The 57,671-nt window shown below is 37.4% G+C and carries 40 protein-coding genes and 1 pseudogene (2 of these 41 cut by a window edge); 13 read left to right on the top strand and 28 right to left on the bottom strand.

Going from position 1 to position 57,671, the window contains the following annotated elements; translation table 11 throughout:
- The 3 genes in view from nrdE to nrdH are tightly spaced (each overlapping or abutting the next) and all read right to left on the bottom strand, a layout consistent with a single transcriptional unit that may run on beyond the window.
- A protein-coding gene (gene nrdE, locus BWD162_RS00960; protein WP_078705051.1) for a class 1b ribonucleoside-diphosphate reductase subunit alpha crosses the window boundary here: on the bottom strand, window positions 1-1,415 show its 5' portion. 736 nt of this gene lie to the left of the window's left edge; the window shows 1,415 of its 2,151 coding nt (coding positions 1-1,415); it begins with the start codon at window positions 1,413-1,415; its stop codon lies beyond the left edge, outside the window.
- The gene (nrdI, locus tag BWD162_RS00955) at window positions 1,403-1,795 is read right to left on the bottom strand and encodes a class Ib ribonucleoside-diphosphate reductase assembly flavoprotein NrdI (RefSeq protein ID WP_078705050.1); all 393 of its coding nucleotides are present in this window, start codon (window positions 1,793-1,795) and stop codon (window positions 1,403-1,405) included. The genes nrdE and nrdI overlap by 13 nt, the downstream gene beginning before the upstream one ends.
- Complete coding sequence (gene nrdH / locus BWD162_RS00950; RefSeq protein WP_078705049.1) at window positions 1,795-2,019, bottom strand: glutaredoxin-like protein NrdH; 225 nt, start codon at window positions 2,017-2,019, stop codon at window positions 1,795-1,797. The genes nrdI and nrdH overlap by 1 nt, the downstream gene beginning before the upstream one ends.
- Before the next feature lie 690 nt (window positions 2,020-2,709).
- Here nrdH and BWD162_RS00945 point away from each other — a divergent pair.
- From BWD162_RS00945 to BWD162_RS00915, 7 genes are all read left to right on the top strand, one after another.
- Complete coding sequence (locus tag BWD162_RS00945; RefSeq protein ID WP_078705048.1) at window positions 2,710-3,450, top strand: ABC transporter ATP-binding protein; 741 nt, start codon at window positions 2,710-2,712, stop codon at window positions 3,448-3,450.
- 15 nt (window positions 3,451-3,465) lie between these two features.
- Window positions 3,466-4,338, top strand: a complete 873-nt coding sequence (locus tag BWD162_RS00940; RefSeq protein ID WP_078705047.1) for a metal ABC transporter permease — start codon at window positions 3,466-3,468, stop codon at window positions 4,336-4,338.
- A 9-nt stretch (window positions 4,339-4,347) separates the two neighbouring features.
- Window positions 4,348-5,286, top strand: coding sequence for a metal ABC transporter solute-binding protein, Zn/Mn family (locus tag BWD162_RS00935; RefSeq protein ID WP_078705046.1), 939 nt, complete (start codon window positions 4,348-4,350; stop codon window positions 5,284-5,286).
- A gap of 351 nt (window positions 5,287-5,637) precedes the next feature.
- Entirely contained in the window at window positions 5,638-6,963 is a 1,326-nt protein-coding gene (ugpB, locus tag BWD162_RS00930) for a sn-glycerol-3-phosphate ABC transporter substrate-binding protein UgpB (protein WP_078705045.1), read from the top strand.
- Window positions 6,964-7,068: 105 nt separating this feature from the next.
- Complete coding sequence (gene ugpA, locus BWD162_RS00925) at window positions 7,069-7,953, top strand: sn-glycerol-3-phosphate ABC transporter permease UgpA (RefSeq protein ID WP_078705044.1); 885 nt, start codon at window positions 7,069-7,071, stop codon at window positions 7,951-7,953.
- 11 nt (window positions 7,954-7,964) lie between these two features.
- Complete coding sequence (gene ugpE / locus BWD162_RS00920; protein WP_078705043.1) at window positions 7,965-8,816, top strand: sn-glycerol-3-phosphate ABC transporter permease UgpE; 852 nt, start codon at window positions 7,965-7,967, stop codon at window positions 8,814-8,816.
- 2 nt (window positions 8,817-8,818) lie between these two features.
- Window positions 8,819-9,856, top strand: a complete 1,038-nt coding sequence (locus BWD162_RS00915) for a sn-glycerol-3-phosphate import ATP-binding protein UgpC (protein WP_078705042.1) — start codon at window positions 8,819-8,821, stop codon at window positions 9,854-9,856.
- A gap of 83 nt (window positions 9,857-9,939) precedes the next feature.
- On the opposite strand, the gene BWD162_RS00910 is transcribed toward BWD162_RS00915, so the two are convergent.
- From BWD162_RS00910 to BWD162_RS00900, 3 genes are all read right to left on the bottom strand, one after another.
- Window positions 9,940-10,680 (bottom strand): glycerophosphodiester phosphodiesterase, encoded by a 741-nt coding sequence (locus BWD162_RS00910; protein ID WP_078705041.1) that lies wholly within the window; start codon window positions 10,678-10,680, stop codon window positions 9,940-9,942.
- Between the two features lie 177 nt (window positions 10,681-10,857).
- Window positions 10,858-12,414 carry a glutamine-hydrolyzing GMP synthase gene (gene guaA, locus BWD162_RS00905; protein WP_078706102.1) on the bottom strand — a complete coding sequence of 519 codons (1,557 nt, stop codon included), beginning with the start codon at window positions 12,412-12,414 and terminating at the stop codon, window positions 10,858-10,860.
- A gap of 133 nt (window positions 12,415-12,547) precedes the next feature.
- The gene (locus BWD162_RS00900) at window positions 12,548-13,834 is read right to left on the bottom strand and encodes an RsmB/NOP family class I SAM-dependent RNA methyltransferase (protein WP_078705040.1); all 1,287 of its coding nucleotides are present in this window, start codon (window positions 13,832-13,834) and stop codon (window positions 12,548-12,550) included.
- 240 nt (window positions 13,835-14,074) lie between these two features.
- Here BWD162_RS00900 and BWD162_RS00895 point away from each other — a divergent pair, with 240 nt between their 5' ends.
- Window positions 14,075-14,935: a universal stress protein gene (locus BWD162_RS00895; RefSeq protein WP_078705039.1), complete on the top strand. Its 861-nt coding sequence runs from the start codon at window positions 14,075-14,077 to the stop codon at window positions 14,933-14,935.
- Between the two features lie 558 nt (window positions 14,936-15,493).
- Here the strand turns inward: BWD162_RS00895 and guaB are convergent.
- From guaB to BWD162_RS00875, 3 genes are all read right to left on the bottom strand, one after another.
- On the bottom strand, window positions 15,494-16,993 hold the full coding sequence (gene guaB, locus BWD162_RS00890) for an IMP dehydrogenase (RefSeq protein WP_078705038.1): 1,500 nt from the start codon (window positions 16,991-16,993) through the stop codon (window positions 15,494-15,496).
- 148 nt (window positions 16,994-17,141) lie between these two features.
- The gene (locus BWD162_RS00885; RefSeq protein WP_078705037.1) at window positions 17,142-18,713 is read right to left on the bottom strand and encodes a phospholipase D family protein; all 1,572 of its coding nucleotides are present in this window, start codon (window positions 18,711-18,713) and stop codon (window positions 17,142-17,144) included.
- Between the two features lie 375 nt (window positions 18,714-19,088).
- Window positions 19,089-20,501 carry a sigma-54-dependent transcriptional regulator gene (locus BWD162_RS00875; RefSeq protein ID WP_078705035.1) on the bottom strand — a complete coding sequence of 471 codons (1,413 nt, stop codon included), beginning with the start codon at window positions 20,499-20,501 and terminating at the stop codon, window positions 19,089-19,091.
- A 268-nt stretch (window positions 20,502-20,769) separates the two neighbouring features.
- Here BWD162_RS00875 and BWD162_RS00870 point away from each other — a divergent pair, with 268 nt between their 5' ends.
- On the top strand, window positions 20,770-21,144 hold the full coding sequence (locus tag BWD162_RS00870) for a hypothetical protein (protein ID WP_078705034.1): 375 nt from the start codon (window positions 20,770-20,772) through the stop codon (window positions 21,142-21,144).
- 270 nt (window positions 21,145-21,414) lie between these two features.
- On the opposite strand, the gene BWD162_RS00865 is transcribed toward BWD162_RS00870, so the two are convergent.
- Together BWD162_RS00865 and galU are read right to left on the bottom strand one after the other, a co-directional pair.
- Entirely contained in the window at window positions 21,415-22,410 is a 996-nt protein-coding gene (locus BWD162_RS00865) for a KpsF/GutQ family sugar-phosphate isomerase (protein WP_078705033.1), read from the bottom strand.
- 45 nt (window positions 22,411-22,455) lie between these two features.
- Window positions 22,456-23,340: a UTP--glucose-1-phosphate uridylyltransferase GalU gene (gene galU / locus BWD162_RS00860; protein WP_078705032.1), complete on the bottom strand. Its 885-nt coding sequence runs from the start codon at window positions 23,338-23,340 to the stop codon at window positions 22,456-22,458.
- 269 nt (window positions 23,341-23,609) lie between these two features.
- Here galU and BWD162_RS00855 point away from each other — a divergent pair, with 269 nt between their 5' ends.
- Window positions 23,610-24,866, top strand: a complete 1,257-nt coding sequence (locus BWD162_RS00855; RefSeq protein WP_078705031.1) for a lytic murein transglycosylase — start codon at window positions 23,610-23,612, stop codon at window positions 24,864-24,866.
- 960 nt (window positions 24,867-25,826) lie between these two features.
- Here the strand turns inward: BWD162_RS00855 and BWD162_RS00850 are convergent.
- Window positions 25,827-27,850, bottom strand: a pseudogene (locus tag BWD162_RS00850) (M3 family metallopeptidase).
- A 344-nt stretch (window positions 27,851-28,194) separates the two neighbouring features.
- Between BWD162_RS00850 and mgtE the strand changes: the two are divergent.
- The 3 genes from mgtE (at window position 28,195) to ppa (ending at window position 32,283) form a co-directional block, all read left to right on the top strand.
- Complete coding sequence (gene mgtE, locus BWD162_RS00845; protein WP_078705030.1) at window positions 28,195-29,571, top strand: magnesium transporter; 1,377 nt, start codon at window positions 28,195-28,197, stop codon at window positions 29,569-29,571.
- A 287-nt stretch (window positions 29,572-29,858) separates the two neighbouring features.
- Window positions 29,859-31,685: a translational GTPase TypA gene (typA, locus tag BWD162_RS00840; protein WP_078705029.1), complete on the top strand. Its 1,827-nt coding sequence runs from the start codon at window positions 29,859-29,861 to the stop codon at window positions 31,683-31,685.
- 67 nt (window positions 31,686-31,752) lie between these two features.
- On the top strand, window positions 31,753-32,283 hold the full coding sequence (ppa, locus tag BWD162_RS00835) for an inorganic diphosphatase (RefSeq protein WP_078705028.1): 531 nt from the start codon (window positions 31,753-31,755) through the stop codon (window positions 32,281-32,283).
- Window positions 32,284-32,338: 55 nt separating this feature from the next.
- Here ppa and BWD162_RS00830 read toward each other — a convergent pair whose 3' ends face one another.
- From BWD162_RS00830 to BWD162_RS00755, 16 genes are all read right to left on the bottom strand, one after another.
- Window positions 32,339-32,665, bottom strand: a complete 327-nt coding sequence (locus BWD162_RS00830) for a DUF167 domain-containing protein (RefSeq protein WP_078705027.1) — start codon at window positions 32,663-32,665, stop codon at window positions 32,339-32,341.
- 30 nt (window positions 32,666-32,695) lie between these two features.
- Window positions 32,696-32,989, bottom strand: coding sequence for a YggT family protein (locus BWD162_RS00825; RefSeq protein WP_078705026.1), 294 nt, complete (start codon window positions 32,987-32,989; stop codon window positions 32,696-32,698).
- Between the two features lie 340 nt (window positions 32,990-33,329).
- The gene (locus BWD162_RS00820) at window positions 33,330-33,887 is read right to left on the bottom strand and encodes an invasion associated locus B family protein (RefSeq protein WP_078705025.1); all 558 of its coding nucleotides are present in this window, start codon (window positions 33,885-33,887) and stop codon (window positions 33,330-33,332) included.
- Between the two features lie 106 nt (window positions 33,888-33,993).
- Window positions 33,994-34,515, bottom strand: coding sequence for an RNA pyrophosphohydrolase (locus BWD162_RS00815; RefSeq protein ID WP_078705024.1), 522 nt, complete (start codon window positions 34,513-34,515; stop codon window positions 33,994-33,996).
- A gap of 59 nt (window positions 34,516-34,574) precedes the next feature.
- A complete protein-coding gene (locus BWD162_RS00810) occupies window positions 34,575-35,885 on the bottom strand; it encodes a S41 family peptidase (RefSeq protein WP_078705023.1) in 1,311 nt (436 codons plus the stop codon).
- Window positions 35,875-37,128: a murein hydrolase activator EnvC family protein gene (locus BWD162_RS00805; RefSeq protein ID WP_153300979.1), complete on the bottom strand. Its 1,254-nt coding sequence runs from the start codon at window positions 37,126-37,128 to the stop codon at window positions 35,875-35,877. Before BWD162_RS00805 ends, BWD162_RS00810 begins: the two co-directional genes overlap by 11 nt.
- A gap of 124 nt (window positions 37,129-37,252) precedes the next feature.
- The gene (rlmH, locus tag BWD162_RS00800) at window positions 37,253-37,735 is read right to left on the bottom strand and encodes a 23S rRNA (pseudouridine(1915)-N(3))-methyltransferase RlmH (protein WP_078705021.1); all 483 of its coding nucleotides are present in this window, start codon (window positions 37,733-37,735) and stop codon (window positions 37,253-37,255) included.
- A gap of 3 nt (window positions 37,736-37,738) precedes the next feature.
- Window positions 37,739-38,182 (bottom strand): ribosome silencing factor, encoded by a 444-nt coding sequence (gene rsfS, locus BWD162_RS00795; protein ID WP_078705020.1) that lies wholly within the window; start codon window positions 38,180-38,182, stop codon window positions 37,739-37,741.
- A 57-nt stretch (window positions 38,183-38,239) separates the two neighbouring features.
- A complete protein-coding gene (locus BWD162_RS00790) occupies window positions 38,240-38,833 on the bottom strand; it encodes a nicotinate-nucleotide adenylyltransferase (protein WP_078705019.1) in 594 nt (197 codons plus the stop codon).
- 23 nt (window positions 38,834-38,856) lie between these two features.
- A complete protein-coding gene (locus tag BWD162_RS00785) occupies window positions 38,857-40,113 on the bottom strand; it encodes a glutamate-5-semialdehyde dehydrogenase (protein ID WP_078705018.1) in 1,257 nt (418 codons plus the stop codon).
- A 51-nt stretch (window positions 40,114-40,164) separates the two neighbouring features.
- Entirely contained in the window at window positions 40,165-41,304 is a 1,140-nt protein-coding gene (proB, locus tag BWD162_RS00780) for a glutamate 5-kinase (protein WP_078705017.1), read from the bottom strand.
- A gap of 5 nt (window positions 41,305-41,309) precedes the next feature.
- Window positions 41,310-42,332 carry a GTPase ObgE gene (gene obgE / locus BWD162_RS00775; RefSeq protein ID WP_078706101.1) on the bottom strand — a complete coding sequence of 341 codons (1,023 nt, stop codon included), beginning with the start codon at window positions 42,330-42,332 and terminating at the stop codon, window positions 41,310-41,312.
- 167 nt (window positions 42,333-42,499) lie between these two features.
- Entirely contained in the window at window positions 42,500-43,225 is a 726-nt protein-coding gene (locus BWD162_RS00770; RefSeq protein WP_078705016.1) for an RlmE family RNA methyltransferase, read from the bottom strand.
- A gap of 968 nt (window positions 43,226-44,193) precedes the next feature.
- Complete coding sequence (locus tag BWD162_RS00765) at window positions 44,194-44,766, bottom strand: invasion associated locus B family protein (protein ID WP_078705015.1); 573 nt, start codon at window positions 44,764-44,766, stop codon at window positions 44,194-44,196.
- Window positions 44,766-52,922 (bottom strand): YadA-like family protein, encoded by an 8,157-nt coding sequence (locus tag BWD162_RS00760; RefSeq protein WP_194284862.1) that lies wholly within the window; start codon window positions 52,920-52,922, stop codon window positions 44,766-44,768. The genes BWD162_RS00765 and BWD162_RS00760 overlap by 1 nt, the downstream gene beginning before the upstream one ends.
- 75 nt (window positions 52,923-52,997) lie before the next feature.
- Window positions 52,998-57,671, bottom strand: partial view of a YadA-like family protein gene (locus BWD162_RS00755; protein ID WP_194284861.1) — the 3' portion only. It continues 3,372 nt past the right edge of the window; only the last 4,674 of its 8,046 coding nucleotides appear in the window; its start codon lies beyond the right edge, outside the window; its stop codon occupies window positions 52,998-53,000.

Raw genomic sequence — 57,671 nt, 5'->3', positions numbered from 1 at the left:
CCCAAACCAATTGCATGGCTTTCGGAATTACCTTTTGCAATAGAAGGTACACACGCAATATTACTCATATCAGAAACAGCAGTAAGAGCACGAACAGCTGTTTCCACTGTCCAACCAAAATCACTGCTTTCCATTGCTTTTGCAATGTTCATTGAACCAAGATTACACGATATATCATTCCCAACTGTACGATAAGTTAAATCTGTTTCCAGTTCACTTGCTTCATTTACCTGCAAAATTTCTGAGCATAAATTACTCATATTAATACGACCCGCTATCGGGTTGGTTCTATTAGCTGTATCTTCAAACAAAAGATACGGATAACCTGATTCAAATTGTATTTCCGCCAATGTCTGAAAAAAAACACGCGCACTTATTTTCTTTTTACGGATTTTTGAATTATCAACAAAAGATCGATAATGCTCTGTCAAAGAAATGTCGCTAAAAGGTTTCCCCACAATCCGCTCAATGTCATAAGGCGAAAATAAGTACATATCCTCATTATTACGTGCAAGTTCAAAAGTAATATCAGGGATAACAACACCAAGCGAAAGAGTTTTGATTCTAACCTTTTCGTCAGCATTCTCGCGCTTTGTATCTAAAAATGTCATAATATCTAAATGATGCGCATGTAAATAGACAGCACCAGCGCCTTGTCGCGCACCAAGTTGATTAGCATAAGAAAATGCATCTTCTAATAATTTCATCACAGGCAAAACACCAGATGACTGATTTTCTATCTGTTTGATCGGTGCCCCTGCTTCTCGCAAATTAGTCAAACAAAGTGCAACACCTCCACCACGTTTTGAAAGTTGCAAAGCTGAATTAATCGAGCGACCAATTGACTCCATATTATCTTCAACCCGCAATAAAAAACACGATACCAACTCACCTCGTTGTTTTTTTCCCGCATTTAAAAACGTTGGTGTTGCAGGTTGAAACCGCCCTGTAATAATTTCATCAACCAAACACTCAGCAAGAGTTTTATTGCCTTGCGCTAAATACAAAGCAACAAGGCAAACACGATCTTCATAACGCTCAAGATAGCGCTTTCCATCAAAGGTTTTTAGTGTATAACTGGTATAATATTTAAACGCCCCTAAAAAAGTAGGAAAACGAAACTTAAATGCATAAGCACGTTTAAACAGCTTTTTGACAAAAGAAAAATCATAAAGCTCAAATAATGCTTTCTCGTAATAACCTTCTTCTACCAGATAATCTATTTTTTCCTTCAAATCATGAAAAAAAACTGTATTTTGATTAACATGCTGGAGAAAATATTGCCGCGCAGCAAGGCGATCCATATCAAATTGAATATGACCATTTTCATCATAAAGATTAAGCATTGCATTGAGTGCATGATAATCTGTAATTTGATCCGGCTTCTGCAGCCCTTCCATATCTATTTTTTCCAAAACTTTTCTAATCCCTTTTTAACAAAAATAACGTCTTCATCTGTTCCACGCAACTCAAAACGATAAAGGCAAGGTACAAAACATTTTTCAGAAATAATCTTGCTCGCTAAACTATAATTACAACCGAAATTACGATTTCCGCCTCCAATTACTCCACGAATTAATTTACGGTTTTCTCTTTCATTAAGGAAGTGAATAACGGGCTTTGGCACCGCCATCCTGCCTTCTCCATTTGCATAGGTAGGTACAACCAATATATAAGGCTCCCCAACTAACACAGATGGTTTTTTTTTATCAATTTTGAAAAGCTGTTGACCTAACTGAGAAACGAAATACTCAGTATTACCCGTTACACTCGAATAATAGACAATAAGCCCCATTAGCCACAAAGACCATTAATCATATCTGGTCTAAAACCCGACCAATGATTTTCACCACACACAACTACAGGAACCTGACGATATCCTAGAGATTGAATAAAATTATAGGCTTGTTTATCACGGGAAATATCAACGACACGATAATTAATACCTTTAGCGTCAAAGGCACGATAAGTAGCATTACATTGGACACAAGATGGCTTACTATAAATAGTTATAGACATTCTTTTCAACTTTCATATTTCAAAAAAGACAACCTAAAAAAGTTCACTCTGACAATTTATACAAATACTTACAAAATAATAAAAATAGTAACTTTCATGTAAAATATATGCAGCTATATTTCAGTTACAAATAAATACAAACCCTTAGATATTAAGTTATCACACCCATGACTAAGTAATAAAAACTTGATACTAACAAATGATCATTTTACAAATAATACAAAACAACATTTTAAATCACTTCGACTTAACTTATTTCCACTCCCCTTTTACTGTTTTTATAAAAATAGTAAGAGGATGTTCCTTAACATCCTTTTAGACTTCCCACATTGCAAAAAGGTTTTTGATTTCAAACAACACAGCCCCCCCTAAACAGACACTTTAGCGGAACTACTACTCAATTATTCACAATACAATTTTATTTTTACTATATTGTAGAAGCAATCAAAGCTTCAAAAATGCGTGATATTCTCATTTGCACTCATTTAGAATCATCAATCATTTTGATACTATATATAGTATACACGCACGTTATTTCGTCAAGAAAAATTCAAACATTATTTTGAATTTTCCACGATCTTCCCATTGAAGTACACAACCTTCAAAAACATATGCAATAATATAACATTTCATTGACAAATGTAACTATATAACATAACTTATTTAGAGAAAATAGATAATGGTATTGATATGTACTTATATTTTAACAATGTAACACTAGGTTATGCAAATAAGATAATAATAAAGGATTTTTCAGCAAAATTAACAGTGAACTCATTAATCGCAATAATTGGCGATAACGGTTCTGGAAAATCTACATTGCTTAAAGCCATCGCAGGATTGATTAAGCCTATTAGTGGCAAAATCACAAAACCAATGAAAAGCCGTATCGCTTATCTTGCCCAACAGTGTGAAATTGACCGAACGTTTCCAATCAATGTAGAAACGCTTATAAAGACAGGACTGTGGTCTTTTTGTGGATTATTGAAAAAACAGCGCTCTTATCAAGATAAAATTAAAAATGCACTTGAAATAGTTGGGCTTACAGAGCTTGCTAATAGCTCGCTTGATACACTATCAAGTGGTCAATTACAGCGTGCTCTTTTTGCACGTATCATTGTACAGGATTCTGACATTATATTACTTGATGAACCTTTCAACGGTGTAGATCTCAATACCCAAAAAGATCTTCTTGCGCTAATTACTCATTGGCAAAAACAAGGACGAACTGTTCTTATGGCGCTGCATGATCCTCTCATTGTTCAAGAGCATTTTCCTCAAACGATTCAGATCAATAAACAATGTGCCTTTTATAGAGAAACAGAATCATTTTTTACCCCTAGTGGCCATCATATCATGCCATTTTTCATACCTAGTTTTTCTCCTAATAATTCACCAAAACAATATTTCCCTGTCAATGATTCTAAGTAGATTGGATCATAATACGTGTACGAGTTTTTCCTTGCACCTTTCATTGATTTCAAATTCATGCAAAATGCCTTAATCGGTTCAACTTTGTTAGCCATTAGCACCTGCCCTATCGGTGTATTTTTGACACTACGCGGAATGAGCTTAATAGGCGATGCCATGTCTCACGCCATTCTTCCTGGTGTTGCAATTTCTTTCCTTTTTTACGGATTTTCTCTTATTCCTATGGCTATTGGCGGTATCTTAGCCGGCATTATTGCCTCATTAGCAACTGCCTTAATTTCACGCAATGGCTTTCAAAAAGAAGACGCGTCAATGGCAGTCTTTTATCTTATTGCACTAGCAACAGGTGTCATTATTATTTCGCTCAAAGGATCAACTGTTGATCTTCTACATCTTTTATTTGGTTCAGTTCTTTCTATTGACACACAAACTCTTTGGTTAATTACCACCTTAATGTTGATAACAATGAGCAATCTGTGTATTTTCTGGCGTGCTCTTATAATGGAAAGCCTTGATCCATTGTTTTTTAAATCACTTTCTCCCTTAGGAAAATATATCCATATATTATTACTTGGACTTACGGTATTTAATCTGGTTGGTGGTTTCCACTCACTAGGAGCTCTAATGTCGGTCGGCATTATGATGATTCCAGCCATCACAGCTCGTTTTTGGCTTTCGCGGCTAGGGCTTATTTGTGTGCTATCTATCATTTTAGGAATAATTTCCAGCGCATTTGGTCTATTACTTTCTTTTCATGTATCACTTCCTTCTGGCCCTACTATTATTTTAGTTGCAGGATTTATCTATATTCTCTCTTGCTTCATAAGCCCACGCGGCTTTATTGCAGCACGGTTCCCTCGTCTTTTTTATACCTCTTCTTCATCATAGAAAAACAATATGCACATACGTGTTAAACAATTTGCCTTGCTCGGCTTTATTTTATTCCTCCCCTTTTTTTCATCTTCTGCCATTGCAAATAACAAGATCAAAGTTGTCGCAAGCTTTTCTATTCTTGCAGACTTGGTAGAAAATGTAGGAGGTGACCATATTTCTGTGATAACTCTAGTTGGTCCTAATGCAAGCATTCACACATATGAGTCTACTCCACGTGATGTAAAAGTTCTTAAAGACGCTCACGTTATTTTTGTTAATGGACTTCATTTAGAGGATTCTATTAACCGACTCATCGCAGCAAGTGGTACAAAAGCACTTCTTATTGAAGCTAGTGCCAACATTCCTGCCCTTACATTTAAACATCAAGAACATGGTACAAAACATCATCATCACAATAGCATTGATCCACATGCTTGGCAGGCTATCTCTAATGTGAAAATTTATGTCAAAAATATCGCTGCTGCCTTCTGTAAAATTGATCAACAATCATGTGAAAACTATAATACAAATGCTGATGCCTATATCCAAAAACTCGATACATTACAAACAACCATCACAACACAAATTGCGACCATCCCAAAAGATAAGCGTACCATTATCACATCTCATGATGCTTTTAGTTATTTTGCTCATGAATATGATTTTACTATATTTGCCCCTCAAAGTATTTCAACAGAGATAGAAGCCACTGCAGCAGATGTCGCCAACCTTATTAAGCAAATTAAAGCCAATAAAGCATCTGCATTGTTTGTTGAAAATATCTCTAACCCCCGCCTTATAGAACAGATTGCAAAAGAAACAAATTTGAAAATTGGTGGCATTCTTTATTCTGATGCATTATCGGAAAAAAACGGCCCTGCAGCAACTTATTTGAGTATGATGCAACACAATGTTAACAGTATCATCAATGCAATACAGAACACTCAAATTTTCAATAACTAAGACGTAAACAACAGTTTCCAAATAAAGCCCAACGGCATCTTACTAAAGATAATAAATAAATACTATATATTCTTACCTAAACAATACCAACTTCTTTCATCTTTGATCAGCTTTCTATTCTGCTCTTTTTTGAATTATTGTAGTCAATTACTTATAGTTATCATTGTACTCATTGGCATAATATTTCTAAAATGGTAAAACTAGCAAGCTTATACAAATTCGTTTGACCTTTTCGTGGTTCATGTTTAAATGAATTAACATATTTCTGAAATGAACCATCATGGCATTATTTATGCATCATAGTATATAATCTTGAAAGAACTATGTTCTATCAACTCAGAAAGGTGAATCATGAACCGTTTTTATCTTTCCGCAGCAGCATTTGCAATTGTTATGACTGCAGCAACAACGGGTTTCACGCAAATAAAAATCAGTTTTTGGCATTCTATGAGCGGTGAGCTAGGAAAACAAACTGAAAATTTAATTAATGATTTTAATGCAAGTCAATCTGATTATAAAATCATTCCTTCATTTCGTGGAGAATATGAAGAAAGCATGGTCTCACTTATTGCAGCATTTCGCGGAAAACAGCAGCCAGTTCTTGCCCAAATTTATGAAATTGGTACAAGTACCATGATGGCTGCAAAAGATGCAATTTATCCACTTTATCAACTCATGAATGACACAAAACAAGAATTTAACTCTGCAGACTATTTGTCTACCATCAGTAGCTATTACTCTGATGAGAAAGGACGAATGCTTTCTATGCCATTCAATGCTTCAACACCAATCCTTTTTTATAATAAAGATATTTTTAAAAAAGCAGGGCTTGATCCAGAACAACCGCCCAAAACATGGCAAGATGTTGAAAACTTTTCCAAAAAAATTCTCAACAGTAAAGCAGCAAGTTGTGGTTTTACAATGGCTTATGCAGCCCAATGGATTGGTTTAGAAAATTTCTCAGCATTACATAATATTCCCTTCGGAACAAAAGAAAACGGTTTTAGTGGGCTTGATTCAGAACTAACAGTAAATGGACCTTTGCAAATACGTATGTGGACTGATCTTAAAAAATGGTCAGATCAAGGTATTTTTCGCTACGGTGGCCCAGCTGGTGCATTAGATTCAGCCCCAATGTTTATGGCACAACATTGTGCAATCTTTATACAATCTTCAGGATCGCTTAGCGGTATCATTTCAGAAGCTCAGTTTAATGTTGGATTTGGTATGCTACCCTATTATGCTGATGTGAAAAATGTACCACAAAACTCAATTATTGGGGGTGCTTCTATTTGGGTTTTAAAAGGTCATACACCTGAAGAATATGCAGGAGCAGCGGCCTTCCTTAAATTTCTCTCGCGGACAGATAATCAAGCAAAATGGCACCAGACAACAGGCTATCTCCCCATCACAAAAGCTGCTCATGAACTAAACAAAGAACAACACTTTTATGAAAAAAACCCAGGTGCAAATATTGCTATTCAACAAATTGATCTCAACCCACCAACAGAGAACTCAAAAGGAATAAGATTTGGTAACTTCCCACAAATTCGTTCTATCCTTGATCAAGAATTGGAGGCCATCCTTAATGGCTCAAAAACACCTAAAGCTGGATTGGATAAAGCGGTCGAACGTGGCAATAAACTTTTGCGTGAATTTGAAAAAGCTAATCATTAAGATTTTATGATTATTGTTAAAAGCTAAAAATTTGACTTCAAAAACCGATTTTTCCAACTTTCTTTTGGTTTCTCTTCCAACACCTCTTACTAAAGAGCTCCGCAAATGCAAGAAAAACATGCATATTTTAAAAATAGACTATTCTCTTATTGTCTACTCTTTCCTCAGCTTTCTATAACTTTCTTGTTTTTCTTTTGGCCTACTGCCCAAGCGATAAAATCATCTTTTGAGCGTGAAGATCCGTTTGGTTTAACCACAACTTTTATTGGGATTGAAAACTATGTAACAGTTCTCTCTGATCCAATTTACATAAAATCATTTCTTACAACCATAATATTTTCTGTCTCTGTTACTGTTATTTCAATGACGATATCGCTTCTTTTAGCGGTTTCAGCTGATCGCGTTATTCATGCAAAAAAGGCTTATACAATACTCTTGCTCTGGCCTTATGCGGTTGCCCCCGTATTAGCAGGTATATTATGGCTGTTTATTTTTCACCCAACTATTGGAATTATTCCTTTTCTTCTTGAAAAAATAAATGTTATTTGGAATCATCGTATTAATAGCACTCAAGCAATGATCCTCATTGTGATTGCTGCTAGTTGGCAACAAATTTCTTACAATTTTCTTTTTTTTCTGGCTGGACTTCAATCTATACCACAATCTCAAATAGAAGCAGCCGCCATTGATGGCGCTGGGCCTTTTAAACGATTTTGGACTATAGTCTTCCCACAACTTTCACCAACAACCTTTTTTCTTCTTGTTATCAACATCAATTATGTCATGTTCGATACATTTGGCATTATTGATAATATAACTTTTGGAGGACCTGCGCATGCAACAACCACGCTTGTCTATAAAATATATGACGACGGTTTTAGAAATCAAATAATCGGTGCATCAGCAGCGCAATCAATAATCTTAATGTTTATGGTTATTGGTTTAGTACTTATCCAGTTTCGCTGGATTGAACGACGCGTACAATATTAAGGAAGGAAATTATGGTTGAAAATCGCCCTTTTTTGACATTTCTGACCCATCTTATCCTTATCGTCGGCATTATCATTATTTGTTTTCCAGTTTACGTTGCTATTATTGCTTCAACTCATAACTCAGCTGCATTTAGCTCGGGAACACTCCCTCTCTTACCAGGACAATATACTTTAGAAAACTACAAAATAATTTTTGGTGATGGTCTTGCGCAACTTGGTCTTCCAAACCTCTTACCACTTTTAATAAACTCACTCATAATGGCAATTGGTATTAGCGTTGGAAAAATTATTATTTCACTCCTCTCTGCTTACGCAATTGTCTATATGCGCTTCCCTTTTCGTAAAACGGCTTTTGCTTTGATCTTCGTCACATTAATGTTACCCATTGAAGTTCGTATTATTCCAACATATGCAGTCGTCGCACAGTTAAACATGATAAATACTTACAGTGGAATGATTATTCCATTGATTGCCTCAGCAACTGCTACATTTTTATTTCGTCAATTCTTCTTGACTGTTCCCGATGAACTTTTAGAAGCTGCTCGCATTGATGGTGCAGGACCATTTAAGTTTTTTAAGGATATCCTTTTACCTCTTAGTAAAAATAATATAGCTGCTTTATTTATTATTATGTTCATCTATGGATGGATACAGTATCTCTGGCCTCTACTTGTTATGACAGATCAAGACCACCAAACCATTCTCATTATCCTTAAACAACTTATTGTAGAATCACTTCAACACGATCCTCAATGGAATATCCTTATGGCAGTATCGGTTATCGCTATGGCACCACCCGTTTTAGTTATCATCTGCATGCATCGGCTTTTTGTTAAAGGCCTCACTGAAACGGAGAAATAGCCATGGCTATTATTCAATTATCAAATATAAAAAAACAATATGATAATGACACTACGGTCATTAATGATTTGAACTTAACCATTGCTGATAGCGAGCTTCTTGTCATTGTTGGTCCCTCCGGATGTGGAAAATCAACTTTATTACGCATCATTGCTGGACTCGAACAAGTCACCTCAGGTGAGCTCTATATTGATAATAAACATATCAACAATTATGAACCAGCTGATCGTGACATTGCTATGGTTTTTCAAAATTACGCACTCTATCCACATATGACAGTACGTGGCAACTTGGAATACGGCCTTAAAAATCGAAAAACACCCAAAGAAGAGATTAATAGGCGCGTCACACATGCTGCAAAACTTTTAGAAATAGAGCCATTTCTTGACCGTAAGCCACAGCAATTATCAGGAGGACAACGCCAACGTGTTGCAATGGGACGTGTTATTGTTCGTCAACCACGTGTCTTTCTTTTCGATGAACCGCTTTCAAACCTTGATTCAAAATTGCGTACACAAATGTGTATTGAAATTAAAAAACTACAACGCTCATTAAAAACAACCAGTCTCTATGTCACCCACGATCAACTAGAAGCTATGACACTGGCTGATAGAATAGTCGTTATGAATAAAGGAGCTATCGAACAAATTGGAACGCCAATGGAAATTTACGATTATCCAGAAACAATATTTGTTGCAAATTTTATTGGCTCTCCCCCTATGAATTTCCTTGATCGTCAAGCTCTAGAACAACATTTAAACAGTTCATTTTCTTGTAGTGAACAAACTGATATTTTAGCATTTAGACCAGAAGCAATTTTGTTGGGTGAGCACCCAGACAAAGGACCAGTTTTTCATACACACATTGAACTCATCAAACCTGTAGGAACAGGATGTCATGTCTTAACACGTTGGAATAATACCGTTTTCACAGTTGATATAAAAGAGCGCCTTATAAGTAGTTATGGGCAAAAATTAAATTTCACCGTTCCTAATCAGAGTTTTCATACTTTTAACAAGATTACAGGAAAACGCACATAATTAATAAAACTTAATTTAATTTCATAAGATTTTTTAGAAAACCTTTTATTTAATTAACTTTCGTCTTTATCATGACACATAAATTATAATAAAGACTGTTTTTCATTTTGTGAACGTAATTGTAAAGCAAGATCAGGTTGATCTGTTGTAATGTAATGCACAGGCATATTAAGCCAATGTGATAAACGAGCCTTCCCATTTATTGTCCAAACACCGACAGTAAAGCCAGCATCAAGTGCAGATTCAATAAAGTTTTGCGATACAATTGAACCATCTAAACTCAGATCAGAGTACCCCAATTGTTTCCATTTAGAAAAATGGCAAAACATATCACCTTCAAAATTATCTATACATGGACCAGATGGTATTCCTGCCTCAACAAAAGGGCGCAAACAAGCAGAATCAAAACTAATTGCTGAAACTCGTTTTGCCAAATTTCGGCTATTAATCAATCTAAGAGCTTTTTGAGATAAAATATATTCACGCTCAACCGCACCACATGTTTTAATTTCAAGACGCAGTGCAACGTTTGTTGGTACTAAAAGATCTAATAATTCTTCTAATAAAGGAGGAGGCTCAGTACTGCCTTTTACACAGAGTTGTTTACGTGTTTCATTATCAATATCATGAATATAGTCTTTCTGCCCCACCAATTGCTCAAGACAAAAATCATGAAATACCACTATCTCACCACTTTTAAGGAGATGAATGTCACATTCAATTTCATCAACTCCCAATGCAATTGCATGACGAAATGCTGAAAGTGTATTTTCGGAATAGAGATTAGCTCCACCACGATGAGCAACAATTTTTGGTTTAAACATAGATTATTTTTTACTTCCAAACTTCATACTATATCAATTAAAGAGAATAAGATGAGGATTAAAAAACAATATCAACCCAAGAACACTCCTCTCTAAACAATTACTCTTTTCTTTCAATTACCTTAAATACCACTTTCCAACAGCTTTTGATTTTTCAAACACTTGCATCTGATCTAATTATTCCCACTCAATAGTACCAGGAGGCTTTGAAGTTATATCGTAAACAACACGATTAATACCTCGAACTTCATTAATAATACGCGTTGCTACCTTGCCCAAAAAATTCATATCATACGGATAAAAATCAGCAGTCATACCGTCTACAGATGTTACAGCACGAAGAGCGCAAACAAATTCATAAGTACGTCCATCACCCATAACACCAACAGTTTGAACAGGAAGAAGAACAGCAAAAGCTTGCCAAATTTCGTCATAAAGACCTGCTTTACGAATTTCATCAAGGTAAATAGCATCCGCTTCACGTAAAATTTCTAATTTTTCTGGCGTTACTCCACCTGGACATCGAATTGCAAGACCAGGACCTGGAAAAGGATGGCGCCCAATAAATTGCTCAGGCAAACCTAACTCTCTTCCTAAAGAACGGACATCATCTTTAAACAATTCACGCAATGGCTCTACAAGTTGCATATTCATTCGCTCTGGTAATCCACCCACATTATGGTGACTTTTAATTGTTATTGCGTCACCAACAGCTGAAATACTTTCAATAACATCTGGGTAAAGTGTTCCTTGAGCTAAAAACTGTGCACCACCTACCTTTTTGGCTTCTTCTTCAAAAACTTCAATAAAAAGGTGACCTATAGTTTTGCGCTTTTTCTCTGGATCTGTTTCACCCTTCAGAGCATTGATAAACTTATGAGCAGCATTAACGTGAACAAGCTTTATATTATAATTATCGCGAAACAATGTAAGAACTTCTTCAGCTTCATTCTTACGCATCAACCCATGATCTACAAAAATACATGTCAGTTGTTCTCCTATCGCTTCATGAAGTAATACAGCTGTAACCGATGAATCCACCCCACCTGAAAGACCACAGATCACTCGACTTTTTCCGACTTCTTTGCGAATCGCAGCTATAGCTTGATCACGATAAGCAGCCATAGACCAGTCACTTTTAAGACCAGAGATTTTATAAACAAAATTTTGCAAAAGTTTTATACCATCTGGTGTGTGGACAACTTCAGGGTGAAACTGCACTGCGTAAAAATGCCGTTTCTCATCAGCAATGGCGGCATAGGGAGCACCTTGTGATGTTCCGATTACATGAAAACCTTCTGGCAAAGCCGTCACACGATCACCATGACTCATCCATACTTGTTGACATGATCCTTTTTCCCAAACACCATCAAAAAGCGTACTTTCCTCTTTCACTTCTAAAGAAGCACGCCCAAATTCACGCTCATGTCCAGCTTCAACTTTTCCACCAAGTTGAACACACATGATTTGTTCACCATAACAAATACCAAGAACTGGAATGCCAGCTTCAAAAATTTCTACCGGAGCACGTGGTGAACCATTATCAACCGTCGAATAAGGACTACCTGATAAAATAACAGCTTTAGGCTTAATACTTTTGAACTTCTCCAAAGCCAATTGAAAAGGAACAATTTCGGAATAAACACCTATTGCCCGCACTCGCCGTGCAATTAGCTGTGTAACTTGTGAACCAAAATCAATAATAAGAATAGTATTTGAATGCGATATACTCATAGAAAACCAATCAATAATTACAAAGAATAGCAAATGGGATTTATGGTTTAATCTTTCTCTTTTCACAAGCCTTTTGGCATTAGAAAAATATCATTGTTATACAATTTGAAATAAAAAACGTGGGAATACATTTTCAATGCTTCTTTTGTAAAATAGCTAAAAAGAAACCATCTGTCTGAGTTGATGCTGGTGATAAAGTTAGTCCATAATTCGAAAATATTGGTTGTATAGTTGAAGAACTAAAATGCCGCTGCCAAAGCGCACGCAGATCTACGGAGCAAAAATTGGAATGTTGTTGAAGAAAACGGGAAATTTGCTCTTCATTCTCATCTATAAAAAGAGAACATGTAATATAAACTAAACGTCCATTCGACTTAAGATAAACTAATGCCTCATTCAAAATAGCGAATTGCTCTGCTTGGCGCTGTTTTACTTGCTCTAGTGTCAAACGCCATTTCGCATCTGGGCGGCGGCGCCAGGTTCCTATTCCGCTACATGGGGCATCTAATAAAACTATATCCATCTGACCTACTAATGGCTTTAATTCTTCTACATGCACCCGTGATTGTACATTATGGATACCAGCTCGGCGAAGACGATTAAAAATAGGAGCTAAGCGAACTTTATTTGAATCATAAGCATAAATTTGTCCCCGATTATTCATATTAGCAGCCAAAGCTAATGTTTTTCCACCAGCCCCCGCACAATAATCCAATAACTGTATACCTGCTTTTGCTTCTGTAAGATGAGCAACAATTTGAGATCCCAAATCCTGTACTTCAAAGTGCCCTTTTTGGAAAGAAGGTTCAACTTGTACATTAGGATGACGGCCAAATTTTTCAATCGGTGCAATTCTTAAAGCTTGCTTAAACCACGAAAAAGATTGAACTTTGATTTTTGCTAATTCTTTGAGCACCTTTTCTGGTGTTGCTTTTAAACTGTTCACTCGTAAATCTAACGGAGGACGTGTTGCTAAAGCAGCAGCTTCAATTACCCAATTGTCAGCAAATAAGGGTTGAAGATGAGCTTGACACCATCGAGGAATATCACCACGAATATAGTCTGGTGCATCAACCAACTGACGTTTTTGCCATGAATGACGTTGTTCAGGGGCTAATAATTGTGGTGCAAACCGATCTCCTTCTAAAGTACTATCAATTTGTTCAATCGTCATTTCTCCAGTATCTAACAAAGCTCCAAAAGCTATGTTCCGAATATCATCACTATCCATACGCCATTGTAATGAATAACGTCGTCTCAAAACATCATAAACAATTGTACCAACTGCTGCACGATCACTTACTCCAGCAAAACGATGAGAAAGCCCCCAATCTTTTAAAGATTCACTTGCAGGACGATGCCGCATCTCTATTTCTCTTAGAACATCTATTGCTGCTTGCAAACGCCCACCTAATCGCAATGCATTCTCCTATTCAAATTGCTATCAATAAATAATTAAATCAAAAATTTTAAATGATCTTCTTTATTTTCAACTATAATTTTTAAATAACCCCAAAATTTATTATTGAAAACCGAATACTTCTAGCACTGTAGGCTAGAATTTTATTCTGAAGAAAGATAGAATTACTATTTCTATAACGTCGATATTAACGAAGATTATAAATCTCTTTTATAAGCAAGAACATTGGGAAATAATATAATGACAAAACCGATACTCGCTCTTATTGATTCTTCAGTTTATGCAAAACCTGTATGTGACCTAGCATTATGGGCTGCTAAATCTATGCAAACAACAATTCGGTTGTTGTATGTCTTGGATAAATCGGAAGAAGAAATTAGTTTACCAGATATACAACAAGCCGACAATAATACACTAAATCCATCCGACGTAAAACAACAAGATACCACTCTTGCTAAAGCACTTTTTGCACAAAAAGTTGGACAAACAACTTTGGAGGAAGCAAAAGATTATCTCAATTCTCAGAGTCACATTGAAATTGAAACACGCCTACGTCATGATAGCCTTATTGATGCATTAAATACTTATAATACCCAATCTTCGCTTATTGTTATGGGAAAACGTGGTGAACAAACAGCATCTGATAAAAAACGATTAGGGCTCAATTTTGAAAACGTTGTACGCTCCTCTGAGCTTCCAATTCTTGTTGCTTCACGTCATTTTTGCCCGATTCAAAGAGTTCTCATAGCTTTTGATGGTGGTCCTTTGATCATGAAAGCCATTGATTCTATTTGTACACGAAAATTTTTTAATAATCTAAATTATGTATTAGGTATGGCAGAATTACAAACACAAGCTGTGCAAGACAGTTTCAACGAAACATTAGCGCGATTACAATCCGCTGAAATTAAAGTTGAACCACTCAAAACAGAAGATAGCCTTGAACAAATGATTCTTCAGAACATTCAGACACTTCACCTTGATATGCTAATTATGGGAGCTTTTCATCATTCTAAAATGTATAATTTTTTATTTGGTTCCAAAACTCAGACTATTATCCATAAATCACCTATTCCAGTTATGATTACACGAGAATTATAAAGCTCTCTTTACCTTAATAAAAACAAACACTAAGTGGTTTAGCCAATAGTTTCGAGCATTAAACAGTTTACATTATAAAAAACACTTTTTGTTTAGGAGTGCTCTCACGCCATTCATTATATTCATCTTATTTCAAACAAAACGTAAATGAACTTTTTTAAAAATTCTCGGAACTACTATTTGATATGACCGTTCCTCTATATTGGTATATGTCAGATAATTAAAAAGGAGAAAATTAATGAATACTCATAATAATGGGAAAATAGCTGTATCTAAAAGCAGTCAGAATACAATGTCCTCACACAATAGAAAGAAATCCGTCCAAAGTAATCAAACTAGCGATCGCCACTGCGCATTAAAAGCAGGACGGAAAAATATGAAAAACTAATCTTTTCATTTTAAGATAACTTCTAGAAGGAATTGGAATAGTAACACCCAATTCCTTCTTTTGGTAAGTTTAGAATCGCAATACATAACCGCAAACACATGATAGATACCATATCATTTTTCCAAAAGAACTCGTTGTATTGATATAAAATAACACCATGTTTTAGCGTATCAAATAGGACCACGATAATTTGGACTTTCCCGCGTAATGGAAACATCATGTGTATGACTTTCATAAAAACCAGCATTCGTAATACGAACAAATGTTGCTTTTTTACGAAACTCAACTAAATTTTGTGCTCCAACATAGCCCATTGAAGCACGTAACCCGCCAGCCAACTGGTGTAAAACTGATGCTATAGGACCTTTATAAGCAACTTGACCCTCAACACCTTCAGGTACCAGTTTAAGTTCATCCTGAACCTCAGCTTGAAAATAACGATCTGCCGATCCTCTCGCCATAGCAGCAACCGACCCCATACCCCGATAAGCTTTAAAAGAACGCCCCTTATAAAGATAAACTTCCCCAGGACTTTCATCGGTACCAGCTAAAAGAGAGCCAATCATAGCAGCGCAAGCTCCTCCTGCCAAAGCTTTAGCAAAATCACCTGAAGTTTTGATACCACCATCAGCAATAATGGGAATCCCTGCTTTATCAGCAACTTCTGCAGCATCCATAATAGCTGAAAGCTGAGGCACACCAACACCTGAAACAATTCGCGTTGTACAAATAGAACCAGGCCCAATACCAACTTTTACCGCATCTGCACCACTATCAATCAAAGCTTGTGTTGCTTGTGGAGTCGCTACATTACCAGCCATAATAGTTGTAGAAAGCGCCATTTTTTTAATACGTTCAATCGTTTCTAACACACGCTGAGAATGTCCATGAGCTGTATCAATCACCAATACATCAACGCCTGCTTCAACTAATCGTTCAGCTCGTTCAATTCCATTATCCCCTACACCACTAGCAGCTGCAACACGTAAACGGCCTTGTGAATCTTTAGTAGCATTCGGATGTAGCCGTGCTTTTTCAATATCTTTGACTGTTACCAAACCAACACAGCGATTTTGCCCGTCTACAACCAATAGTTTTTCAATACGGTGATAATGTAAAAGATACTTTGCTTCATCTAATTGAACATTTTCACGCACTGTGATTAAATTTTCATGCGTCATTAATTCACGGATTTTCTGCTTTGGATCTGATGCAAAGCGCACATCCCTATTAGTTAAAATACCAACCAGTTTACCAGAAATTCCACCTTTAGCTCCATTTTCAACAACTGGAATACCTGAAATGCCATGAGAACGCATTAAATTCTTTGCCTCTTCCAGTGTCGCATCTGGCCCAATTGTTACCGGATTAACAACCATACCGGATTCAAATTTTTTTACTTGACGGACTTCTTCAGCTTGCTCTGCAGGGGACATGTTACGATGAATAACACCAAGACCACCAGCTTGAGCCATAGCAATTGCTAAACGCGATTCTGTCACCGTATCCATTGCGGCAGAAAGTAAAGGCAAATTTAATTCAATATCGGCTGCAATACGTGTTTTAAGGTCCACTTGGCTAGGCATAACAAGCGAATGGCCAGGCTGCAGAAGTACGTCATCAAAGGTAAGCGCCAATACACCTGTTTTGGTTTCAACAATTTTTGTCATAGCCAAATTCCTTTAATAATGAAACACTGGCAAATAAATATAAAATGCAGCTATAGTTTTTATGCGTTGTGAATTGGCAACAAATTATGCCATGCTACAAACAAAATGAAAAGAAAATAAATATTTTTCCAATATATACTTGTATAAACTATAATTGTGATTCAATTGGCAACCAACTCATTATCTTTGCAAATACGCGACGCCTAAAACTGCTTTCTGGTTCATAATCAATACTATATTGTTTTTCATTTTCAATAAAATCCCAGTAAATAAGATCATTATCCCCAAGACGTAAACAATAACTCATTTCACCTGTTGTTTCCTCTAAAAAAAGCAAATTCAACATAGCTGTAATTGGTGGACACTCAAAAAGAATACCCATTTCTGTATTCAATGAAGCTGATCGAGGATCAAAATTTAAAGATCCAACAAAAGCAGTTTTATGGTCAATTAAAAAAGCTTTTGTATGTAAACTCGCTTTACTTGATCTAAACAACCACAACCGGTGGGAGCCTCCATCCGGTTTTAATTCATAAAGTTTAACACCACTTTTCAATAACGCCTTACGATAAGGTGCATAACCACTATGCACCACCACCACATCAGTAGCCGCTAAAGAATTAGTAAGAATTCTAACATCAACACCTTTTGACACCAAACTGCTCAAATGCTGTGCTCCTGCTTTACCAGGAACAAAATAAGGCGATGTAATTTGGACTGTCTTTTGTGCACCTTCAATAACCTGTGAAAGTACCTCCATTAGCCAATTACCTATTTTCTTTCCTAATGCTTTTTCTGGAGGATCAGAAAGAACTTCAACTTTATCTGCTAAAAATAATCGCTTGCCTGTTTGAATAAAACATTCAAAACTGATATATTTGTTGACATAATCTAAATAAACTTTCGCGACTTTGGAATGACGAAATTTCTGTAATTTATCCTTCCAATTGTCGAGGTTATTTGTACTTTTTGGAACTACTAGAGCATGAATTGGTAACACTACAGGGCTATTCCAAAAATCATCAAAGATAGCTTCTACTTTTTTAACCGACGGACCAATTAACATCAGATCTAGATCTCGGAAACTTGCCTCCCTACCTGCATCAAAATAAGAATCCGCAATATTGCGTCCTCCTACAAAAGCTACTCGTCCATCTACAATAAAAGCTTTATTATGCATTCTGCGTGTTACAACAAGTGCCCGCAATATAATCTCTAAACTACGACGTAAACCACCACTGCGTGCTCGCCCTGGATTAAACATTCTGACTTCAATGTAAGGATGTTTATTAAGCGCAATATAAGCTGGGTCACGTCCCTGAGCATTAATATCATCCAAAAGAAGACGTACTCGTACACCACGATCAGCTGCTTCCACCACTTCACTAAGTAACAAACGTCCTGTTAAATCATCATCCCAAATATAATACATCAAATCAAGACTGCGCTCAGCCTGTGCCGCCGCCATTGTACGAACACAAAACGCATCTAAATTACTAGTAATGAGTGAAAGAGCATCTTTCTCGATCCCTAATCCATTCGTCTCTTTTGCTAATCGACTCACTATACGATCAAGCTTGGTTACATCTTTCTCAACATTAAATGCATAAGAATACTCCTTTATCGTGCTTTTGGCAAAACGGCCATAAGCGTAAATTGCCAACATGCATGCTATGATAAAAAAGATAACAGATCCGATAATCATATGTAACAGAGTCAAAGTGATACACTTTCTAATTTAAAAGCTACTGTACACTCATAAATACGTACTCTAACACTAAAATCAATGTTCTTATCATTGATTGATATAATAAGTAGAATCTCATTATTTGCTTGAAAAAATATAACCATCACATCAGTGATTCTAAAATTCTGCTTCTGATGCGAAAAAGCATGAAATGTCCGTTTATTATCTGTAATATGCAATCTTAACTTCAATACCATAACAATAAAGCTAATTAGAATATCCTTAAACAAAATTGCATATTTATTAAGCTGTAAAACAAAAACATCAATTAAACAATGACTCCAAATCTAGTCAGATGCTCTTAAAAAATAAAAGTCTTTATATTACTATTATTCAAAATAACAATTCTTATGAATAGAAATCTATTATAGATTTTCCTTCTATTTTTGACCGTTTGTCATCCTTGTATTCTTCTATTTTACGATAAAGTGTAGAACGTCCTATACAAAGACGGCGAGAAACCTCACTCATACGCCTCTTATAATGTTTAACTGCCTTTTCAATAATATCGCGCTCCATATCTGCAAAAGTACGGACATGTCCTTCAGAATTTAAAAATTGTATAGACTTTTTTTCAGAATGTTCTTGAACATGATTAGACATAATACTTGGAATACCAAGTAATGAACTTCCCATTAATTGTGGAAAATCGCGAACAGTTAACAAAGGTCCTTCACTGAGTAAAACTGCACGAAATAATAAATTTTCAAGCTCACTATGGTTACCAGGCCAATCATATTGCATAAGTAATGAAATAGCCGATCCCGCCAAACCATGTACATGCGACCGCCCTGTTTCAGTAATGATATGATCAATCAAACGCTGAGAAATTTCTGGAAGATCATCCCTCAATTCCCGCAAAGTAGGAACATTGATACATAATTGGGAAAACTGTTCAAACAAATCATGAAAAAAAACGTTATCTTTAACTAGATCCTCAAGTTGTGACGTTGATATGGCAATAATGCGAAAAGGAGGCTTTTCATTCTTTGTAGCTTCTGCTCTCTCTTTAAGATAATGTGCAAAATGTTTTTGCTGTATAGGCTCGAGTTTATCAACATCACAAAGACAAAGAGTTCCCTTTTCAAGAGAAGAAACTAGTGGTAAAAATTCTTTAAACCATATGTGTTTTTCTTGCTCTGGATCAACAACAGGTGAACATTGAAAGCGGATAAAAGCGCCTTCTGAAAATAAGCTTTCACAGTGAATAATGCGTGCTAATGTTTCACGACCAGTTCCTATTTCACCTGTTATCAAAAGATTCTGTGAGGAAATAGCCGCACCTTTTGATTGTTCTAAAACCACTTGCATTGCACTGCTTTTTGTATAGAGATCAGAAAATCGTAAACAATTTTTATTTCGCCGTTGGATATAATAAACTTCACGTTCTAATGCAGAAGTACGTGAAAGATTATTCAATGTAATTCTCAATCGTAGTGGTGTAACCGGATAAATCCAATAATCAATAGCTCCAGCTCTTAAAGCTTTTTGAAGTGATTCTTGATTATCTTGCTTTGCTATAACAATAACAGGAACAGAGACTCCAGCAGCTCTAATTGTTGTGATCAAATCACTTATACTCAAATCACTCATAACAACATCAAGCAATGCAAGCATGATATTTTTACGTCTATGTAAAAGATCGATCGTACGTAAGCTATTTTCTGCTTCAATAACACGATAACCAAGATCTCGGAGCATAGCAGAAAACTCTATACGTTTTCCGTGATCTTCACTCGCAACAAGAATAGGGCCAACCATAATTTAATAATCTCCTCTGAGACTACTAAACAATATTAATATGAGAATTATTGCAAATCATAAAAAATATTTTACCTTTTGTATCATGCGTGTTAAATTTATTATTTTAATAATTAACAACATTAAGATATTTTTTCCAATTATTTGCTTTTTCATTAATTTTTAGCAAAAACCTCAATATTAATTAATTAAAGTAACTTAATAATAATAATCTTAAGTTTATTATAAATAATTGAAAAGCAACATAAAAATAAATAGAGTGAAACAAATGCAACATATCTGCCGCATTTTATGTCTTATAATTACTATTTTGGCGATAGGGGCCTGTAGCCTTCCACACCATTATGGGCAATACCCAACTGTAGAAAATATACCAACTGGAATTGATGGTGAATGGATTGATAAAAATGGTATTATTTCTTCTTTCCGCAATGGTACTTTTGAAACACGAGCAGCAGACACAAAAGAAAAATTATCAGAAGGCATTTACAATTACGTTAATGCCCAACATGTAGAAATTGAAATACGCTCAATTCTCCGTGGAACTATATCCAAAGCTAACTGTACGTTATCAAATGATACACTGCAGCTTTTTTGCACATCAAGCACTGGATTACAATTTTCTCTCAACCGTCAAATTTAAATGAAAATCAAAAATTCTATCTAAATTTATAAAATAAACTTATAGGAAGCCGTAATTCCTCTTCCTAATAGAGCTTTTAGAACTAATGTAAAACATTAACACATTATCTCACTTATAAACCTGCTATACAAATCCTAAGATAGGTAAACAATAATCCTTTGACAACAACACCTTCACAGAGCAATTTTATATTTAAAACTGCTCTTCTTTATTGAATCTACCTTAGCTTTTGCACATTATAAAATTTTATCTGATATCACACCTATTAACTCAAACAGCACCAATACGCAAAAGATCATGAAAATGAACAATCCCTATGGGTTTCTTATCTTCAATGACAAAAAAAGCACCAATCTGATGATCATTAATAAAAGCTGTCGCAGCACCAACAAGTGTATCTGGGGTTACAATTTTAGGATCCTTTGTCATTACTTCATCAACATTGAATTTTGATAAATCACAATGAATATTACGTGCAAGATCGCCATCTGTTACAATTCCAATTAATTCACCTTTTTGGTTTATAACACCAACACAACCAAAATGTTTTTCAACCAAAATACTTACCGCTTCAGTCATAGGTGTACCTTGTCTAATCAAAGGAAGACTATCACCTTGATGCATAATATCACGCACATATTTAAAGTTTACACCAAGCGAACCACCAGGATGATAAATTTTAAAATCTGTTGCACTAAAATCATGCCTTTCTAAAAGAGCAACAGCTAATGCATCACCCATCGCCAATTGCATAACTGTGGAAGTTGTCGGAGCAAGCCCATGAGGACAAGCCTCTTCTACCTTTGGTAATAATAACACAATATCAGCTTTTCGCCCTAATACAGAGTGCTCACCAGATGTCATTGCAATAAGTGGGATACGAAAACGCGCAGCATGATTTATAATGCCGCTTAACTCCATAGTTTCACCTGACCATGACAAAGCAAGAATAACATCATCGCAACTAATCATACCAAGGTCACCATGATTAGCTTCTGCAGCGTGTACAAAAAAGGCAGGTGTCCCCATTGAAGCTAAAGTTGCAGCAATTTTCGTTCCTATATGACCACTCTTACCAAGACCAGTAATCACCACATGACCTTGAGCATTACTAATGGTTTGAACGGCCTTGTTAAAAGAATCTGAAAGATTGCTTAAAAGAGCTGTTTCAAGAGCTTCAAGCCCTCGTTTTTCGTGAGAAATAGTTTTAAGAGCTGATGTAATTGCACCTTGTAAAGCCGACATATTAGAAGACTGTATCATCATAATTAAATTTGATAAATGAAATCAAAACAGAGATCTATATAATTTTTAAGTTTTTATCGTTTCAAGTAAGTTTTTTAATGAAACAGAAACATGTTGATGCATATCAGCACGTGCTAAAGCAAACGCAACATTGGCTTCAATAAAACCAGTTGTAGAGCCACAATCAAAAGTATATCCATCTAACTGAAAACCAAAAAAAGCCTGCTCATTTGAAAGCCGCACCATAGCATCTGTTAACTGAATTTCATTTCCTGCCCCTCTCTCTTGATTGGAAAGAATATTAAAAATTTCTGGTTGTAAAATATAACGTCCATTAATGTATAAATTAGATGGAGCCGTTTCCTTTTCTGGTTTCTCTACCATTTTTGTGATTTCAAAACCGTTTGCAATTTGCTTACCTTTTCCGACAATACCATACTTGTGAACATCTTCAGTATTACATTCCTGAACAGAAATAATATTTCCTCCACCTGTTTTTTCATAAAGATAGATCATTTCAGAAAGACAATTCTTTTTAGCCTGTATCAACATATCTGGTAATAATAAAGCAAAAGGTTCCTTGCCGACTAACTCACGTGCACACCAAAGAGCATGCCCAAGCCCCAAAGATTGCTGTTGCCGAGTAAAAGAAGTCATGCCAGGTTGCGGCTGCAAATCTTGTAAATGTTTAAGTTCTTCTTGTTTGCCACGTTCAGTAAGTACTGTATATAATTCGACCTGCGCATCAAAATAATCTTCAATCACTGCTTTATTGCGTCCAGTAACAAAAATAAGATGTTCAATGCCCGCCTCACGTGCCTCATCTACAACATATTGAATAATAGGTTTATCAACAACAGTCAGCATTTCCTTAGGAACTGTTTTTGTTGCAGGAAGAAAACGAGTACCAAGACCTGCTACGGGAAATACTGCCTTCCGGATTTTACGCACACTTACTCTCCTGATTATGAATATAGCGTTTGCTATATAGCTTTCTGATTTAATGTATCACCGTGTTTTAACTAAAATTCTAAAAGATGCCTCACTGTTTTAGTTGGATTATCATAAAAATTAGTTATAATAAAAGACACGAATAGTTAAATAATCAGAATACTTTTTCAAAGTTTTTCGATTTAGCTGGGTAGTATACTTTACAAACCAAATACAAAAAACGAAATTACTTCACACTAAAGTATTCTAAAATCGGCAGTAACAAAAAGATGAAACCAATAACACTGAGTCTATTTTCTTCTTCAAAGAAATTAATAAATCGCAGAACCTTTATCATTGGTGTAGTCTCTACTTTTTTGGCTCTTTCAACATCTTTTTCTTCATTTGCACACACTGAGCGTGATTTTAAAAGCTGGATTAACGAATTTAAAAAAATAGCTTTAGCTAACAACATCTCATCAACTACATTTGATATGGCTTTTAAAACTGTTGACGCAATTGACCCAGCAATTTTAAAAAAAGCAGCGTATCAACCAGAATTTATCGATTCTCCATGGAACTATTTCGACAATCGTGTTCATAATATTGCCATTGTGGAAGGACAGCGTCACGCTCAAAAATGGGAACCATGGCTCTCTAAAATTGAAAAACGTTTTGGTGTTAACCGCAATATTCTTCTTGCCATTTGGTCTATAGAAAGTAGCTATGGAAAAGTTTTGCAAAACAAAAATGTGATGCATGACGCCATTCGTTCACTTGCAACTTTAGCTTACGCAGACCAAAAACGTAAAAAATATGCACACACACAACTTATTGCTGCAATGAAAATTTTACAAAGCAGTGGCATTCATCGTTCTCAACTTACCGGATCTTGGGCCGGCGCATTAGGACACACCCAATTTATCCCAACGAGTTATCTTGCCTACGGCGTTGACATGGATGGAGACGGACGTTGTAATATTTGGACATCAATTCCAGATGCACTTGCTACTGCTGCTAATCTTCTTCACATGAATGGTTGGCAACCTGATCTTTCTTGGGGTGTTGAAGTTAAATTACCACATAGAAAAAAACTCCCTGAAGATTGGCTTTCCTTTGAGCAATGGGCAAAGCTAGGTGTTCGACATGCACATGGGCAACCTTTTCCTTCTTCTTCTCAACTTGCAATATTGAAATTTCCCGATGGGCCAGAGGGACCTATATTTTTAGTAACAAAAAATTTCTTTGTTATTAAACGTTACAATAATGCAGATCGTTATGCTTTTGCCGTTGCTCTCCTTGCTAATCGTATTGCTGGACACCCTGGATTAGTACAAGATTGGAATCGACCATTCAAACCTATTACTTTCCAAGAACGTTTGGAGTTGCAATCTCGCTTAGCTGCGCTTGGAGATTATAAAGGAGAAATTGATGGGAAAATTGGTACAGCTTCCAAGCAAGCCATTAAAGCTTTTCAACTGCGCCATGACTTAGAAGTTAATGGATACCCAAGTCATAAAGTTCTCTCTTTTCTCAGAAAACAATAATCTAAAAGTAGATATTCACACCAATTCTACTTAATATATTTGATTACCTTCTTTTTTCCACTTTTTCTTTTATAATGACAAAGCTAATTTCAATTAAAGTGTAAAACTTTTTTGAATTGTGTATGCATATAAAAAACACTTACAATCACTATAATACTTTACGAAATATAGAAAAACATACAAAAATTAAAAAAAGCAAACGTAAAAATACATTCTCATTATAGGAATTTATAGATTTCACTGTTGCCTACGAATTTAACAAACTTCCTATTAATAGTCTTGCTACGACTACTATAAAAATTGTAATGCTTACTTCCAGCTTCACTTCGATTGATCATCGTTCTTGGAAAAAATCATATTTTTTAATTCACTAAAAAATAAGCCAGGTATATTTTAATGGTGATAAATGCGAAGTGAGATCAATCACGATATCCAATAGCATTCTTAGCAATTATTTAACAAAAATGAATAGACTTTTATAAGCAAAGAGCTGTCAAAATTGATAAAAACTTTCATAATTCTGAAAAATTATGAATATGGATAGGTTAACCTGCCCTTGCATGACAAAAAAATAAATTTTTACGTATTCTATATGAAAATCCTATAAGTATAGGAAGAATATTTTATCTATATTTGAAACAATTTTACTGACAAATGAAATCTTGTATTCAAGCTATAAGAAAAAGCTAAACCTACAATCTTGAGTACCAAACTAACAACCTCTTTATGAGAGAGGTCACAAAATAGCTATTTACCCAACAAAATAAATTACAGCCCGATAAAATGCAGTCATGTAAATAACTACTAAGTAGGTCAAATCAATAATTCTTTCCCCATAACCTTTTTTAAAATATCAAATCTAATTTTTTATTACGCTATCATAATGAATTAAAAATTTGCGCATAACCTGAAACACCTAAAATAAAAAAATAGTGTAGTCTACGCTGCACTATGTATGATTTACAACCCCCGTTTTTTAATCATCGCTTCTGGTGAAGGCAACCTTCCCCGAAAAGCTTTATAAAGCTCTTTTGGATCACAACTACCCCCAGAAGAATAAATAAAACGCTTCAATTGGCTAGCAAGTTCTGGGTTAAAAACATCACCAGTTTCCTCAAAAGCTTGAAATACATCAGCATCAAGAACTTCTGACCACATATAAGAATAATAACCAGCAGCATAACTATCCCCTGAAAACACATGTGTAAAATGTGTAGGACGATGGCGCATAATAATTGTGTCAAGCATTTCTAACTTTTCTAATTCCTTATACTCAAACAATATTGGATCAGAAACTATTACTCCTTTATGAAAAGCGATATCTATTAAAGCTGATGAGATATATTCAATAGCACAAAAGCCAGCATTAAATGTTTGTGCTGATATAATCTTATCCAGCAAAGTTTGCGGCATAGGAATACCTGTTTTTACATGCGTAGCATAAGATTTTAGCACCTCTGGTACAGTCAACCAATGCTCATAAAGCTGAGAAGGAAGCTCAACAAAATCACGCGAAACCGATGTTCCTGCTATGGATGGCCATGTTACATTAGAAAGCAAACCATGTAACGCGTGTCCAAATTCATGGAAAAGTGTACGCGCATCATCTAGTGATAAAAGAGCAGCATTCCCTTTAGGAGGCTTTGCAAAATTGCAAATATTATAAATGATCGGTTTTTGTCCACCATTTAATTTATGTTGCGACTGCAGCTGACTCATCCATGCGCCAGATCGTTTTGAAGAACGTGCGAAATAATCGCCAATAAAATGCCCAAGTAAACTACCATCAGAATGTTTAACCTCCCATAAACGCACATCAGAATACTAAAGTGCAACAGCTGTTTTTTCTTCAAATGAAATTCCAAAGAGCTTCTTTGCCACTGCAAAAGCTGCTTCAATCATACAATCAAGCTGAAAATATTGTTTAACCTCAGCTTCATTGAAAGAAAATTTTTCAGCACGCAATTTTTCAGCATAATAACGCCAATCCCAAGCTGCTAATGGCTCATTGCTCCCTAGACTTTTGCTAAATTTTGTAATTCGGTCTGTTCAGTAGCAGCCTTAGCTTTTGCTCGTTCCCATATAGGCATGAGCAAATTCATAACTGAACTAACACTCTTGGCCATGGTATTATCAAGTTTTAAATCTGCAAAAGATTCATATCCCAGCAATTTGGCTTTTTCATTCCGAAGCGTGATCATTTCTATAATAATCGCCCGATTATCATTATCGTTATTATTTTCACCACGTTTAGACCAAGCTTGAAATGCTATTTCACGTAAATCACGACGATTAGATAATTTTAAAAAAGGCTCAACAATTGAACGTGCTAATGTTAACGCATAAAATCCATCACGACCTTTTTCGCAAGCAATTTCCTTCATTGAAGCAATAAGATCATCAGATAAGCCAGATAAATCCGTTTGTTCTAAAAACAAAATCCATTCAGCTTCATCTTTTAATACATGTTGACCAAAAGTAGTGCCTAAAAAAGAAAGTTTTTCATTGATTTCAACAAGACGCTTCTTACCTTGTACGTCAAGTTTTGCACCGTTACGAATAAACTTCTTCCACCATAATTCAATTACGCGCTTCTCTTCACCGTTATACACGCCTTGCTGCGACTGTATATATAGTGTATCCATCTTTACAAATATTCTCGCATCCATCATAATTTTCGAAAAATAACGAGATAATTGTACAGTAAATTCTTGCTCTAACTGCTGAATCAATACATTGCTATGCGCGCCTGAACGTAAGAAAAATATTGAACATACACGATCAAGTGCCTTGCCAGAAAGTTCAAAAGGCTGTAAAAAATTCTCAAGTGTTGGAGGCTCTTCCACAGATGCAATTGCCTCTACTTCTTTTTCAGCTTCCTTAAGAGCTTGTTCAAAAGCGGGTTTAAAGTCATCATCACTTATTGAGGCAAAATCGGGAAGTCCTGAAAATCCGTTCCAATCCAAAACTGCTGTTTTTGTCATAATATTTATGCCTCCATTATACGCTTAAAACAAAATGATTACTTTCAGCATACAAACTCTCTTGGAAGAATTATCGAGTATGCTCTGAAACAAATTTTTAAATCCAATATTTTGATAGAAGAAATAAAAAAGCAAAAAATTATTTTATTATAGGATACACAAATACAAACAAGTTTCATTTATTTAAAAAATGAAATTGTTTATAGACTGTGATCTATCCTTGACTTTATTTTAAATATTCACAATCTCAACAACAATTCAGAGAAATGTTTCTAAGTTTTTTATCAACTTTGATTGATCCTATCCATATACCTGAATCTTATAATTTTGGAAGGCGCTTTACCATGACTGAAATAAAAACAACCTTCGACTTTAAAAATCTTTCTCCTGAAACTCTCGCTGAAGAATTAAAAAACCGTCATTTTGCTGATTCAATTGATATAATCAACGATCTAGATATTATGGAACGCGTGACTGTTTTTAGTCTTTTACCTCTTGATTATGCCATTGAGCTCTTTGACAAACCAGAACTTGAACAACCAGCAGCTATTCTTGAACTTTTACCTACTAATCGTTCTGTTGAAATTCTTGAGGGTATGTCCGCAGATGCTGCTGCAGACGTTTTTCAAGAAATGGATAGAAAGACCCGTACACGGCTTTACGCCTTGTTGAAACCCTTAACTCGAACCGAACTTAAAAAACTCACCAGTTATCCCAACCATACGGCTGGTGCATTAATGACAACAGAGTTTATCGCTATCCCAGCAGACTGGACTGTTAAAAAAACTCTAGATCACATTCGTGACGTTGAACGAACACGTGAAACAGTTTACACAAGCTATGTCATTGATCCCAAAACAGGTGTACTTCTCAAAGCTGTTTCGTTACGAAATCTTATTCTTGCCTCACCTGATGATCAAATTCTCAATGTCGCTACACATGATACACCTATCACAATATCACCCTTTACAGATCATGAAGATATTGCTCGTCTTTTTCAACGCCATGACCTTCTCTCTGTACCAGTTATTGATGACAGTAACCACGTTATTGGCATTGTAACAGTTGATGATGTGCTTGATACTATGGTTGATGAAATGAGTGAAGATGCTTATAAATTTGGGGGTATGGAAGCTCTAGATAAACCTTATATGCAGATAAATTTTCTTGGAATGATGAAAAAACGTGGTGGGTGGCTAGCTCTGCTTTTTCTTGGTGAAATGTTAACAGCCAGCGCTATGCAATATTTCGAAGCAGAGATTGAAAAAGTTATCACCCTTACACTATTTATTCCTCTTATTATGAGTTCAGGAGGAAATTCTGGCTCACAAGCAACATCACTTATTCTTCGTGCATTAGCTTTACGTGAACTTACACTTAAAGATTGGTGGAGAGTTATTCTCCGTGAGATCCCAGCAGGAATGTCTCTTGGCTTTTTACTTGGAATCATTGGAATAATGCGCATTGTTATCTGGCAACAACTGGGCATCTATAACTATGGTGAACATTGGATTTTCATCGCTATAACAGTGGGTGCAACTTTGGTCGGAATCGTTACATTCGGTTCTTTGTCCGGTTCCATGCTGCCTTTTATTCTTAAACGTTTAAAATTTGATCCAGCAAGTGCTTCAGCTCCCTTAGTAGCAACTTTAGTAGATGTCACAGGTATTGTAATCTATTTTTCTGTTGCTTCTCTTATTTTATCTGGAATTCTACTTTAAAATGAGAAGCAAAAAGCACATTCAAAGCGACCTAAAATCTCTTCTATAATGCAATTAGATGCGTTATTTATTCTCTGTACATGCTATATAAACGCCCATCTTATAAAAAAGTGTTTTTGTACATTCTTGCTTAAAATTGTAAAAATCTTCTCAGACACTTGTCTACAAAAACCAGTTCTCCTCTTCCAAAAGTATAAAAAAACTTGTAAAAGGCTTTAAATTGTGAAGTTAAAAATACAAAAACTTTGCCTCAAATGAAATTTCATTAAACGAAAAGAAGAAAATTTATGCAATTGCGTAATATTGCCATTATTGCCCATGTCGACCATGGTAAAACAACACTCGTGGACGAACTTCTCAAACAATCAGGAAATTTCCGCGATAATCAGCGCACCAGTGAGCGTATGATGGATTCAAATGATATTGAAAAAGAACGCGGTATTACAATATTAGCAAAAGCGACATCGGTTGTTTGGAAAGATACCCGGATTAATATTGTTGATACCCCTGGTCATGCTGATTTTGGTGGAGAAGTCGAGCGTATTCTCAATATGGTAGATGGAGCAATTTTGCTTGTTGATGCAGCTGAAGGCCCTATGCCGCAAACTAAATTTGTCGTTGGGAAAGCATTAAAAGTAGGATTACGCCCTATTGTTGTTATCAATAAAATTGATCGATCTGATGCGCGTGCTGATGAAGTTATTAATGAAGTTTTTGACCTTTTTGTAACTCTTAATGCAACTGATGAACAGCTTGATTTTCCTATTCTTTATGGATCAGGTCGCGATGGATGGATGGCTGAAACTTCTGAAGGACCAAAAGATCAAGGACTGAGTTCCTTATTTGATCTTGTGATCCGCCATGTGCCTGAACCTACTGTAACGGAAGGACCGTTTCGTATGATTGGCACTATTCTTGAAGCAGATCCGTTTTTAGGCCGAATCATCACAGGTCGAATTCATTCGGGTTCTATTAAACCCAATCAAAACGTTAAGGTTCTTGGACAAAATGGAACGCTTTTAGAAACTGGACGTATTTCAAAAATTTTGGCATTTCGTGGACTGGAACGACAACCAATTGAAGAAAGTGCCGCCGGTGATATTGTAGCAATTGCTGGTCTACAAAAAGGCACTGTTGCTGATACTTTCTGTGACCCCACCATCAATGAACCACTCACAGCTCAACCCATTGATCCTCCCACTGTGACCATGAGTTTTTTGGTGAACGATAGCCCCCTTGCTGGTACTGAAGGAGATAAAGTTACAAGCCGCGTTATCCGTGATCGTTTGTTGAAAGAAGCGGAAGGTAATGTAGCCCTTAAAATTGAGGAATCAACCGATAAAGATTCTTTCTATGTTTCAGGACGAGGAGAATTACAACTTGCAGTACTCATCGAAAACATGCGTAGAGAAGGATTCGAGCTCAGTGTTTCACGCCCACGTGTAGTTATGCAGAAGGATGAAAATGGAATAACTCTTGAACCAATCGAAGAAGTTGTGATCGATGTTGATGAGGAATATTCCGGAACTGTTGTTCAAAAAATGTCAGAGCGCAAAGGAGACATGATTGAATTACGTCCATCTGGTGGTAATCGTGTACGCCTTGTCTTTCATGCACCGACTCGTGGACTTATTGGTTACCAATCCGAACTGTTAACCGATACACGTGGTACAGCAATTATGAATCGCCTTTTCCATTCTTACGAACCTTATAAAGGAGATATCAGTGGCCGTACTAATGGCGTGATGATTTCAAACGATAATGGTGAAGCTGTTGCTTATGCACTTTTCAACCTTGAAGATCGAGGACCTATGGTAATCGATGCTGGTGCTAAAGTCTATCAAGGCATGATTATTGGTATCCATTCACGCGATAATGACTTAGAAGTGAATGTTTTAAAAGGAAAAAAGCTAACCAATATGCGTGCTTCTGGTAAAGATGAAGCTGTAAAATTGACCCCTCCAATTAAAATGACATTAGAACGTGCATTATCGTGGATACAAGATGATGAACTTGTTGAAGTGACCCCTAAAAATATTCGTCTACGTAAACTCTATTTAGACCCAAATGAACGCAAGCGCTTTGAAAAAACACGTTCACCAATTTCAACCTGATCATAATTTCTTTAACCAAATATTCTAGTGCATTTGGTTTGATTTCACTCCAGAAAGGATATTTACAATGAATATTAAAGAGATCCCTATTGGCAATAATCCACCAGAAGATATTAATGTTATTATTGAAGTGTCTGTTGGTAGCCAACCAATAAAATATGAGATGGATAAAAAATCTGGATTATTATTTGTTGATCGCTTCCTCTATACACCTATGGTCTATCCCGGTAATTATGGCTTCATCCCACATACACTTTCAGAAGATGGTGATCCACTTGACGTTCTTATTTGTAATACTCGTCCACTTATGCCTGGTTGTGTCATCAATGTTTGCCCAATCGGAGCTCTAATTATGGAAGACGATGGTGGTAAAGATGAAAAAATCATCGCTGTCCCCACCCCAAAATTAACGCAGCGATACGTTAATGTTCATGATTATACGGATCTTCCCAAAATCACATTAAAGCAGATTGAACATTTCTTTAAGCATTATAAAGACCTTGAGCCTGAAAAATGGGTTAAAATTGAAGGTTGGCGTGATAAAAACTTTGCATGTGAATTGATTAAGGAAGCTATCGCAAATGCAACAAAGGAATAGAATAAATTAACCCTAATAAATCAAAGCCTGTTTGTTCAAACAGGCTGTATAGTTTTCATTTACGTTTTTGTAAATGTACATTACTCATAAATTGCAATTTCTGTTCAAGCTCTTTTATATATTCTGAAAAGTGAAGCTGTTTATAACGTGATGTTGTACCACTTTTAAGAGAAATATAAGAAGACGGTATTTTCCATTGCCTTGCTAAAAATTTAATTAACGCTTTGTTTGCCTTGCCATCTTCAGGAACAGTACGAAGACGTATAACTAAATGCTGTATTTCACCGTCTCTACTCTCAATCCCTACTATGTTATCCATTGAAGCTCTGGGAATTAAACGCACGAATAAAATTAAGCCGCTGGTATCAATACGGTACAGCATCTTTATCTATCCTGGTGTAATATTCTCATATTATAAGAATAAACCTACATAAGCTCGCCACATAAAAATACGAATAAAATAAATAATCAGAAATACTATAAGAGGTGAAATATCAACTGCTCCAAAATTTGGCAAAAAATACCGGATACGACTTAAAATCGGCTCTGTAGCGCAATAAAGAAAATTCCCTATCATTGTAACAAAGGAATTATGCGTATTTATTATATTAAATGCACAAAGCCAAGAAAAGACAGCATTGGCTACCAAAATAGCAACATAAATACTGAGAATGAGATCAATAACTTGAAGCAATGCATAGATCATTCTTTATTCCTTTACTAACTAATAGAATAAAAGATCATATATAGCGCATTCATGACAGCAAACCTACCGAAAGGTTCTACAGTTAAATTCTTTTTTCATCAAAAAAATGATAAGCAGCTTAATTGTTAGACACATATCTATGATACAACTAAACAATAAATACTAGATAAGATAATAGTCAGTTTAAATAGGAGAAAATCGAATAGAAAAAGGAGCATCAGAAACCGCTCACTTACTTTCCACTCAACTAACTCACGTAATTTCAGTCCCTTTTCTCTACAAAAAACTGTTTTAAAATTAAAAACGGCCTTTTTAGGCCGTTTTTAATTTAATAGAAAGGTCACTTTTGCAAGATAATTAAACGATTAAGCGCATCGCCAAAACCATTCAGTTGAACGAACAAATCATTCAAAGGTGGTTCACCTGGACCAGCAACCGTCATAGATAATTTCAACTGCTTTCCAGTGCGTAAAGCTGCCACAAAACTTTTATCAAAAATTATAGGAACAACACAACCTGCTGGCACACAAGTCCGGACACCGGTTTCAATAACAGTTTTTGAATCATCTACATGTAAACGAATGGGCTTAGAAACTAAAATACCAAAAGGGACCGTTAAATTCCCAGACACAACGTCATCAGCATCAAGCACAACATTCATCGCCACTACAACACGATTCTGGTCATTAACTTCCTGACGGAGCATGAAACAAACTTTCTTTCCTTCCTGTATACCACAGTTAACGCTCCACAAATCATACGTCTCTGTTAATGAAGAAGCACCATTTGGTAACGTAGTTACAGAAGGTTTAGCAATTGGTTTTGAATTCTGGGCAAATGCTACAGGAGAAATACTTAATAACGCAGAAATTACAAAGAAATTTAGTAATTTTTTCATTTTATACTCAGTTCCTCACATAAATAGAATCACTTCGACTACTTCTAATAGCAGTGTATGATACTAAAGTATCTCAACGAAACAATAGCTTTTTGTAATCATAAATTCATAAATATCTAAAACTATTTCGAAACTCATTAACAACTTGTATATAAACATGTTTCTTAAAAGAAATAACAAGTGATGGAAGTGCTTCTAAATTAACCCATTTCCACTGATTAAATTCTGCTTTATTACCATCAGGTGGGGGATTAATTGTGATTTCAGAAAGCTCTCCCATAAACTGAAAAGCAAACCATTTTTGTATTTGTCCACGATATTTACTATCCAATACGTGCCCAATAAGTTCTTGTGGAAAATCATAAGAGAACCAATCTCGTGCTTCTTTAATTAACTTTATCGATCGAATACCTGTCTCTTCATAAAGTTCACGTCGTGCTGCATCTAGTGGATTTTCACCCTCATCAATTCCTCCTTGAGGTAACTGCCAAAGTTTAGATATATCAGTGTTTGCATAAGTAAACGTCATCAAACGGCGTCCAATCCAAACTTTACCTTCATGATTAAATACAAGCATTCCAACGCCTTTCCGATAAGGAAGAACTTTGAAATCTACAATTGTATCCATTGAACAACCTCTTAAAAGAGCGTACCCCATCTAAAAGCGTAGATTATAAATATTTTTTATTACTTTAAAATACCTTTATTAGGATCTGGCGGAAATGCTGCATTTACTATTTCACCTCGTAAAAGTTTATAGGCTTGATTCAACTGAACATCATCTTTAGGATCCTTCGGAACAAAAGCAGCTGAACCAGACCCTTTATCACTTTCTCTTTTCCCTTTAATATGTCCTTTTAACTCAGATTCACCAAGCGTTACATTATAATTCTTATATTTTTCAGGTAATGGCTGTTCTACAATAATATCTGGAGTAATTCCGGTTCCTTGAATTGATGCTCCAGATGGCGTGTAATACAGCGCTGTCGTTAAGCGTAAAGCACCATTTTCACCCAAAGGAATAATAGTTTGAACAGATCCTTTACCAAAAGACTGTGTTCCTAAAATTGTAGCGCGACGGTGATCTTGTAAAGCACCTGCAACAATTTCAGAGGCACTAGCTGAACCACCATTAATAAGAACAATAAGAGGTTTCCCATTAGTTATATCACCTTGCTTAGCATCAAACCTCATCACGTCATTTTTTTTGCGACCACGTGTCGATACAATCTCACCTGTATTGAGAAAAGCATCTGAAACACTTACAGCCTGATCTAATAAACCACCAGGATTAAGCCGTAAATCAAGAACATACCCTTTTAAATTATTTTGAGGAATTTTAGACTGAATCTCTTTAATTGCAGCTTTAAGATTAACAAAAGTTTGTTCACTAAACTGAATGAGTCTCAAATAACCAATATCATTTTCAATACGATATTTCACCGCTTTTACCTTTATGATATCACGCACAATCTTAATCTCTAGCGGTTCATCAACACCAGAGCGAATAATTGTCAGCGTAATTGGTGTTCCAACAGCACCCCGCATTTTATTGACAGCTTCACTCAATGTTTGCCCGTTCGTTTCTTTGCCATCAATTTTTGAAATAATATCCCCTGCTAAAATACCTGCTTTTGAAGCAGGTGTATCATCTATCGGAGATACAACTTTTATTAAGTTTTTCTCCATAGTCACCTCAATACCAAGACCACCAAATTCCCCCTTAGTAGAATCCCTCATGTCCTTGGCTTTCTCAGCATCCATGTAAGACGAATGTGGATCAAGAGATGAAAGCATACCATTGATAGCATTTTCAACAAGCTTTTTATCATCCGGAACTGTCACATATTGGGCTCGCACTCGTTCAAAAATATCACCAAATATGGCCAACTGTTTATAAGTATTATTTTCATTATTTGCAGAAACAGACTGTACGACAACCATTGAGCTAGCACTGAGCAACACCCCAACGATTAAAAAAATAACTTTACGAATCATTTTTGTCCCTCTTCAATTTTTCAGTCCGCCACCAAGGGGTTGGATTCACAGGTTTTCCATCTTTTCTAAACTCAATGTAAAGCATTAGAGCATTTTTACCTATATCTAATGTAACTGTACTTGCAACAAATTGTGTACTCATCACCCCAAGAGGCTCACCCGCAAAAACAAATTGTCCTTGAGTCACGTTTATTTTTTCCATCCCAGCAAGAATGATATGATAACCGCTTCCAACATTAAGAATGATTATCTGCCCATAAGAACGGAATGTTCCAGCAAAAGCAACAAGAGCATCTGCAGGGGTTGTTACCAAAGCCGCTGGTTCTGTTTCAATTATTTCACCAAAGCGCGTAGCATGAGAACTACTATTAAATCGTTGAATTTTTTTTCCAGATACAGGTAAAAGTAAAGAACCTTTTTGACTCTCAAAATTAAGCTTTTTTAATAATTGAATATTCTTCTGCATTTGTGTTGATGAATCCACGCTAAACTGTGACTCATGCTCAAGCTGTAAAATTAATTCTTCTAAAGACTGAGCTTTCTTAGAAAGAACTCGATTTTTTTGTTGTTGCTCTATAAGTTCTTTTTCCGATTTTTTTTGTAATTTTGCTTTTTCACTTAATAAAAGCTCTAAATGTTTCCGCTGCTCAGCTTGATTTTGTATTTCATTTCTTAAAGCTGTACATTCAGCAGTAATAAAATAGCTCAAATTGGTTAATTTCTTGAGATTAGCTGACAAAACAAGCGTTTTCTCCTGCATCTTAGGAATGACAGCTCCCAATAGAACAGAACTGCGTATAGAAATCAATATATCTTCAGGGCTTACTATAATAGCAGGAGGTGGATTTAGTCCCATCCGTTCTAAAATAGCTAACACTTCCGTAAATTCAGTGCGACTATTCTTTAAATTTTGGTGTACTTGTGCCTGCTGCTTTATAAGTTCTTCAAGCTTTTTTTTCCTTTCAGTAATATTATTTTCTATATCATGTTCTTCCTTAGCCACTTTGATTAATTCATCAGTTAAAGTACGTTGATCTTTTTTTAAACGAATAACTTGACGATTAAGAAAAGAAATACGCTCACGTAATACAGAAATATTTTGACGAATTTCTATCAACATTTTATGCGCTGTTTCACGACTATCATTATCTTCAGCATACGATACAGATGAGTAAAACCCTATACTTAACATCAGTACCATAAACATCATGTATGGCTTATATAAAATATTGCATCTTTTCATGAAGAATCTGCTTCATCTGCCTAACCGTCAAGCACAATCATATCAAATAAAACGCTTTAAACGGTGTCAACTAAAACAATATTAATAAATCACAACAAATAGATGCTAAAAATCATACAAAAAGCTAAAAACGGTGATATGGATGATGACTCATAATTGTTACAGCCCGATAAAGCTGTTCTGTAAGTAATATACGTGCAATTTGATGCGGCCATGTCATCAAACCAAAAGATAAAAGAAAGTCAGCGCGATTTCTAACGCGCTCACTATGTCCATCAGGCCCTCCTAAAGCGATTATTAAATCACGAATACCCTCGTCGCGATAAAATGCTAACTTTTCAGCAAAAGCAAATGATGGAATTAATTTTCCACGCTCATCTAATACAATTAATCGGCACTTTTCAGGCAAAGCTTCAAAAAGTTTTGCACCTTCCTCTTCCATACGCTGACATGCTGTTTGAGCCCGACTTTCTGATATTTCTTGCATTTTTTTAAAATGAAATCCAGCAACTCCAGCACTTTTCGAAAAACGATCTAAATAACGATGAGTTAATGTCTGCTCAGCTCCTTTTTTCATGCGTCCAACAGCAAAAATAGAAATTTGCATAAGTCAATTGTCTCCAAAGACAATCGTCTTTATATCGTCCAAATTTGGAGTAAGCCATATTTTTTCTAAATTATAAAAAGCACGAATTTCTGGACGAAAAAGGTGAACTATAATATCTCCCGTATCAATTAATACCCAATCACCCGTAGAAAGCCCTTCCACTTTTGCCTTGCCGTATCCACTATCTTTCCAAGTCGATAACAAATGATCAGCAATAGCTGATACATGACGTTGCGAACGCGCCGAAGCAATAACGACATAATCAGCTAAAGATGATTTGCCCTGAACATCAATAGAAACAATATCTTCTGCTTTTGCATTTTCTAAACTATCGAGAATAATTTTAAGACCATCAGATACTAAAAAGAATTTTTCTTTTACCAGTACTTCTGCGACATGATGGCGTTTTTGTGAATTATTTTCCAGGTCGATATCCTTTCTTATCATTCGAAATATAGAAAAAAGGAACTTTCTTATACAGATTTGCAGAATCTTATAAAATGTTCAAGAAAAATTATTTTCTTTTAAGCGAAGCTGTGTTGAACTCTGAAAAGATAAAGGTCCATGCAAATAAGTCCAAGCCGGTGGCGACATAAAAGGTAAAAGTGCACTTTTTCTTTCATCCAAACGAAAATAACGGTAAGTTCGTGCCACAGGAGAAGAAAGCGCTGGCGTACGTACCCAAGGACGATCAACAATCGCAATAGGAAGCATAGATATAATATCACGCCACCGATGCCAATGATGAAACGTCGCTAAAGTATCTGCACCTATAACCCATACAAAACGTATCCCTCTATAGCGTGCAAGAATATGAGCAATCGTTTCGACCGATATCGTGCTGCCTATCTTCTTCTCAAAACCACTGACACGAATCTTTGGATGATCAATAAGCTCAAAACTTAGTCGCATTCTTTCGTGTACAGATGGTAATTGTATACAATCTTTTAAAGGATTTCCTGGAGTTACCATCCACCACAATTGATCAAGACGTAAACGCCGAATTGCAGTTTTTGCAACAAGAAGATGTCCCACATGCGGTGGATTGAATGAACCACCAAATAGGCCAACAATACTCGACCTTTCGATATGTGGCATACAATTTTCCCATGGGAATTGATTCAAGGTCTAACCTGCCCATTTCCTGTAATTTGATATTGAAATGACGTCAATTGTTCAATACCAATTGGTCCACGTGCATGTATTTTTCCTGTCGCGATTCCAATCTCTGCTCCAAAACCGAATTCACCTCCATCTGCAAATTGTGTTGATGCATTATGAAGTAAAATAGCTGAATCTAAATGCTTAAAAAATACTTCCACCGCTCTCATATCCTCAGCAATAATTGATTCAGTATGTCCTGATGAATAACGTTTAATATGCTCAATGGCTCCATCTACACTATCAACTGTTTTGACAGAAAGAATTGCATCAAGATATTCATAAGACCAATCTTCCTCATCCGCTAATTTGATTTCTGGCATCATTGAAACAATATCTTCTGTCGCACGAATTTCACACCCTTTTTCCTGTAAAGCAGTAAGAATAGGAAGAAATTTGTTTAATGCCTGACGGTCAATTAAAACTGTTTCAACAGCTCCACACACACCTGTACGTCGCAACTTTGCATTTAACACAATATCACGCGCCATGTCTAAATTTGCTGATTTATCAATATAAATATGACAAAGACCCTCTAAATGTGCAAAAATAGGAACACGCGCATCAGATTGAATACGTGCAATGAGATTTTTTCCACCACGAGGTATAATAACATCAATTGTACCATCCAATCCCTTGAGCATTTCTCCAACAGCAGCACGATCTGTAGTTTCAACCATTTGAATAATGTCTTTAGGTAAGCCAGCTTTCTCTAACCCTTTTACCAGCGCTAAATAGAGAGCATATGCAGAATGAAAACTATCTGAACCGCCACGCAAAATTGCAGCATTTCCAGATTTTAAGCATAAAGCACTTGCATCAATTGTAACATTTGGTCGACTTTCATAAATAATACCAATCACACCAAGTGGTGTTCGTATACGGCGTATATGTAACCCATTGGGGCGTGTCCATTCGCTTATCATTTGTCCGATAGGATCAGGAAAATATGCAATCTGTCTGACACTGTCTATTATTGTGCGCAAACGTAATTCATCTAACTTTAGTCGATCAATCATCGCTGGCTTCAAATTGTTTTGAGCTGCATTTGCTAAATCTTGACTATTAGCACGTAAAATCTCACTTGACTGAGCCTCCAAACTCAGAGCTATCATTTCCAACGCATTTTTTTTTTGTTCAGCAGAAAGAATTGCAAGCTTTGAAGCAGCATTACGCGCTCTTTGCCCCATGGCTTTCATCTCTTCTTTTAAAGTCATGCCAATTATCCATTTATCAAAAAGCAATCAATACATTAAAAACTAGCTTTTTTAAGAAAAACCAGCTAAATTACGTACAATCATATCATTACGATGTACCATAGCAGAGCGCGACTCATACCCGAGAATATGCTCTATTTCTTCATTTTTACGCCCTATAATGCTTTCTGCTTCATCTTTGTCATAGCTTACAAGACCGCGAGCAATCTCAATTCCATTTTCATCAACAATTGCGACTGTATCTCCACGAGAAAACACTCCTTTAACCGCTACAACCCCCGCAGCCAATAATGATTTCCCAGATTTAAGGGCATTCACAGCTCCTTGATCAATAGTTAAAATACCAGATGGATCTAAATTACCGGAAATCCATGTTTTCCATGCATTGACTGGTTTTTTACTTGGAGCAAAAAAACTGCTACGTTCTCCTTGGTCAAGCGCAGAAAGAGGATTCATACGCTTTCCCGAAGTAATGACCATAGCCGTTCCAGAAGAATTAGCTATTTTTCCAGCGTCAAGTTTCGTTTTCATTCCACCCCGAGAAAGAAGTGAATCAGAACCACCTGCCATTTTCTCAATATCACTTGTAATGGATGCAATAAAAGGAACAAATTCAGCGTTTGGATTGAGATGAGGTGATTGTGTATAAAGACCGTCAATATCTGATAAAAGTATTAAAAGATCACAACCCATCATAGTTGCGACACGTGCTGCTAAACGATCATTATCACCATAACGAATTTCGCTGGTTGCTATAGTATCGTTTTCATTAATAACAGGTATTGCTCTAAAGCGTAAAAGTGTATTAATCGTAGCACGTGCATTGAGATAACGCCGACGTTCTTCTGTATCAAATAATGTCAGCAAAATTTGGCCTGTTCTCAATCCATGTGGAGCAAGAATATCAGTATAAGCCTTGGCAAGTTCAATTTGCCCCAAAGCAGCACATGCCTGGCTTTCTTCTAATTTTAAAGCACTGTTAGGAAGATGTAATAATGTCCGTCCTAAAGCAATAGCACCAGAAGATACCAATAAAATTTCAACTCCCTTTTGGTGTAATACAACAATATCACTTATCAAACTTTGAAGCCATTCAACACGTAAACCTATTTGGGGATCAACTAAAAGTGCAGAACCAACTTTAATTACAATGCGCTTATATTGCTCAAGTTTTTGCAATTCAACCGCCATCTTTTTTAACCCTGCTTATCTTTACTAATATTGCTTTTATGTTCCATTTCAATCATGTGAGCGACAACACGTAACACATTGTTTAAACCTTCATGACTAACCGCAGAAAACATCATAACAGATTTACCAATCGCCTTTTGCAACATCTCTTGTTTAGCCTTACACTCCTCAATAGAAAGAGTATCTATCTTGCTTAAAGCGACAATTTCATTCTTATCGCTTAAACTATTTCCATACGCCTCAAGTTCAGTACGAATAATTTGGTACGCCTTGACCACATCTTCTTCTTGAACAGAAATTAAATGAATTAAAACACGGCACCGTTCTACATGCCCTAAAAAACGGTCACCAATTCCCACACCTTTATGCGCTCCTTCAATTAAGCCAGGAATATCAGCCAAAATAAACTCACTATCATCAATACGCACAACACCCAGATAAGGATACAGCGTGGTAAAAGGATAACTCGCAATTTTTGGTTTTGCAGCTGTTACTGACGCTAAAAAGGTTGATTTTCCAGCATTTGGCAAACCAATCACCCCTCCATCAGCAATCAGTTTCAAGCGCAGCCACAATGTATGCTCTTCTCCACTCAAACCAGGATTTGCATGGCGGGGCGCCCTGTTTGTAGATGTAGCAAAATGAAGATTACCAAAACCGCCGTTGCCTCCTTTTGCAAGACAGTACCGTTGACCAACTTCTGTTAAATCACAAATCAGCGTCTTATTATCTTCTGCAAAAATTTGTGTTCCAACCGGTACTTTAAGGACAACATCTTCACCTTTTTCGCCCGTCATATTACGCCCTTTACCATGCCCACCCGTTTTTGCTCTAAAATGCTGCTGATAGCGATAATCAATTAATGTGTTGAGCCCATCAACAACAGTAACCCAAACGTCACCTCCACGCCCCCCATTACCCCCATCGGGACCTCCAAATTCTATAAATTTTTCACGACGAAATGATACTGCTCCTGCTCCACCATTACCAGAACGAACATAAACTTTGGCCTGATCAAGAAATTTCATGGCAGTGCTCACAAAAGAATTAATTACATTTATTTTTATAGAAAATAGATCAATTTTATCAGTTTCCATCTACAAAAAAACACACATAATATTATTAAAACTATTTGGAAATGCTTTTTATAATCAAATCAGTAAAATAATTTCCAATTTCTTCAAAAAAAGAATTATTATTGTGTTTCAGCTTTTTCTTTCAATTTAAGAGCTACAAGATACAGCTCAACTGATTCAGAACGACTTGCAGGTGGTTTAACATGATGGATTGTTTTAAAATTCTGTTTCAATTTCGTAAGAAGAGTGTTTTCTGCCCCTCCTTGAAAAGTTTTTGCTAAAAAATGCCCACCGGGTTTGAGAACTGAAATCGCAAAATCAGCAGCAGATTCACATAAATAAACTGTCCTCAAATGATCTGTCTGACGATGACCTGTTGTTGGCGCTGCCATATCAGAAAGGACTACATCTGGTTTTGCCCCTAAAGCACTTATCAATTGTTGTGGTGCATTTTCATGAAAAAAATCCATTTCTAACATTACAACTCCAGGTAGTGGATCTACGTGTAAGTAATCAATACCAACTACACTAGGCCGTTGATCATTTGACCCAACCATACGTGCTGCCACCTGACACCACCCCCCAGGCGCTGCTCCTAAATCAATAATTTTTTGACCTTTTTTGAGTATTTCATAACGTTCATTAATTTCGATCAATTTATAAGCAGCACGTGAACGATAACCATCCACTTTTGACTGATGAACATAAGGGTCATTCAAATGCCTTTCTAACCATCGCCGTGATGACGCTTTAATGGTTCCTGCTTTTTTTTTGACTCGCTGATATAATTCATGCGACCCTGCACCACCACGTCCACCTGTCGATGTTTTTATAGTTTTTTTCATGGTTGTTATTATCTCTATATTCTGATAATTCTAGCGCTTAAAACATCTTTTCTTATGATTATACCATACACCACAGTGTACCAGTAATGCCACAAAATACTCTCCTCTTGCCCCACAGTTAGTAGTTCAATCAAAAGTTTAAAATTACACAGAAAGCTAAAATTAATTTGTGCTTTTCAGACCATTGCAAAGATTAATTTCTCGTTTCTTAATGTTTCATGATAATAAACATTTTATTACAAAAGTAATACCTATATTACTCATCAAATACCTAACAACCAATCTCTTACAATCATGTTCATGTTAATATCATTTACTTCAATCGTAAGAGCTAAATTAAGCTATATCCCCTAAAATGGTAAATGCTGTAGAAATTCCCCAAATATAAAACTTCAGATTATGGACTAAATCTCTTTATTTTAACGATTTTAAAAATTACTTAAGCTTACATTTTTACTTCAAGCACCTAGAAAATGTAAATAACACCGATAGAAATAAATGTTCAAATTATAATTCGTCTAACCAGACGCAAAAAGCACTTTTGAAAAATATTAAAGAGTATAATTTTTGACAATTTGCCTCCAACATCAAAAGCACAATCACAATGAATATTTAACTTAACTAATTAATGTGCTACAGCCTCAAATAGCACAACACACTCCTGTTGCCTAATTCGCAATGTCTAACTAAAGCCAACCTCACCTAAAATTTATTGAATAAATTGGCTATGTTCAGTTAAATAGTAAGCTTTTATCGTAATCAAATAATAATTTACTTAGCACTAATTTTAAAAAATATAAAAAAGGTTATGTGATTTCTACAAAACAATACATCATTTGAATAACTCATTTCTATGTATGGTATACTATAATATAAAAACTCAATTATTGGTAATTTTGATGTAAAAATGAAATTTAATAATTGAGAATATTATGATTTTGCTAATAAAACGATATTTGTTGATTTTATTATTGCAAAGAGAAAAGCGCTTCACTCAACCCCTTAAATGGCGTTACAAAGGAAAGCGTTTTTCCCTCTTTAAGCTGATAAGAAATGCGCACATTGCTACTCTTGCTTATTTGTTCCATTAAAACTGGCCCTATGGGATATTGTGCTAAACAGATTTCTTTATTACACTGCTTATAACTAATAAGAAGCGGTTTTTTAACACCTTCCATAAACACTTGAATAGGAACATTTGTGTTAGCGTTTGGTAATGTTCGTAACAACATAACCGGTTGTCCACCTTTTGTAGAAACAAGAGACCAGCTAAAGACCTTGTTGCCTTCTTTATCATTATAGATTGTCTGAGTTACATTACAGATACCTTGTTTAACTGTTTTGTTTTCATCGCAAATTAATGTCCAATAATGAAATTGCATAATAATTCGGCGTATTTCTCCAGGTTTTCCACTGGGCACTGATAATTGCGGTGGATGCACTGTATAAATACTGTCTTCCTCATTAGCAAAGCTTACAGCCTTTCCTAAAAAAACAAGAACAAACAAAAGACCTGCAATATATTTCCGGTTTCTTATCATTATTTAAATGCTACTCTTAATCCTGCACCGACTCCCCAGTGTCCTCCGGCAGTCGTTGCAGATAGGTTAGAGCGAATTCTTCCATTTTCAGATATATAACCAGTCCCAAAAGCAAGCGCAGATTGACCACGCCATACACCACCACCAAATGCGATACTTAATGCCCCTGGTATATCAATGTAATGCAAGTTAGATACCGCTAAACCAATAGCTGAAGCTTGTCTCGCTTCCTTTTTAGTATTCTCAACTTCAGAATTTAAGGTCTCAAACTTCATATCAATATATTTATTGGCCTGTGTAATAATATCATTATTTATATCTTCTATATTTTCTATATTTTGTATTTTTTCATCGGTATATTTATTAGCATCTGCAAGAACCAACTCCACTTGTTGTTTAGTGTAATCATACACTTGTCCACCATTGATTGCTTGTTTTGAACCTTCTTCAATTTTACCATCTGCAACATTGTCAATGATTACAGGTTCACTTTCACTACCACCTGCCAAAGTGATAGTATTGGTTTTGTTACCATATTCATCTTTATCATAGCTAACAATCGCGCCAATAAAAGTGTTAACCTTGTTCTCAACCTTACCAATCTTTTCATTTGTCTCCCAAAGCTGATGACCTGTGACCGCATCAGAAGATCCCTGTTCAATGGCACCATTAGCCACATTGGTAATTTTACCTGCTTGACCATCATGGTTAGCATCATAGGCATTTTTGTCATCATTCCAATTTAAACTATTAGAGCCCACCTGATTTCCAACATGTTCAATACGATCACTGAGACCAAACATGCTGCTATTAACAGCCTCAAAAGCATCAGCTACAGTATGATAGCCCTGCTTTTCACTCTTGCCTTTCGCACCAAATTGCACAACATTAAATGTAGGATCTGTCCATTGACCGTTATTATACCCAGAACCTCCACCTAAATAAGATACTAGCTGGTTATTCATCGAATATAACTGCGAACCATTAATGGCGTCTGTCGAGCTTGAAGAAAGCTCTCCATCTGCTACTCCAGAAAGGACACGAGCATCTCCTTCATTGTTGGCAATGGAGATCTTATCACTCTCTACATTCTTACCAATGGTGATCAATTGCGACTCTGGATCTTGCTCTACAAGCTTATCACCCCCCTCTCTGGAGGTCACACGACTTTCTACTTCGTCAATCTGCTTATAAAGATCCGTCAGTGAACTATCAACACCTGCAAACGCACTGCCAACATCATTATGCTCCTTTTTCTGAATGCTATACGTTGGGGCTGTACCTTTTAATACATCTGCTCCTCCTCCTAAGTACTGAGAAACATTCCCATCAAAAGTTGTGATATTCCTATCAATCTTCGCTACAGTAGCATTCACACCCTCAATGTCCTGACTCACCTTATAAAGCTGCGAACCATTAATGGCGTCTGTCGAGCTTGAAGAAAGCTCTCCATCTGCTACTCCAGAAAGGACACGAACATCTCCTTCATTGTTGGCAATGGAGATCTTATCACCCTCTACACCCTTACCAATGGTGATCAATTGCGACTCTGGATCTTGCTCTACAAGCTTATCACCCCCCTCTCTGGAGATCACACGGCTTTCCACTCCGTCAATCTGCTTATAAAGATCCGTCAGTGAACCATCAACACCTGCAAACGCACTGCCAACATCATTATGCTCCTTTTTCTGAATACTATACGTTGGAGCTGTACCTTTTAATACATCTGCTCCTCCTCCTAAGTACTGAGAAACATTCCCATCAAAAGTTGTGATATTGCCATCAATCTTCGTTACAATAGCATTCACACCCTCAATGTCCTGACTCACCTTATAAAGCTGCGAACCATTAATGGCGTCTGTCGAGCTTGAAGAAAGCTCTCCATCTGCTACTCCAGAAAGGACACGAGCATCTCCTTCATTGTTGGCAATGGAGATCTTATCACCCTCTACATCCTTACCAATGGTGATCAATTGCGACTCTGGATCTTGCTCTACAAGCTTATCACCCCCCTCTCTGGAGGTCACACGACTTTCTACCTCGTCAATCTGCTTATAAAGATCCGTCAGTGAACCATCAACACCTGCAAACGCACTGCCAACATTATTATGCTTCTCACCATGAATACTATACGTTGGAGCTGTACCTTTTAATACATCTGCTCCTCCTCCTAAGTACTGAGAAACATTCCCATCAAGAGTTGTGATATTGCCATCAATCTTCGCTACAGTAGCATTCACACCCTCAATGTCCTGACTCACCTTATAAAGCTGCGAACCATTAATAGCGTCTGTCGAGCTTGAAGAAAGCTCTCCATCTGCTACTCCAGAAAGGACACGAGCATCTCCTTCATTGTTGGCAATGGAGATCTTATCACCCTCTACATCCTTACCAATGGTGATCAATTGCGACTCTGGATCTTGCTCTACAAGCTTATCACCCCCCTCTCTGGAGGTCACACGACTTTCTACCTCGTCAATCTGCTTATAAAGATCCGTCAGTGAACTATCAACACCTGCAAACGCACTGCCAACACTATTATGCTTCTCACCATGAATACTATACGTTGGGGCTGTACCTTTTAATACATCTGCTCCTCCTCCTAAGTACTGAGAAACATTCCCATCAAAAGTTGTGATATTGCCATCAATCTTCGCTACAGTAGCATTCACACCCTCAATGTCCTGACTCACCTTATAAAGCTGCGAACCATTAATAGCGTCTGTCGAGCTTGAAGAAAGCTCTCCATCTGCTACTCCAGAAAGGACACGAGCATCTCCTTCATTGTTGGCAATGGAGATCTTATCACCCTCTACATCCTTACCAATGGTGATCAATTGCGACTCTGGATCTTGCTCTACAAGCTTATCACCCCCCTCTCTGGAGGTCACACGACTTTCTACTTCGTCAATCTGCTTATAAAGATCCGTCAGTGAACCATCAACACCTGCAAACGCACTGCCAACATCATTATGCTCCTTTTTCTGAATACTATACGTTGGAGCTGTACCTTTTAATACATCTGCTCCTCCTCCTAAGTACTGAGAAACATTCCCATCAAAAGTTGTGATATTGCCATCAATCTTCGCTACAGTAGCATTCACACCCTCAATGTCCTGACTCACCTTATAAAGCTGCGAACCATTAATAGCGTCTGTCGAGCTTGAAGAAAGCTCTCCATCTGCTACTCCAGAAAGGACACGAGCATCTCCTTCATTGTTGGCAATGGAGATCTTATCACCCTCTACACCCTTACCAATGGTGATCAATTGCGACTCTGGATCTTGCTCTACAAGCTTATCACCCCCCTCTCTGGAGGTCACACGACTTTCTACTTCGTCAATCTGCTTATAAAGATCCGTCAGTGAACCATCAACACCTGCAAACGCACTGCCAACATCATTATGCTCCTTTTTCTGAATACTATACGTTGGAGCTGTACCTTTTAATACATCTGCTCCTCCTCCTAAGTACTGAGAAACATTCCCATCAAAAGTTGTGATATTGCCATCAATCTTCGCTACAGTAGCATTCACACCCTCAATGTCCTGACTCACCTTATAAAGCTGCGAACCATTAATAGCGTCTGTCGAGCTTGAAGAAAGCTCTCCATCTGCTACTCCAGAAAGGACACGAGCATCTCCTTCATTGTTGGCAATGGAGATCTTATCACCCTCTACACCCTTACCAATGGTGATCAATTGCGACTCTGGATCTTGCTCTACAAGCTTATCACCCCCCTCTCTGGAGATCACACGGCTTTCCACTCCGTCAATCTGCTTATAAAGATCCGTCAGTGAACCATCAACACCTGCAAACGCACTGCCAACATCATTATGCTCCTTTTTCTGAATACTATACGTTGGAGCTGTACCTTTTAATACATCTGCTCCTCCTCCTAAGTACTGAGAAACATTCCCACCAAAAGTTGTGATATTCCCATCAATCTTCGCTACAGTAGCATTCACACCCTCAATGTCCTGACTCACCTTATAAAGCTGCGAACCATTAATGGCGTCTGTCGAGCTTGAAGAAAGCTCTCCATCTGCTACTCCAGAAAGGACACGAACATCTCCTTCATTGTTGGCAATGGAGATCTTATCACCCTCTACATCCTTACCAATGGTGATCAATTGCGACTCTGGATCTTGCTCTACAAGCTTATCACCCCCCTCTCTGGAGATCACACGGCTTTCCACTCCGTCAATCTGCTTATAAAGATCCGTCAGTGAACCATCAACACCTGCAAACGCACTGCCAACATTATTATGCTTCTCACCATGAATACTATACGTTGGAGCTGTACCTTTTAATACATCTGCTCCTCCTCCTAAGTACTGAGAAACATTCCCATCAAGAGTTGTGATATTGCCATCAATCTTCGCTACAGTAGCATTCACACCCTCAATGTCCTGACTCACCTTATAAAGCTGCGAACCATTAATAGCGTCTGTCGAGCTTGAAGAAAGCTCTCCATCTGCTACTCCAGAAAGGACACGAGCATCTCCTTCATTGTTGGCAATGGAGATCTTATCACCCTCTACACCCTTACCAATGGTGATCAATTGCGACTCTGGATCTTGCTCTACAAGCTTATCACCCCCCTCTCTGGAGGTCACACGACTTTCTACCTCGTCAATCTGCTTATAAAGATCCGTCAGTGAACCATCAACACCTGCAAACGCACTGCCAACATTATTATGCTTCTCACCATGAATACTATACGTTGGAGCTGTACCTTTTAATACATCTGCTCCTCCTCCTAAGTACTGAGAAACATTCCCATCAAAAGTTGTGATATTGCCATCAATCTTCGCTACAGTAGCATTCACACCCTCAATGTCCTGACTCACCTTATAAAGCTGCGAACCATTAATAGCGTCTGTCGAGCTTGAAGAAAGCTCTCCATCTGCTACTCCAGAAAGGACACGAGCATCTCCTTCATTGTTGGCAATGGAGATCTTATCACCCTCTACATCCTTACCAATGGTGATCAATTGCGACTCTGGATCTTGCTCTACAAGCTTATCACCCCCCTCTCTGGAGGTCACACGACTTTCTACCTCGTCAATCTGCTTATAAAGATCCGTCAGTGAACTATCAACACCTGCAAACGCACTGCCAACACTATTATGCTTCTCACCATGAATACTATACGTTGGGGCTGTACCTTTTAATACATCTGCTCCTCCTCCTAAGTACTGAGAAACATTCCCATCAAGAGTTGTGATATTGCCATCAATCTTCGCTACAGTAGCATTCACACCCTCAATGTCCTGACTCACCTTATAAAGCTGCGAACCATTAATAGCGTCTGTCGAGCTTGAAGAAAGCTCTCCATCTGCTACTCCAGAAAGGACACGAGCATCTCCTTCATTGTTGGCAATGGAGATCTTATCACCCTCTACATCCTTACCAATGGTGATCAATTGCGACTCTGGATCTTGCTCTACAAGCTTATCACCCCCCTCTCTGGAGGTCACACGACTTTCTACCTCGTCAATCTGCTTATAAAGATCCGTCAGTGAACCATCAACACCTGCAAACGCACTGCCAACATCATTATGCTCCTTTTTCTGAATACTATACGTTGGAGCTGTACCTTTTAATACATCTGCTCCTCCTCCTAAGTACTGAGAAACATTCCCATCAAAAGTTGTGATATTGCCATCAATCTTCGTTACAATAGCATTCACACCCTCAATGTCCTGACTCACCTTATAAAGCTGCGAACCATTAATGGCGTCTGTCGAGCTTGAAGAAAGCTCTCCATCTGCTACTCCAGAAAGGACACGAGCATCTCCTTCATTGTTGGCAATGGAGATCTTATCACCCTCTACATCCTTACCAATGGTGATCAATTGCGACTCTGGATCTTGCTTTATAAGCTTATCACCCCCCTCTCTGGAGATCACACGGCTTTCCACTCCGTCAATCTGCTTATAAAGATCCGTCAGTGAACCATCAACACCTGCAAACGCACTGCCAACATTATTATGCTTCTCACCATGAATACTATACGTTGGAGCTGTACCTTTTAATACATCTGCTCCTCCTCCTAAGTACTGAGAAACATTCCCACCAAAAGTTGTGATATTCCCATCAATCTTCGCTACAGTAGCATTCACACCCTCAATGTCCTGACTCACCTTATAAAGCTGCGAACCATTAATGGCGTCTGTCGAGCTTGAAGAAAGCTCTCCATCTGCTACTCCAGAAAGGACACGAACATCTCCTTCATTGTTGGCAATGGAGATCTTATCACCCTCTACATCCTTACCAATGGTGATCAATTGCGACTCTGGATCTTGCTCTACAAGCTTATCACCCCCCTCTCTGGAGATCACACGGCTTTCCACTCCGTCAATCTGCTTATAAAGATCCGTCAGTGAACCATCAACACCTGCAAACGCACTGCCAACATTATTATGCTTCTCACCATGAATACTATACGTTGGAGCTGTACCTTTTAATACATCTGCTCCTCCTCCTAAGTACTGAGAAACATTCCCATCAAGAGTTGTGATATTGCCATCAATCTTCGCTACAGTAGCATTCACACCCTCAATGTCCTGACTCACCTTATAAAGCTGTGAACCATTAATAGCGTCTGTCGAGCTTGAAGAAAGCTCTCCATCTGCTACTCCAGAAAGGACACGAACATCTCCTTTACTGTTGGCAATGGAGACCTTGTTACCTAGTTCTACTTGGCCTCCAATAGTGATCAATTTCGACTCTGGATCTTGCATTACGATTTCCAAAAACCCAAGCTTACCAGAAAGTTGGGTCAATGTCTTATCAACACTTGCAAACGCACTGCCAACATCATTATGCTCTTTTCTCTGAATGCTATACGTTGGGGCTGTACCTGCCAGTACATATGCACCTCTTCCTAAGTACTGAGAAATATTCTTGGCCATTTTATATAGCTGCGAACCATTGATGGCATCCAACGATGCGTAAGCAACATCCCCATCCGCTACATTTATAATTTTTTTACCTCCAGCATTAATCTCATCGATTGTTATCTGTGGTCCACCCTCATTTAAGCCATCTTCACTTAAGCTGCTTCCTCTTATTGCGATGCTATTTACTTCAAAATCATCCTTTGTATCAAATACTATATCAGTACGTCCTCGTATACCTGAATCCTTATAAGCAATTTTTAAATTTCTGTCAGAAGATAAATGAAACAAGCCATAATTCGAAACTCTTGTAGCACCTTGACCGTTAGCAGAAAGTAGCCAGTTTACCCCTGGAGCGTTGTCTTCCAGTACCCATTGTCTTAATGCCTTCAGTTGAGCAACATTCACTGCATCAGTATCATAAGTACCAGCAGAAACTCCCGTAATCTGTCGTGTTCTTCCCTTAGTTACATCACCAATACCTATAGCACCCAAAGTAGATATCCATGTAGGAGTTTGGTTTTCTGAGACGCCATCACTTATAGGGTCATAACCAATCTGACCCACAGGAAACCATACTGCAGAATAGTGTCCTAGCTTAACAGCAGTGTCCGACCCCGGGCCCCCTTTCGCCCCTCGATTGTCTAGACCTATACATACACCCCACCATCGTTTCAGCTCTGTGTTCGGGCATAAATATTGCATCGGAATCCCGGGTGGTGGAGGCTTTCCAAAATTTCCCACCCACCTTTCTGCTGCATCCGCATTTCCTCCAAACAACCGCCTTGCCCCCACATCCGCGTCAATTAAAGAATGTACACTTGTACTTGTTAAAGCACTCACTGATGCATCAGCTCCACAACTACTTTCAAAGGAATAACCACCAGAACCATCAGAGAGCTGATTGGCGGTTAATTTCTTATAATGCTCCTCTGCAGATATTTTCTTGCCTGATGTGGATGATGAACGACTAACAACCTGATCCACACCACAAGAACGATCACCACGCGTCATAACAACACGCCCATCACGAGCACTTGCAGAAATCACACCACTTGTGCTTTGGCTCGCATTTGCACTTTGAACTGTCGCCCCTGTTGAAGAAAGATGAGAAGCAAAAACTGGAGAAACGCTCGATAAAAGAGAAGCCATTACCGCCCCTAATGAAACAACTCTAACCAAAGACACTTCAGACAGAGATCTTGGACCATTGAGGCCTTTGTTTTTTGGAGTGATATGTAATTTTTTCATAACAAATCTTTCAAAAATAAAAAACATATTTGGACATCAAAAAGACATATTTAGATCATTAATGAAAACGCTATTTCATCGCTTTAATATTAAGCTTACTCCTGCACCTACACCCCAGTGACCTCCAGAAGTCGCTGCAGATAAACTAGAACGGGCCTTTCCATTTTCAGATGTATAACTAGCACCAAAAGAAGATGCTGATTGACTGCGCCATAAACCACTACCAAATGCAACACTTATTGCCCCAGGTATATCAGCGTAACGCAAATTAGACACAGCTAAACCAATAGCTGCTGCTTGTCTTGCTTCTTTTTGGACGTTTTTAATTTTGTAATTTAAGACATCAAATGTCGTATCAGTATAGGTGTTAGCTTGTGCAACAGCACCACCAACTATATTTTCTATTTTTTCATCGGTGTATTTGTTAGCATCGGCAAGAGTAAGTTTTGTCTGTTCTTGGACGTAATCATGCAACTGCCCACCGTTAATCGCTTGTTTTGAACCTTTTTCGATCCTACCATTTGCAACATTGTCAATGACCACAGGGTCACCTTCTTTAACACCGACTAACGTAATGCTATTAACTTTTGCGCCATGTTCATCTTTATCATAAATAACAGCCCCCTCAGTAAGAATGTCAACATCGTTAATTATACTATCAACTTTGTTTTCAAGACCGTCAACCTTTTCATTCGTCTGCCAAAGTTGATCACCTGTAATCGCATCAGAAGATCCCTGTTCAATAGCACCATTAGCCACATTAGTAATTTTACCTGCTTGACCACCATGGTTAGCATCATAGGCTCCTTGTTCACCACTCCAATTTAAACCATCAGAGTTCACTGAAGAATTCGCCTGATTTTCAACTTGCTGAATGTGATCATTGAGACCTGACAGACTACTATTAACAGCACCAAAAGCATCTGCTACAGTATGATAGTCCTGTCTGACATTCTTGCCATTCGTACCAAATTGGACTACACTAAATGTAGGATCTGTCCATTGACCACCCTCATATCCTGCTCCTCCTCCGAAATACCGTGCTATCGTTGTATTCATCTCATAAAGCTGAGAACCTGTTACTGCTTCTATCGAACTTTCAGAAACATCCCCATTTGCCAAACCAGTAAGAACACGAGACTCACCTTTGTTGTTGGTGATACTGATCTTATTACCCCCAGTCTGTCCTCCAATCGCAATCAGCTGAGATTCTTGACTTTGCGCTACAAGACTGTCATCCCCTACGCTGTTGTGCAGAACATCAACCTTCTCATAAAGATCTGTCAGTGTATTATCAACACCTGCAAACGCACTGCCAATATCATTATGCTCCTTTTTCTGAATGCTATACGTTGGGGCTGTACCTGCCAGTACATCTGCTCCACCACCTAAATACCGAGAAATATTCCCATCAAGAGTTGTAACATTCCTCTCAACATTCGTTACAGCAGCATTCACACCCTCAATGTCCTGACCTACTTCATAAAGCTGAGAACCTGTTACTGCTTCTATCGAACTTTCAGAAACATCCCCATTTGCCAAACCAGTAAGAACACGAGATTCACCATCTTTGTTAGTAATGGAAACCTTAGTACCATCTGTTTTTGCTCCAATAGTGATCAGATTTGACACAGGATGTTGCTCAACAAGACCATTACCTACTGTAACACTACCATTTTCCAGACCATCAACTTTCTCATAAAGATCTGTCAGTGAACTATCAACACCTGCAAACGCACTGCCAATATCATTATGCTCCTTTTTCTGAATGCTATACGTTGGGGCTGTACCTGCCAGTACATATGCTCCACCACCTAAATACCGAGAAATATTCCCATCAAGAGTTGTAACATTCCTCTCAACATTTGTTACAGCAGCACTTAAATCCTCAACATCCTGACCTACTTCATAAAGCTGAGAACCTGTTACTGCTTCTATCGAACTTTCAGAAACATCCCCATTTGCCAAACCAGTAAGAACACGAGACTCACCTTTGTTGTTGGTGATACTGATCTTATTACCCCCAGTCTGTCCTCCAATCGCAATCAGCTGAGATTCTTGACTTTGCGCTACAAGACTGTCATCCCCTACGCTGTTGTGCAGAACATCAACCTTCTCATAAAGATCTGTCAGTGTATTATCAACACCTGCAAACGCACTGCCAATATCATTATGCTCCTTTTTCTGAATGCTATACGTTGGGGCTGTACCTGCCAGTACATCTGCTCCACCACCTAAATACCGAGAAATATTCCCATCAAGAGTTGTAACATTCCTCTCAACATTCGTTACAGCAGCATTCACACCCTCAATGTCCTGACCTACTTCATAAAGCTGAGAACCTGTTACTGCTTCTATCGAACTTTCAGAAACATCCCCATTTGCCAAACCAGTAAGAACACGAGATTCACCATCTTTGTTAGTAATGGAAACCTTAGTACCATCTGTTTTTGCTCCAATAGTGATCAGATTTGACACAGGATGTTGCTCAACAAGACCATTACCTACTGTAACACTACCATTTTCCAGACCATCAACTTTCTCATAAAGATCTGTCAGTGAACTATCAACACCTGCAAACGCACTGCCAATATCATTATGCTCCTTTTTCTGAATGCTATACGTTGGGGCTGTACCTGCCAGTACATATGCTCCACCACCTAAATACCGAGAAATATTCCCATCAAGAGTTGTAACATTCCTCTCAACATTCGTTACAGCAGCACTTAAATCCTCAACATCCTGACCTACTTCATAAAGCTGAGAACCTGTTACTGCTTCTATCGAACTTTCAGAAACATCCCCATTTGCCAAACCAGTAAGAACACGAGATTCACCATCTTTGTTAGTAATGGAAACCTTAGTACCATCTGTTTTTGCTCCAATAGTGATCAGATTTGACACAGGATGTTGCTCAACAAGACCATTACCTACTGTAACACTACCATTTTCCAGACCATCAACTTTCTCATAAAGATCTGTCAGTGAACTATCAACACCTGCAAACGCACTGCCAATATCATTATGCTCCTTTTTCTGAATGCTATACGTTGGGGCTGTACCTGCCAGTACATATGCTCCACCACCTAAATACCGAGAAATATTCCCATCAAGAGTTGTAACATTCCTCTCAACATTCGTTACAGCAGCACTTAAATCCTCAACATCCTGACCTACTTCATAAAGCTGAGAACCTGTTACTGCTTCTATCGAACTTTCAGAAACATCCCCATTTGCCAAACCAGTAAGAACACGAGATTCACCATCTTTGTTAGTAATGGAAACCTTAGTACCATCTGTTTTTGCTCCAATAGTGATCAGATTTGACACAGGATGTTGCTCAACAAGACCATTACCTACTGTAACACTACCATTTTCCAGACCATCAACTTTCTCATAAAGATCTGTCAGTGAACTATCAACACCTGCAAACGCACTGCCAATATCATTATGCTCCTTTTTCTGAATGCTATACGTTGGGGCTGTACCTGCCAGTACATATGCTCCACCACCTAAATACCGAGAAATATTCCCATCAAGAGTTGTAACATTCCTCTCAACATTCGTTACAGCAGCACTTAAATCCTCAACATCCTGACCTACTTCATAAAGCTGTTTACCTGTCACTGCTTCTATCGAACTTTCAGAAACATCCCCATTTGCCAAACCAGTAAGAACACGAGATTCACCATCTTTGTTAGTAATGGAAACCTTAGTACCATCTGTTTTTGCTCCAATAGTGATCAGATTTGACACAGGATGTTGCTCAACAAGACCATTACCTACTGTAACACTACCATTTTCCAGACCATCAACTTTCTCATAAAGATCTGTCAGTGTATTATCAACACCTGCAAACGCACTGCCAATATCATTATGCTCCTTTTTCTGAATGCTATACGTTGGGGCTGTACCTGCCAGTACATATGCTCCACCACCTAAATACCGAGAAATATTCCCATCAAGAGTTGTAACATTCCTCTCAACATTCGTTACAGCAGCATTCACACCCTCAATGTCCTGACCTACTTCATAAAGCTGAGAACCTGTTACTGCTTCTATCGAACTTTCAGAAACATCCCCATTTGCCAAACCAGTAAGAACACGAGATTCACCATCTTTGTTAGTAATGGAAACCTTAGTACCATCTGTTTTTGCTCCAATAGTGATCAGATTTGACACAGGATGTTGCTCAACAAGACCATTACCTACTGTAACACTACCATTTTCCAGACCATCAACTTTCTCATAAAGATCTGTCAGTGAACTATCAACACCTGCAAACGCACTGCCAATATCATTATGCTCCTTTTTCTGAATGCTATACGTTGGGGCTGTACCTGCCAGTACATATGCTCCACCACCTAAATACCGAGAAATATTCCCATCAAGAGTTGTAACATTCCTCTCAACATTCGTTACAGCAGCATTCACACCCTCAATGTCCTGACCTACTTCATAAAGCTGTTTACCTGTCACTGCTTCTATCGAACTTTCAGAAACATCCCCATTTGCCAAACCAGTAAGAACACGAGACTCACCTTTGTTGTTGGTGATACTGATCTTATTACCCCCAGTCTGTCCTCCAATCGCAATCAGCTGAGATTCTTGACTTTGCGCTACAAGACTGTCATCCCCTACGCTGTTGTGCAGAACATCAACCTTCTCATAAAGATCTGTCAGTGTATTATCAACACCTGCAAACGCACTGCCAATATCATTATGCTCCTTTTTCTGAATGCTATACGT

The sequence above is a fragment of the Bartonella sp. WD16.2 genome, from assembly GCF_002022505.1.
Classification (GTDB): domain Bacteria; phylum Pseudomonadota; class Alphaproteobacteria; order Rhizobiales; family Rhizobiaceae; genus Bartonella.
This window is presented reverse-complemented; position numbering and strand designations above follow the sequence as displayed.

Bases quoted from the DNA above. Each gene is read 5' to 3' on its own strand.
- ugpE (WP_078705043.1), top strand. From the start codon at position 7,965: ATGGTTGAAAATCGCCCTTTTTTGACATTTCTGACCCATCTTATCCTT.
- ugpB (WP_078705045.1), top strand. From the start codon at position 5,638: ATGAACCGTTTTTATCTTTCCGCAGCAGCATTTGCAATTGTTATGACT.
- BWD162_RS00875 (WP_078705035.1), bottom strand. From the start codon at position 20,501: ATGGTTGGCCCTATTCTTGTTGCGAGTGAAGATCACGGAAAACGTATA.
- BWD162_RS00810 (WP_078705023.1), bottom strand. From the start codon at position 35,885: ATGATTCGTAAAGTTATTTTTTTAATCGTTGGGGTGTTGCTCAGTGCT.
- BWD162_RS00935 (WP_078705046.1), top strand. From the start codon at position 4,348: ATGCACATACGTGTTAAACAATTTGCCTTGCTCGGCTTTATTTTATTC.
- BWD162_RS00805 (WP_153300979.1), bottom strand. From the start codon at position 37,128: ATGAAAAGATGCAATATTTTATATAAGCCATACATGATGTTTATGGTA.
- BWD162_RS00895 (WP_078705039.1), top strand. From the start codon at position 14,075: ATGACAAAACCGATACTCGCTCTTATTGATTCTTCAGTTTATGCAAAA.
- mgtE (WP_078705030.1), top strand. From the start codon at position 28,195: ATGACTGAAATAAAAACAACCTTCGACTTTAAAAATCTTTCTCCTGAA.
- nrdI (WP_078705050.1), bottom strand. From the start codon at position 1,795: ATGGGGCTTATTGTCTATTATTCGAGTGTAACGGGTAATACTGAGTAT.
- obgE (WP_078706101.1), bottom strand. From the start codon at position 42,332: ATGAAATTTCTTGATCAGGCCAAAGTTTATGTTCGTTCTGGTAATGGT.
- nrdH (WP_078705049.1), bottom strand. From the start codon at position 2,019: ATGTCTATAACTATTTATAGTAAGCCATCTTGTGTCCAATGTAATGCT.
- BWD162_RS00820 (WP_078705025.1), bottom strand. From the start codon at position 33,887: ATGAAAAAATTACTAAATTTCTTTGTAATTTCTGCGTTATTAAGTATT.
- BWD162_RS00770 (WP_078705016.1), bottom strand. From the start codon at position 43,225: ATGAAAAAAACTATAAAAACATCGACAGGTGGACGTGGTGGTGCAGGG.
- BWD162_RS00815 (WP_078705024.1), bottom strand. From the start codon at position 34,515: ATGGATACAATTGTAGATTTCAAAGTTCTTCCTTATCGGAAAGGCGTT.
- BWD162_RS00855 (WP_078705031.1), top strand. From the start codon at position 23,610: ATGAAACCAATAACACTGAGTCTATTTTCTTCTTCAAAGAAATTAATA.
- BWD162_RS00790 (WP_078705019.1), bottom strand. From the start codon at position 38,833: ATGCCACATATCGAAAGGTCGAGTATTGTTGGCCTATTTGGTGGTTCA.
- ppa (WP_078705028.1), top strand. From the start codon at position 31,753: ATGAATATTAAAGAGATCCCTATTGGCAATAATCCACCAGAAGATATT.
- BWD162_RS00765 (WP_078705015.1), bottom strand. From the start codon at position 44,766: ATGATAAGAAACCGGAAATATATTGCAGGTCTTTTGTTTGTTCTTGTT.
- rlmH (WP_078705021.1), bottom strand. From the start codon at position 37,735: ATGCAAATTTCTATTTTTGCTGTTGGACGCATGAAAAAAGGAGCTGAG.
- BWD162_RS00945 (WP_078705048.1), top strand. From the start codon at position 2,710: ATGTACTTATATTTTAACAATGTAACACTAGGTTATGCAAATAAGATA.
- BWD162_RS00910 (WP_078705041.1), bottom strand. From the start codon at position 10,680: ATGTTTAAACCAAAAATTGTTGCTCATCGTGGTGGAGCTAATCTCTAT.
- BWD162_RS00830 (WP_078705027.1), bottom strand. From the start codon at position 32,665: ATGCTGTACCGTATTGATACCAGCGGCTTAATTTTATTCGTGCGTTTA.
- typA (WP_078705029.1), top strand. From the start codon at position 29,859: ATGCAATTGCGTAATATTGCCATTATTGCCCATGTCGACCATGGTAAA.
- BWD162_RS00870 (WP_078705034.1), top strand. From the start codon at position 20,770: ATGCAACATATCTGCCGCATTTTATGTCTTATAATTACTATTTTGGCG.
- guaB (WP_078705038.1), bottom strand. From the start codon at position 16,993: ATGACAAAAATTGTTGAAACCAAAACAGGTGTATTGGCGCTTACCTTT.
- BWD162_RS00760 (WP_194284862.1), bottom strand. From the start codon at position 52,922: ATGAAAAAATTACATATCACTCCAAAAAACAAAGGCCTCAATGGTCCA.
- BWD162_RS00915 (WP_078705042.1), top strand. From the start codon at position 8,819: ATGGCTATTATTCAATTATCAAATATAAAAAAACAATATGATAATGAC.
- proB (WP_078705017.1), bottom strand. From the start codon at position 41,304: ATGGCGGTTGAATTGCAAAAACTTGAGCAATATAAGCGCATTGTAATT.
- rsfS (WP_078705020.1), bottom strand. From the start codon at position 38,182: ATGATAAGAAAGGATATCGACCTGGAAAATAATTCACAAAAACGCCAT.
- BWD162_RS00825 (WP_078705026.1), bottom strand. From the start codon at position 32,989: ATGATCTATGCATTGCTTCAAGTTATTGATCTCATTCTCAGTATTTAT.
- ugpA (WP_078705044.1), top strand. From the start codon at position 7,069: ATGCAAGAAAAACATGCATATTTTAAAAATAGACTATTCTCTTATTGT.
- BWD162_RS00865 (WP_078705033.1), bottom strand. From the start codon at position 22,410: ATGATGATACAGTCTTCTAATATGTCGGCTTTACAAGGTGCAATTACA.
- guaA (WP_078706102.1), bottom strand. From the start codon at position 12,414: ATGAGTATATCGCATTCAAATACTATTCTTATTATTGATTTTGGTTCA.
- BWD162_RS00785 (WP_078705018.1), bottom strand. From the start codon at position 40,113: ATGACTTTAAAAGAAGAGATGAAAGCCATGGGGCAAAGAGCGCGTAAT.